The following is a 53,207-nucleotide window of genomic DNA, read 5'->3' as shown; positions in this document are numbered from 1 at the left end:
CCCGCGCCTTCCCCGACCCCGACCGCCTGGACGTCACCCGCCCCGCCGCCGCCCCCCACCTGGGCTTCTCCCACGGCCCCCACTTCTGCCTCGGCGCCGCCCTGGCCCGCGTCCAGACGGAGACGGCCCTCACCGCCCTGCTGGAACGCCACCCCCGCCTCGCCCTGGCGACGGCACCCGAGGAGACCCGCGCCCTCGACCCCGGCACGTGGCGGCTCACGTCGCTACCGGTGACCCTCTGACCGCACGGGTACAGGACCAGGAGGCGGGGCAGGCCACCCGTCCGCACTCATGCGAAGCGGACGAGGGGGGATGAGGCATCGTTGATCGCGACCTGCGGCGACGCCCGCGGGGCCGTACATGAAGCGGCCCCGTTATCTGTGGCAAAGGGCAGCTTGCCTCAGCGGTCATCTACGGACGAAGGGAAGATCAACACGCCACGCCGTCAGACGCCTGACCAGTTACGGCAGATCAGTCCGTCGCTTCGCGGACGTCCTTTCCCTGCTCGGCGAACGCCTTGAAGTCCTGCATGTGCTGTTGCGACTGCTTGCGGAAGGCGCCGGGCATCAGAAGTCCCACCAGCTTCATCAGAAAGCCGCTGAACCGGTATTCGTTCTCGCACTCCCAGAGCGTCGTTTCCGGGCCGGCTTCGGTCAGCCGGTCCCGCACGGCGCTCCACATGCCCTCGCCGACGATCTCGCGGTCGAAGTGAACGACGCTCGTTTTCGTGATCTCGCGCAGGTCTGCTGGTTCCCGGCGTGTGATGGTCTCGGTGCCCTCGATCTTCCGCTGGCCCATCTGCATCACGACACGCGACTTGGTGCCGAGCTGCCCGTGCTCCCCACTCAGCGGCTCGTGCAGCACCAGGCCCCGCAGCCATTTCGGCAGGTGTGCCGGGTCGGCGAGCAGCTGGGCCACCTTCTCCCGCGGCAGGGCGATCTCGATGGAGACGGTGTATTTCATGGGGCGCATCATTCGTTTCCTTCTAGGTGTGTGGGGACGGCCCTCGGCCTGGCGATTCGTGATTCTCATCGTGGGTGCGGGCGCCGAGGGCGCCGGTCGGCCCACCGCAGTAGGAATGTCAGGCCGGGTCGGGGGCGTAGAACTGGGTGGTGGCCTCGACTGCGGCCGCGACGTGCTCCGGTTCGCCACCGGCGGCCAAATGAGCCTGGCCCCAGGCTGCGGCGCTGCGCCGGCTGAATTCGCGTCCTTCGGGCGACTTCTCGAACTCTTCGTGGCCGGCGATCTCGCCCTCGGTCAGGAGCCGGGCCAGGGTGAGCAGAGCCAGGTCCCAGCCGACGCCGCCGGCGCCTGGGCCGTAGGTGGGGAAGGAGGGCTCCCCGATGAACGCTGCGTGGATCAGTTCGAGCTCCGTGTCGCCGGTGGGGCCCGGGACCAGGCGCACTTCCACCTCGCTCGTGCCGGGCCAGGCGTCGGCGTCCGGTCCGTAGAGCCAGGACACCTTGAGTAGACGCGGCGGTTCGCACCGGAGGATGTCGCCGTGCTCACCACCGTCCAACGCGAACTTTCCGCCAAGCCGGAGGTCCCCGGTGACCGGCTTCAACCAGCGGCCCAGCCGCTCGGGGTTGGTGATGGCGTCCCAGACGTCGTCGATCTCCGCGTCGTATCGACGCCGCAGCTCTACGGTGTACGCCTCGCCGGCGGGCACTCTGCTGCTGCCCATCGCCCGGTGCACGGCGGCCAGCTCGTCCAGTAGGTCTTTCATGTCATGCCCCTGTCGGTGGTGGATCAGTTTTGCCCGTATCGGTGCCGAACCCGGCCTGCCGGGTGGGTTCCTCACTGGCCCGGGGCAGGCGTGCACGCCTGCCCCGGGCCAGCTCGGTCCCCAAGGCGTCGAGGCGTTGTTCCCAGTGCCGGCGAAACCGGTCCAGCCACGCGTCAACCTCGCTCAGCGGCGCGGGCTCGACAGCGTAGAACCGCCGAGCGCCCTCAGCCCGCACCGACGCGAACCCGCTGTCACGCAGCACACGCAGATGCTGGGAGACAGCCGGCTGGGAGATGGCGAACTCGGCCCGGATGACGTCCGTGATCGCCCCGGAGGTCTGCTCGCCGTCGGCGAGCAGCTCCAGAATGCGCCGGCGCACGGGGTCGCCGAGAATGTCGAACGCGTGCACGACGATGATCATACCGGCCTATACTTATATAAGTTAAGACTGATATCGCGTCGGCGGCACCGCATAGGTTGACCTGCAGAACGCCCGATGAGTTACCAGAGCAGAGGGGACAGGTTTTGTTCGTGGGAACTGACCACAGTTGCTCGTGAGTCTTGACCGCACCTGGCGGCGGGAAGCATGATCAATGTTGGCGAGAAGTGACCGCACTTTGACGGCTGGGCGTCTGCGGGCCGGGGTGGGCACAACCGTGCTCCCGCCTAACGTGGGCGACGGCAGGCCTGTGGGGGACGTGCCATGTGTCAGAGGCGACTGGTGGCCTGTAGCAGGGTGCGGGCGATCCCGCTCAGCCGTAGCCGAGCGGTTGCCCTGTGCGAACCGCTCGGTAAGGGCGCTGAGCTCGCCATCGCCTGGTGCCGGGTGACCGCTGAGGGTCCTGGCCTCGTAGACAACCTGCTGCGACAGGTCGGCGAGGGTGAAACCGCGGCCGCCCCAAGACCTGGCTGCGGCCGCGATCTTCGACAACGACGCTATTCGGGATTTCTTCCGTCCGGGCCGTCGAAATCTTCCTGACCTCTCGGAAGGCTCTTCGACGCTTTCCAGGGTTGCCTTCGCTCGGAGCCGATCACTAGTGTGAATAGAGCGTACGAGGGCGCTGCCAGTCCGCGGGCAGGGATTTTCCCACCTCGAGCAACACTTCAACGCACCGGACAAGATCAACCTCTTTCCGGCCGGGCAAGCGGGCCTCGGCGACGAAGGAGGTTGCGATGTCCGATCGTCATTTCGAGCTGCCGGCCCATCCGAACCTGGAGTACTACCGCAAGCAGGCCAAGCACCTGCATCACGCGTACGCGATGGGCGATACGACAGCCGAAGCCCGGGTCGCCGACGTGCTGGGCGACCGGGCTGCCGAGCGGTTCCTGCTCAGCGATGCCCAGTTCGTGCTCGCTCAGGAACACGGATTCCGAACCTGGGCCGAGTTCCGCGCTCACATCGAAAGCCGCAGTGCCACCGAAGATCGGCCGGTCTCCCGCCTCATGGGACTCAGCCCCGGCGCCTACGCCTCGATGGCCGACGCCCTCCTGGCCGACCTGCGTCGCAACGACGCAGGCGCGTTGCGACGTTTGCGGGCCTACGTGTCTCGGCACGCCGTCGCCACCTCCGCCACCACCACCGAGCTTCGAGACGCGCGGCTGGTCATCGCGCGGGAGGCGGGTTTCCCGACCTGGCGCGAGCTCGTGTCGTTCGCCGAGAAATCCAGGCGTGATCTCGATGAACGTCAGGAGGAGCGGCGGCGCCTGTACCGCGAGGCCGAAGCCCTGCTGGCCGGCGATACTCATCGGCTGGCCCATCTGACCGCCGAGCAGGCCGACACCCTGCTGCAGATGCTGGCGGGCCCCGAGACGATCCCCGGTGTCCGGCTCGAGAAGGATCTCGGTGTGCCGCGCACCGCAGTGGATGTCTTGATCGGCAAGGCCACCAAGTTGGAGGGCCCACTTATCTGGGCTGCCCGATCCAATCGGGTCGAATACGTGCGCCTGCTGCTGGACGCCGGTGCCGACCCCGGCACCCGACCTTGGGGCATCACCCCACTGGAGAACGCCATCCACCACGGCAACACGGAGGTCGTCGACCTGCTCGCTGAGCACAGGATCGTCCCGCAGGCGCTCTGGACGTATGCCGCCTGCGGTCGGCTGGATCTGGTGCGGGCCTGTTTCGACGCCGACGGCAGACTACGGCCGGACGCCGCGTCGGCGCGCCCCGACCTCGCCGACGCCGGCGGTGGCTTGCCGTCTCGGCTGCCGGTGACCGATGATCCGGAGGAGATCGTGGGAGAGGCGTTCGTCCATGCCTGCCAGCATGGCCGGATCGAGGTCGTGCGCTGGCTCCTCGACCGCGGCGTCCATCCCGACGTCGCGCCCTACCTCGGGCGGACCGGCCTGCACTGGGCGATCCCGGGCGGTCATCTCGAGGTGATCCGGCTGCTTTTGGAGCGCGGTGCCGACCCGTCCGTCCGCGACGATCTCTTCCTAGCCGACGCCGACGGCTGGCTGCACATCGCCTTCGTCGCCCGCCCGCACGATCCGGTGACGCAGCAGCTCCACGATCTGCTCGAGTCTCGATCGCACTGAGTTACTGCTGCGGGTCCGGGCCGCCCACCGCGCCAGTCGCTGAGCTTCCCAAGGCCCATGCTCAACTGCCAGCGGCGGCCTTCTTCGCGGTGGTGGAGGCAGTGACCTGGGCGCGGGTTTGGGCGAGCCGGTAGGACTCGGTTCCGGTCTCGATGATGTTGCCGCCGCAGGTGAGGCGGTCGACGATGGCGACGCAGAGGCGGAGGTCGGTGAAAGTCTCGGTCCAGCCGCTGAAGGATACGTTGGAGGCGATGGCGACGCTGGCCTTCTCTTCTCGCTCGGTGAGGACCTGGAAGAGGAGTTCGGCGCCGCGCCGGTCGAGTTCCATGTAGCCCAGCTCGTCGACGCAGAGGGTGACGCCGCGTTCGTGTCCAGCATCATCGCCTCGATCCCCGGGCCGGTCGTCCTGGCCGGCCATTCCTACGGCGGCGCGGTCATCACCAACGCCGCAACCGTCACGATTACGTGCGCAGGCTGGTCTTCGTGGCCGCCTTCGCGCCCCAGCGAGGGGAGAGCATCTTCGAGCGGACCGGCCGCTTCGCGGGCAGCACACTCGGCGACACGCTCGCGCCGGTACCGCTCGGAGGCGGGACGCTCGACCTCGACATCCGGCAAGACCGCTTCCACGAGCAATTCGCCGCGGATGTGCCCGCGGCCGAGGCGGCGGTGCTCGCCGCGCCCCAGCGTCCGCTGCGTGACGTGGCACTGAACGATGCCTCCGGCCCCCCGGCATGGCAGGGGCTGCCGTCATGGTTCGTGTTCCCCGACGCCGATCGCAACGTCCCGATCGCGATGCACCGGGTCATGGCCGAGCGGGCCGGCGCCAAGGCAACCGTGGAGCTGACCGGTGCCTCGCACGCGCTGACCGTGTCCCGGCCCGGAGGGGTCACCGACATGATCGCTACCGCGATCGCCGCGGTCGTGTGAGCCGTGCACCCGCCATGCCGCTGGACCGGGCATCTGCTCACACTCGGCCTGGACCTGCCGCCGGCCCCGGCTCCATCGGCCCGGTATCTGCCCGCGGCCCAAACCGGCGGGCTCGTCTTCACCGCCGGGCACCCGCCGGTCGTGGCCGGTGTCCCCACCGTCACCGGCCTGGTCGGCGCGCGGGTCAGCACCGGTCAGGCGGCCGCGGCGGCACGCCTCTGCGCGCTGAACGCACTGGCCGCCGTGACGACCGTGGCGCCGCTGGATCGCATCAACCGAATCGTGAAAGTCACCGGCTTCGTGGCGTCCGCCCCCGCATTCCACGACCAGGACACCGTCCTGGATGCCGCCTCAGAGCTGCTGCACGACATCTTCGGCAACGCCGGACGGCACGCCAGATCCGCGATCGCGACCACGTGGCTGCCCTTCGACGCCCAAGTCGAGATCGAGCTCATCGTAGCGCTCGGCCCCCTGTAACCACCGCCCTGGCGGCCATGCCTTGGCCGTCCCAGCCGGTCCGGCATACAGTGCCCGACACGATTGTCGGAACGTGAGAGATCCGCGTTCACGAACTGCTGGACGCGGCGCAGAATGAGCAAGGCGCCGCCCTCGTGGTCCGCGGCGCAGCCGGGGTCGGCAAGACCACCCTGGCCGAGCACGCACACGCCACGGCCACCAGCCGCGGATTCCGGGTACTGACCTGCGCCGGGGTGCAGAGCGAGACAGTGCTCGGCCTGGCCGGCCTGCATCAGCTGCTGCAGGCCGTGATCGACCGCGCCGAGGTGCTGCCGCACCGGCAGCGCGACGCGCTACGCAGCGTGTTCGGCGTCGGCGCCGACAACGCGCCTGACCGGCTCCTGGTGTCCCTTGCCGTCCTTGGCATGCTGGACGACCTCGCGCGCGAACGCCCGCAGCGCCCTGGCGCTCATCGCCGTTTCAGGCTACCCAGACCCGCTGGAGTTCAGCGCGATCGCCCGACGGGCCGCCCCCCTCGACCTGCAGCGCGCCGGCGATGTCATCTATCTGGCCTCAAGCTGGTTCAGCGCCGACGGCGCCACCAACACCCACGTCGCGGCGGAGATCGAAGACGCTCTGCGGGCGATCGCGCTGCCGGAGGAATCGCTGCAGCGGCAGTTGCTGCACCGCACCCGAGCGCTGCTCGGCAACCAGCCCGAGGAGCGCTTCCAGCTCGCCCTCGCCGAAGACGGCTACCCGCTGCAGACGGCCCGCACGCGACTGCTGTACGGCGAGTAGCTACGTCGCCAGCACCGGATCCCGCAGGCACGCGACGAACTCGCCGCGGAAGCCGCCGCCTTCGACCATGCCGGCGCCCGCCCATGGACTGCCCGTGCCCAAGCCGAGCTACGGGCCTCCGGCGTCGCGATCCCCACCACCGCGACGACGACGCGCCCGGCGGTGACCCAGCTGACCGCCCAAGAACTGCAGATCGCCCGACTGGCCGCGAAAGGCCTGTCGAACAAGGAGATCGCCGACCATCAGTTCCTCCCCCACCGAACCGTCGGCAGCCACCTGTACCGGGTATATCCCAAGCTCGGGATCAGCGGCCGCGCAGCTTCGCGCGACGCCCTGGCCGACTTGGCCTGATCAACACGTGCCCCCGGGCTGCCCAGGCTGGTCCTTGGCGTCCGGGCCATCGAGAATCGAACTCCCTTGAGCCTTACGCCGTCACAGCGTCCAGGACCATCACCGCAGCGGCCAAGCGGACACTCGGCGAGGTCGTGCCGTTCATCGGGATCCGGGTCACACGCGGCAGCAAGGACCCGTCCCGGCCGTCCCGGAACTGGTCGGTTCCGGGGTCGAGGAGGAAGTCCGCAGGAATCAGCGGTATCACACCACGCCGGAGCTCATGGGGTGGTGCCTTGCTTCCGGCGGCGCAGGGGATCTCGGTCGGCGACGTGAGCGGCCACGGCGTCGACACTGGGCCGGGCATAGCGCTCGAGGGAGCGTGCGGAGGCGTGCCGGGAGCGAGCCAACAGGGTTGGGGTGTTGGTGCCGTCCTCGGCTTCGTGCGTCAGCGCGGAGTGGCGCAGTTGATGCAGCGTCCATCCGCCGCGTGCCTCGAGTTCGGCAATGGTGCGGTCAGGATCGGCGAGACGACACGATCGGGTGTGGCGAAGCGAGTGCCCGTCCCGGGGCGGGCCGAGCGTGTTGGCCAGCCATTTCACTGAAGGCGCTATGGCGTCGTCAGGTAGGTGTCGAGTGCGGCGGCGCCGGTCAGCATCGCCAGGCCGCGTGCCGTCAGCCGGTCGCGCCAGTCCCGCAGTGTCGCCTGCAGCGGCTCAGGGCCGCCCGCTGTTCGTACGCGTTCCAGCACCTGGGCGATCTGCTCCAGGCCGTAGCCGCCCCGGCGTAGCTGGTGGGCCAGCAGTACGTCACGTACGTCGGGGGAGGTGTAGACGCGGTAACCGGTGCGTGGGTCGCGCCGGGGGAGGAGCAGGCCGGCCCGCTCCCATTTGCGCAGCGTCGCCGGGCGGAGGCCGAGCCTGCGGGCCAGCGGGCCGATGAACGTCACGCCGGGCTCCAGTTCACGCGGCGGAGCAAGGTCGCGCAGGGCGCGTTCCACGGCTTCCAGGGTGCGCCGGTCGCCGGCCAGTTGGGCGTGGCTTTCGTCGATCAGCCGCAGCGCCTCCTCCGTCGTGCCGCCGTTCACGGCCCGCATGATCGCGCCCGCGGTCGCGTGGCCGTGGGCGGGGATCAGTGCGAGGAACGTGCGCAACGCCGCCGCGTGGCGCGGCGTGTAGTTGCGGTAGCCGTGCGGAGAGCGCGCGGCGGGCGGCAAGATCTCCGCGTCCTCGTAGTTGCGCACCGCCTGCGTGGACAGGCCGTGCTCGCGCGCCAGATCGATGGGCCGCAACCGCATTTTGAAAGTATGTCCTCGTCAGTAGCCGTAAATACGGCTAAAGCTTACACCGGCGGTTCAACGATACAGTTGAGAGACATGACGACCTCGATCCTGGACGCCGCCCGTCCGTTCACCGGCGGTGCCCTCAGCGCGCTCATGTCCCCGGCCACCCGCCTGCTCGGCCTCGGCGAGCCCACCCACTGGACCGGCGCCTTCCTCGAACTGCGCAACGAGCTCTTCCGCCACCTCGTCGAGCACGAGGGCTACCGCTCGATCACCATGGAGACCGACTGCCTGGCGGCCCTGGTCGCCGACGCGTACGTCACCGACGGCACCGGGACCCTCGACGACGCGATGAGCCGCGGTTTCAGCCACGGCTTCGGCGCTTCGCCCGCCAACCGCGAACTCCTGCGCTGGATGCGCGCCTACAACGAGCGACGTCCCCCGCGCGAGCGGATCCGCTTCTACGGCTTCGACGGCCCGTTGGAGATGACCGGCGCCGCCGCCCCGCGCCCGGCCATGACCGCGCTGTACGACTATCTCGCCGCCCACCTCGACCTGGCCTGGAGTCGCGAGGCCATCGACGAGCTGCTCGGCCCTGACGAGCGCTGGACCGGCCCGGGCCTCATGGACGCCACCCGGTCCGTCGGCGGCACGCCCGAGGCCAAGGAACTGCGCCTGATCGCCGACGACCTGCGCGTGCTGCTCACCGCGTACGCCCCCGACCTGACGGCCGCCACATCCCTCGACGACTGGTGGCGGGCCGACCTGTACGCCCGCACCGCCGCCGGGCTCCTGCGCTACCACGCCGGCGTGGCCGACCCCGCACCCACCCGTCTCGGCACTCTGATGTACCTGCGCGAGACGATGATGGCCGGCAACCTCGACGCCATCGTCCGCCGCGAGGCCCGTCGCGGCCCTACCCTCGCCTTCGCCCACAACCGCCACCTGCAGCGCGACAAGAGTCACATGCGGTTCGCCGGCGTGCCGCTCCAGTGGTGGAGCGCGGGCGCCATCATCGGCGCCCGTCTCGGCGACCAGTACAGCTTCGCCGCCACCACCTTCGGCCGCCGCGGCTCCGACGTCCCCGATCCCGGCACCCTCGAAGGGCTCCTGTCGACCTTTCCCCACGACCGCGCCGTCATCGACCCCGGCCACCTCACGGCCGCCCTGGACCAGGAGCTGACGCCACGCGTCCCGGCCGACCACACGTACTTCTCCCTCGACCCGGCCACCACTGATCAGGTCGACGCCATCGTCTTCGTCAAGGAGATCGAAGAGTTCAAACTCCCACAATAAAAATCTACGTTGTAAAGGCGGCGGATTAGGTTCAAATCAGACATCAACCACCAAAACCACTCAACGAGCGACCGAAGACAAGAAGGGTGAAACCGGGGATGGGAGCCCAGTCGCGTGCGGGCAGCCGGGTGAAGCCCTGGGACAGGTAGAGCCGCTGGGCGGTCTTCATGGCCGGCTGGGTGGACAGCAACAGGGCCGTGGCGCCGCGGGCGGCGGCGCGGTCGAGGACCGCTCGGATGAGGGCGGCGCCGATGCCGCGGCCCTGGGCCTCCGGGGCGACGGCGAGGGCGCGCATCTCGGCCTCGTGGGGGCCGGTGGCGAGTTCGCTGCCGGGGCCGTAGGGGTCGAGCATCGCGGTGCCGAGGATCTGATCGTTCTCGACGGCGACGAGGACCTCGCCGTGGCCGTCGGCGCCGAGGGCGCTGAGCCTGCGGGCGTAGGCGGGGTGGGCGGTGAGCAAGCCCTCGGCCTCGTAGGCGGCGACCCGCAGGGCGCCTACGGCGGGCATTTCGCCGGGGTGGGCGTCGCGCACGATCATCACCCCATCAAACCAGGTCATAGCTGGGTGTTGGTTCCGGGTGGTCTTTTGACCTGAGGTAGAACGATCTTCTGGGTGGGCGGTGCGCCAGGTGGGAGGGGATGGGTAGGAGCGCAGTGGGGGCGGGGGACTTCGGAGGGGGCACGTGATCTTCTTGGTGCCGCTCATGGCGGCGTGCCTGCTCGGCATGGGGTTCGTGGCGCAGCAGCACGCCGCCTACCGTGAGCCGCTGGGCGAGATGTTGCATGTGCGGCTGCTGCTGCATCTGGTCCGTCAGCCGTTGTGGCTGGCGGGCATCGCGTTGATGTTCGGTGGCCAGGTGCTCGGGGCGCTGGCGTTGTGGGACGCGGACGTGTCCGCGGTGGAGCCGTTGTTCGCGACCAGCCTCATCTTCGCGCTGACGGCCGCGCACATCGTCTACCAGGAGCATCTGGGGTGGACGGAGTGGGTGGGGGCGGTGCTGGTCAGCGGGGGTGTGGCACTGTTCCTGGCGTTCGGGGAGCCGCACGGGGGGCGGGCGCCGTCGGCGGGTTCGGCGCACTGGATGGTGGTGGCGGCGGTGCTGGCGGCGTCGGCCGCGCTGGTGGCGGTGGGGCGCAACCGCTCGCTGCAGGTGAAGGCGATCCTGCTGGCGGCGTCGGCGGGCATCCTGTACGGCTTGCAGGACGTGCTGACCCGGGGGTCGCTGCTCACGCTGCGGCACGGGCCGGAGGCGCTGGCCACGTCGTGGGAGCCGTACGTCGTCCCGTGCGTGGCGGTGGTGGGGCTGCTGCTCAACCAGAGCGCTTTCGACGCGGCGCCGCTGCGGGTCTCGTTGCCCGCGACGACGGTGGCGGAGCCGATCACCGGCATCGTGCTCGGTATCGCGATCTTCGCGGAGCGTCTGGAGCTGACGGCGGGGGCGCTGGCGGCCGAGGTGGCCGGCCTGGTCGCGATGGTGACGGGCATCGTGCTGCTCGGCCGTTCGCCCTATCTGGTGAAGTCGGGGCAGGGGGCCGGGGCGCGGTGATCGCGGTGCTGCTGGCGGTGTGCGCCGCCATGAGCAACGCCGTGGCCTCGGTGCTGCAGCGGACCGCGGCGCGCCGGGTGCCGGCGCGCGCGGCGATGCGGCTGAGCCTGTTGTGGGCCCTGGTGCGCTCGCCGATCTGGCTCGGGGGGATCGCGGCGCTGACGTTGGGGTTCGCGTTCCAGGCGGCGGCGTTGTCGCAGGGCGGGCTGGCGCTGGTGCAGCCGGTGCTGATCAGTGAGCTGCCGTTCACGATGATCTTGGTGTCGGGGGTCTTCCACGTGCGTCTCGGGGTGCGGTCGTGGCTGGCGATCGTGTTGCTGACCGGGGGGCTGGCGTTGCTGCTCTTCTCGGCGTCGCCCCAGATGGGGGACGGGGGGCCGGACGCCGCGGGGTGGCTGATGGCCACCGCGGGGACGCTTGCGACGATCGGGGCGCTGGTGCTGGTGGCGCGGATCACGGTGGGGGCGGGGCGGGCGGTGGCGTTCGGGCTGGCGGCGGGCATCGGGTTCGCGTTCACGGCGACGTTCATCAAGCAGGCCACGGTGGTGCTGGAGGAGGACGTGTCGGTACTGCCGGTCACCTGGCAGGTGTACGCGATGGTGGTGGCGGGGTTGTGCAGCTTGTTCCTGCTGCAGAACGCGTTGCAGAGCGGGACGCTGGTGGCGGCGCAGCCGGCGTTGACGCTGAGCGATCCGGTGGCGTCGATCGTGTACGGGACGACGATGTTCGATGAGCAGATCCGCACGGGGGGGTGGATCGTGCCGGAGTTGACCGGGATCGGGCTGATCGTGGGGGGGAGTTACCTGCTGGCCCAGTCGCCGTTGTTCCATGCGCAGTTGAGCGCGGGCTGAGGGGCGGGGTCAGGCGGCGCGGGTAGGTGGGGGTTTCTGGGGCGCCCGGGTCAGGCGCCGCCGGCGGGTGCGGGGTTCTCTTCGCGGGGGTCGCCGGTCAGGGTCTCGGCGGGCGGGGCGGTGAACAGGGCGGTGGCGGGGGCGGTCCGGTGGGCGCGGTGGCGGGGGTCGGCGAGGCGGTCCAGGGCGGTGAGCAGGGCGGCGGGGTCCGGGGCGAACGTGGTGAGGCCGGCGCGGGCCATGGCGTGGGCGCCGGCGCGGCCGTGGCCGGGGATGGGGCGGTAGGACACCACCGGCAGGCCGGCGGCGAACGCCTCGACGCAGGTCAGGCCGGCGGCGTTGTCCACCAGGGCGTATGCCCGCGCCATCAGGTCGGGCAGGTCGTCGCGCCAGCCCAGTGCCTGCCCGAGCCCGGCGGCGGTGAGGCGGCGGCGCAGCCGGGTGTTGCCCGCGCACAACACGACCGGGGTGTACCGCCCCGACGCGGCCAGCACCCGCGCCGTCCGCGTCACCTGCCCCACGCCCCAGGCGCCGGCCGACACCAGCACCAGGCGTCCGGTGGGGTGCGGCGGGGTGTGGAAGGCGGGCCGGGCGAGCGGGGCGTAGGCGGCGGCGGGCCGGTGCGTGGCGGCGGTGGCCTGGCGGGCGGTTTCGGGGGTGGGGCACAGGTACCGGTCGTTGCCGGGGTGCAGCCAGAGCCGGTGGAGGGCGAAGTCGGTGACCAGCACGGTGCTGTGGGCGGTCAGTGTGCCGCGGTCGCGCATCAGCCCGGTGATCTGGGCGGCCAGGTGGAAGGCCGAGACGACCTCGGTGGGCCGTTCCCGTGCGAGGAGCGCGGTGAGCCGCCGGGCGGCGAGCCGGGCCAGCGGTGACACGGGGGACCCGCGGACGAAGAAGACCTGGTAGACGATCTCGTAGACGAGGGGTGTGCGCTGGACTGTCGTGCGGTACCACCAGCGGAGCAGCGGTCCGAGCCGCAGGGGGAGGAGCCGGATGACGTCGATGACCTGTACGTGTGCGCCGTCCCGGGTGAGGCGCCTGGCCAGTTCCCGTGCCACGCCGTCGTGGCCGGCGCCCATGGAGGCGCTGAGGATGAGCACGCGCCGTGGGGTCATCCCGGTCTCCCGGGGCGACGGCCGGCCGGGGGCGCCGTATGGCGGGGGCTGAGCGGGTGCGCCTGCCGGCGGGGCGCGAGGTGGGGGCCGGGCGGGTGCGCCGGGGGGCGGGGTACGCGGCGCTGGCGGCGGGGGTGGCCGGGCTGGTCCATGTGGGTCCCGCGGCGACGTGGTTGCGCGGGGTGCGGCGGGTGGTGCCGGGTCTCGCGGGGGTGGGGGAGCCGGGGCATGTGGCGCTGACGTTCGACGACGGGCCCGATCCGGTGTCCACGCCGTGTTTCCTGCGGGAGTTGCGGCGGCTGGAGTGCCGGGCGACGTTCTTCGTGCTGGGGGAGATGCTGGAGCGCCACCCGGGGCTCGGCCGGAGGATCGCCGAGGAGGGGCACGAGGTCGCCGTGCACGGCTGGCGGCACACCGCGACACTGCTGGCCCGCCCGGGGGCGGTGGCCGGGGAGATGGGTGCGGCCGTGCGGCTGGTGCGGGAGGTGACCGGGGTGCGCCCGGTGTGGTACCGGCCGCCGTACGGGGTGCTGAGCGCCGAGGCGCTGGTGGCGGCGCGGGCGCGGGGGCTGCGGCCGGTGTTGTGGACGGTGTGGGGGCGGGACTGGACGGCGTCGGCCACCCCGGGGTCGGTGCTGGCCGAGCTGGCGCCGGGGTTGCGCGGCGGGGCGACGGTGCTGCTGCACGACAGCGACCACACCAGCGCTCGGGGGGCGTGGCGCGTGGCGCTCGGTGCCCTGCCGGAGGTGGTGGCACGGTGCCGCGCGGCGGGCCTTGAGGTCGGCCCGCTCGGCGAGCACGGCGTGCGGCGGCGGGGTGGCCACGGCTGGTCCTCCTGGAGTAGCGGGTGCCAGGACACGGTCTCCGCGGGCGGGCGCCGGTAAAGCCGGGGAACGGTCAACGTTCGGCCGGGAATCGCGGCGCGTGATTGTCTGTATCGGTATTCCGGGGAAAATGGAAAACCTTGGTGAAGAACGGCCGTCCCTGGTGAAAGCCGCGCGGGCTTTATGGTGGATATGGCCGTTGACCTCGTGTTTCACAGTGCCGGACGGCAGTTTACGGCGCCGTGTGCTGGCAATAGTCAAGCCATGTCATCGGGGAGGGCCGTCATATCGAGAGCGAGCCGGGAGAATTTCCCGGTCGCTTCGCGCGTGCTGCCGGGCCGATATCGGGGCCATCTTTTCGCGGTGTACGCCTTCGCGCGCCACGTGGACGACATCGGTGACGAGGCCGGCCGGGAGGACCGGCCGCGGCTGCTGGACGACGTCGACGCCGACCTGCGCCGGCTGTACGCCGGCCGGGCCCCGCGGCACCCGGTGGTGCGGGGCCTCCGCCTGACGGTGCGGGAGTGCGCGGTGCCCGCCGAGCCGTTCCACCTGCTGGTGGAGGCGGGCCGGCGCGACCAGCGGGTGACCCGGTACGAGACGTTCGACGAGCTGCTGGGGTACTGCGCGTTGTCGGCCAACCCGGTGGGGCACATCGTGTTGCACGTGTTCGGCGCCGCGGGCGGGGCCCGGGTGCCGCTGTCGGACCGGGTGTGCTCGGCGCTGCAGGTCATCGAGCACTGCCAGGACGTCGGCGAGGACTACCGCCGGGGCCGTGTCTACCTGCCCGGTGAGGATCTGCGCCGGTACGGCTGCACCGAGCACGACCTGGCGGGCGTGGTCACGCCGAAGCCGTTGCGGCGGGTGGTGGCGTTGCAGGCGGGGCGGGCGGCGCGGCTGCTGGACGCCGGGGCGCCGCTGCTGGCGTCGCTGAGCGGGTTCGCGCGGGCCGCGGTCGCCGGGTACGTCGCCGGGGGCCGGGCCACGGTCGCCGCGCTGGAACGTTCCGGTCATGACGTGCTGGGGGTGGCGGTCCGCCCGGGCCGTGCCCGGCTGGGGGGCGCGTGGCTGCGTGCGCTGGTGACGGGGAGGTGACCCGGTAGTGGCGTCCCACGCTTACCGGCACTGCGAGTGGATCGTGCGCACCCGGGCCAGGAACTTCTCCTACGGCATCCGCCTGCTGCAGCCGCCGAGACGCCGGGCGCTGAGCGCGGTGTACGCCTTCGCCCGCCGCATCGACGACATCGGCGACGGTGACGGCCCGGCCGAGCAGCGGCTGGCGTTGCTGGCGGCGGCGCGCGGGGCGTTGCGGGTGCGGCGGCCGGTGCACGGCGACCTGGTGCTGGTGGCGTTGTTCGACGCGGCGCGCCGGTACCCCATTCCGCTGGCGGCGTTCGAGGAGCTGATCGACGGGTGCGCCGCCGACGTGCGCGGCGTGACGTACGACCGGTTCGAGGACCTATTGGCGTACTGCCGCCGGGTGGCGGGGTCGGTGGGGCGGCTGTCGCTGGGGGTGTTCGGCGTGGCCGACCGGGCGGCGGCCGCGCCGCTCGCGGACGCGCTCGGTGTGGCGTTGCAGCTCACCAACGTGCTGCGGGACGTGAACGAGGACCGGCGGGCCGGGCGGGTGTACCTGCCCGCCGAGGACCTGGAGCGGTTCGGCTGCACGCTGGAGGTGGACGGCGCGGGCCGGTTCACCGACCCGCCGCACCGGCTGGAGGCGCTGATGCGGTTCCAGACGGCCCGGGCCCGCGAGTGGTACGCGCAGGGCATGCGGCTGCCGCCGCTGCTGGACCGCCGCAGCGCCGCGTGCACCGCCGCGATGGCGGGCATCTACCGCGGCCTGCTCGACCGCATCGCCGCGTGCCCCGCCGAGGCCCTGGCGGGCCGTTCGTCGTTGCCGGCCTGGGAGAAGGCGATGGTCGCGGCTCGCGCGCTCGCGGGGGCCGGCCGGTGAGCGGCGCGCCGGTGGCCGTGGTGGGTGGCGGGCTGGCCGGGATCGCGGCGGCGGTCGCGCTCGCGGACGCGGGGTGCCCGGTCACGCTGTACGAGGCGCGGCCGCGTCTCGGCGGGGCCACCCATTCGTTCGCCCGGGGTGATCTGACGGTGGACAACGGGCAGCATGTGTTCCTGCGGTGCTGCACGGCGTACCGGGGGCTGCTGGACCGCATCGGCGGGACGCGGCAGGTGCGTGTGCAGGACCGGTTCGACGTGCGGGTGCTCACCCCGGGCGGCCGGGTGGGACGGCTGCGCAGGGCGGCGCTGCCGGGGCCGTTCCATCTGCTGCCCGCGCTGGCGACCTACTCGCTGCTCGGACCGGCCGACCGGCTGCGGGCGCTGCGCGGGTCGGTGGCGCTGTCGCGGCTGGACCCGGCGGACCCGGCGCTCGACCTGGTGGACCTCGGCACGTGGCTGGACCGGCACGGGCAGCGCGGCCCGGCGCGGCACGCGGTGTGGGAGCTATTCACCGTGGCGGCGCTGAACGTCGCCGCCGACCAGGCGGCGCTCGGCGCGGCGGTTCAGGTGTTCCGCACCGCGCTGTTCGGCCGTGCCGACGCGGCCGACATCGGCGTGCCCGCCGTCCCGCTCGGCGAGCTGCACGGTGCCGCCGCCGCGCGGGCCGTCGTGCGGCGCGGCGGCCGGGTGCGGCTGTCGGCGAAGGTGAGCGCGGTGCTGCCCGGCCCGGCGGTGGTGGTGGACGGGCGGCGGGTGGAGGCGTCCGCCGTGGTGCTCGCCGTGCCGCACGAGCAGGCGGCGCGGCTGGTGCCGGACGGCGCGGCGCCGGGCCGGGACCGGTGGGCGGGCCTGCGGGCCAGCCCGATCGTCAACGTGCACGCGGTGTACGACCGGCGGGTCACCGAGTTGCCGTTCGCCGCGGTGGTCGGCTCACCCGTCCAGTGGGTCTTCGACAAGACCGGGGTGGCGGGGCTGGACCGGGGCCAGTACCTGACGGTGTCGGTGTCGGCGGCCGACCGGTGGATCGACCTGCCGGTGGCCCGGGTGCGTGCCGAGTTCGGCCCCGAGCTGCGGCGCGTCCTGCCCGGTGCGCGCGACGCGCGGCTCACCGATTTCTTCGTCACCCGTGAGCGCCGCGCCACGTTCCACCAGGGGCCCGGCAGCGGCGCCCTGCGTCCCGGCGCCGCCACCCGGTGGCCCGGCCTGTACCTCGCCGGCGCGTGGACCGACACGGGCTGGCCCGACACGATGGAGGGTGCCGTGCGCAGCGGACTCACCGCGGCCCGCCTGGTCCGCCGCCACATGCGCCGTCCGAGCGATGTGCGCCATGAGCTCGGGGCGCGCGAAGGGGCGGCGTCATGACGGCCCTGGTGCCGCCGGCGCTGCCGGCGGCCCGTGAGCTGGTCGGGCCGGCGCTGCGGGCGGCGGTGGACCTGCTGGACCCGGTCACCCGCCGGGTCGCCGCCTACCACCTCGGCTGGACCGACCACGAGGGCCGCCCCGCGGACGGCGGCGGCAAGGCGCTGCGCCCGGCGCTCGCGGTGCTGTCGTCGCGGGCGGCGGGCGCGGCGCCGGACCTGCCGGCCGCGGCGGCGGTGGAACTGGTGCACGCGTTCTCGCTGCTGCACGACGACATCATGGACGGCGACCGCACCCGCAGGCACCGCCCGGCCGCCTGGACGCTGTTCGGCCGCGCCGAGGCGATCCTCGCCGGGGACGCCCTGCTGGCCCTGGCCGGTGAGCTGCTCGCCGGGGCCGGCACCCCCGGGCACCTCCAGGTGGCGCGGGCCGTCGGCGTCGCGACCCGCCGCCTGATCGCCGGCCAGGCCGCGGACCTGGAGTTCGAACGCCGCACCGAGGTGAGCCTGGCGGAGTGCCTGCGGATGTCGTCCGACAAGACCGGGGCCCTGCTGTCGTGCGCCTGCGCCGCCGGCGCCCTGGCCGCCGGGGCGCCCCCCGGGCTGACCGGCGCCCTGGCGGCGTTCGGCGCGGAGGCCGGCCTGGCGTTCCAGCTCGTCGACGACCTGCTCGGCATCTGGGGCACCCCCGAGACCACCGGCAAACCCGTCCTGTCGGACCTGCGGGCCGGCAAGAAGACCCTGCCCGTGGTGGCGGCCCTCACCGGCGGCACCCCCGCCGGGGCCCGCCTGTCCGGCCTGCTCGCCCGCCCGGGCCCGCTGCCGGAGGACGGCCTCGACGAGGCGGCCCGCCTGGTGGAGGAGGCCGGCGGCCGCGCCTGGGCCGAGGCCGAGGCCAAACACCGCCTGGACGTCGCCCACCGCCACCTGGCCGACGCCGACCTGCCGCCCGCGGTCCGCGCGGAGTTCCTGGAGGTCGCCGCCTTCATCACCACCAGGGACCACTGACATGACCCCCGACATGATCACCGGCCCGGCCGCCCGGGAGGCGCCCGGAGGAACGCTCCCCGAGGCGGCGGAGCGGGCCCTGCGGGCGGCGTGCGACCACCTGGTGGGGCTGCGCGACCCCGGGGGGTGGTGGAAGGGGGAGCTGGAGACCAACGTGACGATGGACGCCGAGGACCTGCTGCTGCGGGAGTTCCTCGGGGTGCGCTCGGAGCAGGACACCGCCGAGGCGGCCCGGTGGATACGGTCGCGGCAGCGGGCCGACGGGACCTGGGCGAACTTCCACGGCGGGCCGGGGGATCTGTCCACCACCATCGAGGCCTACACCGCGCTGCGGCTCGCCGGGGACCACCCGGGGGAGGCGCACATGCGGGCCGCGGCGGCGTTCGCGCGCCGCGGCGGGGGGATCGAGGCGGCGCGGGTCTTCACGCGGATCTGGCTGGCGATGTTCGGGCAGTGGCGCTGGGACGACCTGCCCGCGCTGCCCGCCGAGCTGATCCTGCTGCCGCCGTGGTGCCCGCTCAACGTGTACGACTGGGCGTGCTGGGCCCGGCAGACCATCGTGCCGCTGACCGTCGTGGCCTCCCACCGGCCGGTGCGGGCGCTGCCGTTCGACCTGGCCGAGCTGCGCACCGGGCGGCCGTCCCGGCGGGGCCGTCCCGGCGGGACGCTCGGCGCGCTGGACCGGCTGCTGCGGCGCTACGAACGCCGTCCCCTGCCGGGGCTCCGTCGGGCGGCGCTGCGGCGCGCCGTCGAGTGGATCGTGGTGCGGCAGGAGGCCGACGGGTCGTGGGGCGGCATCCAGCCGCCGTGGGTGTACTCGCTGATCGCCCTCCACCTGTCCGGGTACGCCGTCGACCACCCGGTGATGCGGCGGGGCCTGCGCGGCCTGGACCGCTTCACGGTCCGCGACGAGCGGGGGCGCCGCATGGAGGCCTGCCAGTCCCCGGTGTGGGACACCGCGCTCGCCGTCACCGCGTTGCTGGACGCCGGGCTGCCCGCCGGTCACCCCGCCGTGGCCGAGGGCGCGGCGTGGCTGCTCGGCGAGGAGGTGCGCGGCCCGGGGGACTGGGCGGTGCGGCGGCCCGGCCTGCGTCCCGGCGGCTGGGCGTTCGAGTTCGACAACGACGGCTACCCCGACACCGACGACACCGCCGAGGTGGTGCTGGCGCTGCGCCGCGTGCCGCTCCCCGGGGCACGGCCGGCCGTCGACCGGGCGGTGCGCTGGATGGCGGGCATGGCGTGCCGCGACGGCGGGTTCGCCGCGTTCGACGCCGACAACACCCGCGAGCTGATCAGGAAGCTGCCGTTCTGCGACTTCGGCGCCGTGATCGACCCGCCGACGGCGGACGTCACCGCGCACGTCGTCGAGGCGCTGGCCGCCGAGCCGCCCGCCGACCCGGCCGTGCTGCGCCGCGCGGTGGCGTGGCTGCTGCGCGCCCAGGAACCGGACGGGTCGTGGTTCGGCCGCTGGGGCGCCAACCACGTCTACGGCACCGGCGCCGCGCTGCCCGCCCTGGCCGCCGCGGGTGTGCCGGCGGGCGACCCGGCGGTGCGGCGGGCGGTGGCGTGGCTGGAACGGCACCAGAACGACGACGGCGGCTGGGGCGAGGACATGCGCTCCTACCGCGACCCCGCGTGGATCGGCCGCGGCCACTCCACCGCGTCACAGACCGCCTGGGCGCTGATCGCCCTGCTCGCCGCCGGTGAACGCTCCACGGCGGTGGAGGCGGGGGTGCGGTGGCTGGTGCGCGCACAGCGGCCGGACGGCACCTGGGACGAGCCGTACCACACCGGCACCGGGTTCCCCGGCGACTTTTACATCAACTACCACCTGTACCGCCTGGTCTTCCCGATCACGGCGCTCGGACGCTACCTGCGCCCGCCCGGGGACGGCGCGGGGTGAGCGGCCTGGCGATCTGCGTCGCGCTCGGCATCGAGGCGCGGGCCGTGACCCGGGGGCTGCGGCCCGGGGACGGGGTGACCGTGGTCCGCACCGGGATGGGCCCGCGCCGCGCCTCACGGGCCGGGACCCGGCTCGGGAAGTACCGGGCGGTCGCGGTGACCGGGTTCGCCGGGGCACTGGACGACGGGCTGCGGCCAGGGGACGTGCTGGTCGCCGGGGAGGTCCGCTACCGGGGCCGCGCCCTGCCGTGCCCGTCCGCGGGCGCGCTCGCCGACGAACTGGCCCGGGCGGGCATCCACGCCCAGATCGGGCCCCTGGTCACCCGCGGCCGACTGGTCACCGGCGCCGCCCGCGGCCGACTGGCCGCCACGGGGGCAAGGGGTGTGGACATGGAGGCCGGGCCGCTCGTCACGGCCGCGCTGACGTGCGTGCCCGCGGTGGCCGTGGCGCGCGTCGTGGTGGACACCCCGGCGGCGCCGCTGCTGAGCCCGGCCACGGTGCTCGGCGGGGTGGCGGCGCGGCGGACGCTGCGGCGCCTCGGGCCGGTGCTGGCGCGCTGGGCCGCGCGGACCGAGGAGGTGCGGCCATGACGATCCCGGTGCGGCAGAGCCTGCGCATCGGCGGGTACATCCTGCGCCAGCGGCTGCGCGGCCGCCGCAAGTTCCCGCTGCTGGTCGAGCTTGAGCCGCTGTTCGCGTGCAATCTGGCGTGCGCGGGCTGCGGCAAGATCCAGCACCCCGCGGACGTGCTGCGCCGCCGCATGCCGGTGGACCAGGCCGTGGCGGCCGTCGAGGAGAGCGGCGCCCCGATGGTGTCCATCGCGGGCGGTGAGCCGCTCATGCACCCGCAGATCGGCGAGATGGTGCGCCGGCTGGTCGACCGCAGACGCTACGTCTTCCTGTGCACCAACGCGCTGCTCATCCCCAAGAAGATCGACCAGTTCACGCCGTCGCGGTACTTCGCGTGGACCGTGCACATCGACGGGCTGCGCGACCGGCACGACGCGTCGGTGTGCCGCCCGGGGACGTTCGACGAGGCGGTGGCGGCGGTGCGCGAGTGCCGCCGCCGCGGTTTCCGGGTGACCACCAACACCACGTTCTTCTCCACCGACACGCCCCGCACCGTGATCGAAGTGCTCGACTACCTCAACGACGACCTGGCCGTGGACGAGATGATGATCTCGCCCGCGTACGCCTACGCCAAGGCGCCCGACCAGGAGCACTTCCTCGGCATCAGGGACACCCGGGCCCTGTTCCGCGCCGCGTTCGCCGGGGGAAACCGCCAACGGTGGCGCCTCAGCCATTCGCCGTTGTTCCTGGACTTCCTGGAAGGCAAGGCCGACTTCCCGTGCACGGCCTGGGCGATCCCGTCGTACTCCCTGCACGGCTGGCAGCGCCCCTGCTACCTGATGGCCGACGGCTACGCCGCCACGTACCGCGAGCTGGTCGAGGAGACCGACTGGGACTCCTACGGCCGCGGCCACGACCCGCGCTGCGCCAACTGCATGGCCCACTGCGGCTACGAACCCACCGCGGTGTTCGCGACCCTCGGCTCGCTGCGCGAGTCCCTGCGCGCCCTGCGCAGCGGCTGAACCCGCCTCACACCTCGCCGGCCAGGTCGGCGAGCACGGCGGCGTGGTCGGACGGCCAGACACCGCCCACGGGACGGTCGCCCACGCGGCGCACGGAAAGGACGCGGCCGAGGCCGCCCGGGCCGTGCCGGCCGACGTGGATGTAGTCGATGCGCCCGGGCGGCTCGTGCGGCAGCGCGGCGTAGGGGTTCGCGTTGTCCCAGGTCACGGCGGGTGCGGCCGGGTCGGCGTAGGCCCAGGCGTCCACCAGCACCTGCCCGGGGACGGCCGGGGCGGTCCGGTGACCGCCGAACAGCCGCATCTCGTCGGAGTCGGGCAGGGCGTTGAAGTCCCCGGTCACCACGGCCGGGAAGCCGCCGCGGCCCCGGTGCGCGGCGACGAACCGGGCCAGCGCCGTGACCTGGGCGCAGCGCACCGCCGACTCGAACGGCCGGGAGTTCAGGTGGGTGGTGAAGAACGGCACCGGTCCCGCGGGGGCGTCCACCAAGGCGTGCAGGGCCTGGTGCCCGTCGTCCTGGCCGCCCTCGGTCGGCAGCCGCAGCGTGGTACGCCCGGCGAGGGGCCAGCGGCTGAGCACCGCCAGGCCGACGTCCGCCGTCGCCTCACCCACACGCTCGTGCCAGCGCCCGGGCCGGTCGGAAGCCGTCCACGTCCAGTGCAGGCCGAGGCGCGCGGCCAGCCACCCGGCGAGGTTGTCCTCCCCTTCGGCCCAGACCTCCTGCAGCCCGATCAGATCGCAGTCCAGCTCCGCCAAGGTGGTCATGATGGCGTCCCGCCGCTGCCGCCAGGGGCCGAACCGCCACCACACGTTCCAGGTCAGTACCCGCATGACCCCGCCCTAGGGGGTCGCCGGGTCCACGCCCGGCAGCGGCGTGAGCAGGGGGCGTTTGGCGGACCGGCCGTCGCCCGAGGAGCGGCCCCGCAGGCGGCGGCCGATCCACGGGCCCGCGTACGTGGCCAGCCACCACGCCTCGGCGGCCGCGGCCCGCCACGCGGAGGGGGCGCGCAGGGGCGGGAACGGGTCCGTCCAGGTGGCGTCGCTGCCGGGCAGCTCCAGCGCGTGCGCGAACGCGGCGGCGATCCGGGCGTGGCCCACCGGGCTGGCGTGGATCCGGTCGCGGCTCCACATCCGGGCGTCGGTGGCCACCGTGTGCGGGAAGGTGTCCACCAGGATGACGCCGTGGCGCGCGGCGGCGGCCCTGATGCGGGCGTTGAGGGCGATCACCCTCGGCTGCAGCGGGCGGGCCAGCGGCATGATCGCGCCGATGTCGGGGAAGGTCACGCCGACCACGCGCGCCCCCGACGCGGTCAGGGCGGCGTACATGTCCTCCAGCGCCGCCGCCACCCGGGCGGCGTCGAAGCCGGGGCGCATCAGGTCGTTCATGCCCGCCATGACCGTGGCCAGGTCGGGGCGCAGCTCCAGGGCGACGGCGAGCTGCTCGTCGCGGACCTGCCCCGCGAGACGGCCGCGCACGGCGAGGTTGGCGTACAGCAGGCCCGGCGCGGCGCCGGCCAGGTGCTCGGCGAGGCGGTCGGCCCAGCCGCGGTGCCCGCTCACGTCGTCCCCGTCACCGAGCCCCTCGGTCTGGCTGTCGCCGAGCGCGACATAACGGCTGAACATCACTGTCCCCCTCCGGTCCGGGCCGCGCGTTCGCTCAGGGTGCGCGCGGTCTGCAGGCACCAGTCGTGGATCTCGCGTTCCAGGCGGCAGCCGGCCAGGCAGGACAGGTACGGCCCGACACGCTCGCCCTCACGCAGGAACGTCTCCTCGGGAAGGCCCCCGCGCAGCCGCAGGAGGATCTTCTCGAACAACGCGAGTTTGGCGGCGGCCCCCTCGGCCCGCTCCAGAAGCTGCGTGACCACGGTCGCGGTGTCGAGCACGTCCACCGCGTGCACCCGCACGACCAGGTCGTCCCGCATCAGCAACGGCTTGGGCGGCGCCGACGCGAAGCGCGCCAGCTCCCCGATCCCGGCCTCGGTCACCGTGAACACCCGCTTGGTGGGCCGCCCCTGCTGCGGCACCTCGCGCCCCGCCACCAGCCCCGCGGTCTCCAGCTTGGCCAGCTCGGCGTACAACTGCTGCGGCGCCGCGTACCAGAAGTCGGCGACCCCCACGTCGAACACCTTGGTGAGCTGGTAGCCGCTGTACTCCCCGTCGAGCAACGCCGCGAGCACCGCGTGCCGCAGAGCCATCTGTTACTCATGTCCATGAGTAGTCATGACCATGACTATAACCGTGGGAGGCGTCCCCCACCAGAGCGTCACCGCGCGTGGCCGGCACCGGGAGGGGGAAGGCATGCCGGGTGGGACGGGGGAGCAGGCTGGACGGGGCGCGGGTGCTGGTCACCGGCGCCTCGTCGGGGATCGGCGCGGCCACCGCGCGCGCGATGGCGGCCCGTGGCGCGAAGGTGACGCTGACCGGCCGCGACGCCGGGCGCCTCGCCGCCGTCGCGGCCGAGACCGGCGGGCGTGCGGTGGCCTGCGATCTGCTGGCGGACCGGGAGGCCGGCCGGGACGGCGGCGTGGCGGGGCTGGTCGCGGCGGCCGGGCCGGTGGACGTGCTGGTGGCGAACGCGGGGGCCGGGTGGGCGGGGCCGTTCACCGGGATGCCGCCGGCGGAGCTGGAGCGGCTGGTGCGCCTGGACCTCGTCGTGCCGATGGTGCTGACCCGGCTGCTGCTGCCCGGCATGATCGAGTCCGGCCGGGGGCACGTCGTGCTGGTGTCCTCGATCGCGGGGGCCGTCGGGGTGCGGGACGAGGCGGTGTACTCGGCCGCGAAGGCGGGGTTGACGGTGTTCGCCGAGGCGCTGCGGCACGAACTGCGCGGCCCGGGGGCGCCCGGTGTCTCGGTCGTCCTGCCCGGGGTCGTGGACACCCCGTTCTTCGCCCGGCGGGGCGCCCCGTACGCGCGGCGCCGGCCGGTGCCCGTCCCGCCGGAGCGGGTGGCCCGCGCCATCGTCGCCGCCGTGGAACGCGGGCGGCCCGAGTCCTACGTGCCCGCCTGGCTGCGCCTGCCCGCCCGTCTTCGCGGCGCCGCCCCGGGGCCGTTCCGCCTGCTGGCCCGGCGGGCAGGCGGCTCCGCATAGCTTCGCCGCCGTGAGGTCCGCCGGCCGGCGCACGTCACCGCGCGGCGGCCGGCTACGTGGTGCCGCGCAGCGTGCGCTTGCCGGCCACCGTACGACGGTGCTGCAGGGCGTCGGGGGGCAGCCAGTGCACGTCGGTGGCCCAGTTCAGGCGTTCGAACAGCTTGATGACGGCGGCCGAGGGGTCGATCCGGCGCGGGCCACGGCCGTGCCGGGCGAGGCTGGGCAGGCTGTGGTGCCCGTTGTGCCAGCTCTCCCCGAAGGACAGCAGAGCCAGCGGCCACAGGTCGGTGGAGCGATCGTGGCCGCGGGTCCTGTGCGGCCGCTCACCGATCATGTGGCACAGGGAGTTGACGCTCCAGGTCACATGCTGCAGCAGAGCGACACGGACCAGGCCGGCCCAGATGAACGCGGTCAGCCCGCCGTACAGCCCGCCGCTGATCGCCCAGCCCGCGGCGAACGGCAGAAGCAGGGAGATGGCGCACAAGGCGGGGAAGGCACGCGAGACACGCAGCATGGCCGGATCGTTGCGCAGCAGGTCGGGGGCGTACCGGGCCGCCGAGGTGGGCTCGCTGGTGAACAGCCAGCCCAGGTGGGCGTGGGCCAGGCCGCGCAGCTGGCCGCCGGGGCCGGTGCCGTAGCGGTGGGGGGAGTGCGGGTCGCCCGGCTGGTCGGTGAAGGCGTGGTGGCGGCGGTGGACGGCCACCCAGTCGATCAGGTTGCCCTGGAAGCTCATCGACCCGGCCACGGCCAGGGTGACGCGCAGCCAGGGGCGGGCGGTGAAGGAGCGGTGGGTCAGCAGACGGTGGAAGCCGACCGTCACGCCGAGCCCGGTCACGACGTAGAAGACGAGGGCCAGCAGCAGGTCGGTCAGGGTGATCCCTTCACCCCACGCCAGCCAGATGCCGGCGCCCAGCGCGATGAACGGCGCGACCACGATCGCTGCCGTCAGTGCCGCCTGCCTGGCGGGGACGCCGCCGAGGTGCTGCTCGGTGTGCGGGAACGGCGACCGCCCGTCGTATGCCTCGGTGGAGGCCGGCGGAGCCTCAAGGCGCATCCGGGTCACGCCATCGTCGGCAGGCTGCGGTCCAGGCCGGTGAGGCGCAGCAGCCGGCGCATGAACGGGCGGGGCGCGGTCAGGGCCACGCTGATGCCCATGGCCCGGGCGCGATGCTGGATGCCCACGAGGACGGCCAGTCCTGAGGCGTCGCAGAACGACACCTCCGACAGGTCGATGACGAGCAGGCTCGTGCCGCAGTGCAGCGTCGTCATCAGTTGCCGGCGGAACGCCGCGCTGGTGAAGATGTCGATCTCACCGGACAGGTGCACGGTGGTCGGCCTCACGTGGCCTGCCACGCCGAGCGGGGCGGCTTCGAGGACGGTCATGGGATGTCTCCTTCGTGGGAGCTGAGAAATAGGACGAGGTGCCTGCCGGCCGGAGAGCGGCCCATCGGCGAAATGGCCGGTTCTGAGCCGCTCGATCCAGCCGGCAGGCGGCACGTGGAGCACACCGGAGCCGGTGGCCGTCCGGTCAGGGACGGCTTCCGCCACCGGTGACCGATACGCCGTCGCCCGTCCGGCGGGCCGAGCCGGCGGCCGGCGGGCCCGAGAGCACCAGGCCGCCGTCGGCGCCCGAGCCGGTGGTGCCCTGCGCGGTGGGCATGGCCCCGGCAGGGCCGGCGGCGCCCGTGGGCATGACCATCAGGAAGATCGGCTCGCCTGCCGCGAAGTACAGAGTGATCACGTGCGGGTCGGTGTGGCGCGACCACGTGACCCTTACCCCGCGCCCGCGTGCCTGGATGCGGCTCGGGACGCTCCGCCAGGTGTCGCCGTGCAAGCCGACGCGGAGCGTGACTCGATCGAGCAGCCGGTCGACAGCGGCGATGAGGCCGGGCAGTTCGGCGGCCGCGTCCCGGGTGTAGGGCCACCAGGCGCCGTCCGCCACGGTCTGCCGATACGGCACCGGGGAGAGACGGAGGCGCAGCGCGGAGTCGACACTGGGCACCGCGAACGAGGCGGAGCTGCGTGGTGCGGGGTGATGAAGAAGTGCTGGCGTCATGGTCGTCCGGCCTGTCCGGGCCCTTGTGAGGGGCCGGTAGTGGTTCGCCGGGGGCGACGCGGACCTGAATGCCAACGCTCGGGAACTCCTCGGTGTCCCCATTGTACCCCATGACTTCCGGAATCCCGCGTTTCCGGAAGTAGACTGTGCGGGTGACTTCCGGGAGCAGGCCCTCAGGGATCACGGACCCGGCCGCGGCGGCTTCCGGGAACACCCGCCGGTCGCGGTCCGTCCCGCTGTCCGCCCCTTACTCCGCCGTCCTGGCCGGTTACGCCGCCGCTCTCGAGCACGCCCCGCTGGCCGGTTCCACCAGGACCAAGTACGTCTCCCGGCTGCGCGGCTACCTGGCCTGGCTGGCCGGTCAAGCCGACGCCGGGGCGCTGGACGGCGACGCGCTCAGCGACCCGGTCGTGGCCACCGGCGCGGTACGCGACTTTTGCCGCCACCTCAAGGACGGCCGCCGCGCCCCCACCACCATCGACACCTACCTGTCGGCCATCGACGACTTCTACGCCCGCCGCGGCCTCGGCAGCCCCCGGGCCCGCCGCGAACGCGACTCGCGTCGCACCGCCCCCCGCGCTCTGGACGCCCGGCGCGCCCGCCGCTACGTCGCCCACGTCCAGCGCGCCGCGTCCCCGCGGGACAAGGCCCTCGCTTTGCTGCCTTACTACGCGGGCCTGCGCCTCTCCGAAGTCGTCGGCCTCGACCTGGCCGACGTACGCCTGTCCGCGCGCGGCGGCGAACTCCGCATCCGGGGCGAAGGCCGCGACGCCGGCAAGATCCGCCTGCTGCCCGTCCACCCCGACCTGCACCAGGCCCTGGCCGGCTGGTTGCGAGCCCGCGCCGGCTGGAAAGGGGCCGGCACCCACGCCGCGGTGTTCCTCAACCACCGCGGCGGCCGTCTGAGCGACCGCGCCGCCCGCGACATCATCACCGGCTTCGGCGACGCGATCGGTTTCAAGGACGACCCCGCCGCGCCGTTCAGCCCGCACGTCCTGCGCCACACCTTCGCCACCCAGCTCATCCGCGGCGGCAAGGACCCCATCCTGGTCGCCGAACTGCTCGGCCACGACTCCCTGGACACCACCCGCCGCTACGCCCTGCCCCCCGAGGCCGACAAGGCCGCCGCTCTGGACGCCCTCATCACCGGCCGCTGACCACAGGCACCGGCGTGGTGGTCCGCCTCACCACGGTGGGGTCGCGGGTTCCCCGGCTCCGCCGCCGAGCATGAGACGCAGGTCGTCGCCCCAGGAGTCCAGCACGGGGCCGTGGCCGGCGGACCTGGCGTGGGGCTCCAGGTCGGCCAGCAGCCGCCGGACGGCCGGGGCCGCGGCGGGGGACAGGGCCTCGCCGAGCAGGCCGAGCAGGCGGGGGCGGGACCATTCGGGGTGGGACAGCGGGTGACGGTCCAGCTCCCAGGCGAGGTACTTGTTGTACGGGCGGACCCGCTGGTGCAGCGCGAACACGTAGGTCAGGTGGCAGGGGACCGCCTCGGCGGCGTCCAGCCGGGCGGCGGTCGCGTCGCCGTTCCCGGCGTTCTTGACGCAGCGGTACACGGCGTTGAGGAACGCGCCGAGCGCGGCGGGCGCGACCGCGGCGGCCTCGGACGGCGACAGGCGGCCCTTGGCGGCGACCAGCTCGGTGATCAGGCCGCCGGTGGCGTCCTTCAGCACCTGGGCGTGGGTGAAGGCGTAACGGTTCCATTCGGTCGGCGAACCGGGTGAGGCGTGCGTGCGGAACTCCGCCAGCGGCATCACCGACACGTCGAGCCGCGCGTCCCGCCGGGCCTCCGCCGCCACCCCCTCGGTCCCGTCGCCCGACACCACGTACACGTCGAAGTCGGACCGGGCCGTCGCCATCCCCTCCCGGGCCCGCGACCCGCTCAGCACCACGCCGAGCACCCGCGCGTCGGCAAGCACCCGGCCGAGGAACGCGTCGAACTCCTCCTGCGGCGTCATCTCGATCACCGTCCCAGTCTGGACGACACGGGACCGACGGTCTCATCGTCAGGCGACCTTGACGTCAAGATGGCCTGACGAAATACTCGGAGGCATGGTCACACCGGACATGATCGACGCACGGTTCACGCTTCTCACCGCCGCCGCCCGCTACGACGAGCTGCGCACGCGGGACGCGCTGGCGTCCGCGGCGTCCGACGAGGACGAGACGCGGTTCACGAGCCCGCCGCCCCTCACCCAGGAGGAGGCGCTGGAGCTGCTCGCGCTCGGTGAGGTGCTGGCACGCAAGGCCGGGTACGGGCGGCAACTGGCGGTGCGGTCGGCGCGCGGCGCGGGCGCCTCGTGGTCGCAGATCGGCGCGGCCCTCGGCACCAGCAAACAAGCGGCCTGGGAGGCGCACGGCCGCTGGATCGACGGCCAGGCCGAGCAGTACAGACGCAGCGGATACGAGGGCTTCGGGCCCGAGGACGTCGCGGCGGCACGGGCCTTGGCCGGAGAGATCGACGACGGAAGCCGGAACCCGGGCTGACCGGCGCCGTCGCACAGGACCGGGAACGTCGTGGGACGACGGCGCGAGGTGGCCAACCCGCTGGCGCTGGCCGTGCTCGCCTGGTTGCTGACCGAGCCGATGCACCCCTACGAGCTCGGGCGGCGGTTGATGCGCACCGGGCAGGACCGGCACGTGAAGTACAGCCGTGGCACGCTGTACATGGTGGTGGACCGGTTGCGCAGGGCGGGGTTCATCGCCGAACGGGAGACCGTGCGCGACACCCGCCGCCCCGAGCGCACCGTCTACGCCCTCACCGACGCGGGCCGCGAGGAACTGCGCGACTGGATGCGCGACCTGGTCGGCACGCCGCACCCGGAGTACCCGCGGTTCGCGGTCGCCCTGTCGCTGCTCGACGCGCTCGCCCCCGAGGAGGCGGCCGCGTTGCTGCGCGACCGGCTGCTCACCCTCACCGCGCAGGTCGGCGAGCTGCGCGCGGCGGCCGCCTCCGCCCCGGCCTGGCCGCTGCCGGTGGTGGAGGAGTACCGCCTGGCCGTCCTGGAGGCCGAACGCCGTTTCGTCGCCGGCCTGGTGGACACCCTCGCCGCCGACGACCTGCCCGCCGACCGGACCTGACAGACCGAGATCGGGCCCGGGCGGGCCCGGTGCCACACTTGGGCCATGAGCAAGCTGGACCGGTTCGCGAGCAACCGTCCTCGGCTGCTCGGCCTGGCCTACCGCATGCTGGGGGAGGTCTCCGAGGCCGAGGACGTGCTGCAGGACGCCTACCTGCGCTGGGAGCGCAGCGAGTCGGTCGAGGTGCCGGAGGCGTGGCTGACCAAGGTGGTCGCCAACCTGTGCCTCACCCGCCTCACCTCCGCCCGGGTCCGCCGCGAGCAGTACGTCGGCACATGGCTGCCCGAGCCCGTCGCGGTCGAGGACGGGCGGCTCGGGCCCCTGGAGACGGTGGAGCAGCGCGAATCCCTGTCGATGGGCATGCTGGTGCTGCTGGAACGGCTGACGCCTCCTGAGCGGGCCGCGTTCGTGCTGCGTGAGGCGTTCGGCCACAGCCACCGTGAGGTCGCCGGCATCCTGGACGTCGAGGAGTCCCACGCCCGCCAGCTCTACCACCGGGCCCGCGAGCACGTCGGCGAGCCGCGCAAGCGGTTCACCACCTCCCCGGAGCAGAACCAGCGCATCGTGGACGGCTTCCTCGCCGCCGCCCGGCGGGGCGACGTGGCCGCCCTGGAGCAAATGCTCGCCGAGGACGTGGTGAGCTGGGCCGACGGCGGTGGCAAGGCCCCGGCGGCGGCGCACCCGGTGCAGGGCCGTGTCAAGGTGGCCCGCCTGGTGGTCGGCCTGGCCCACCATCGGAGGGCGGCGGGGTTCGAGCTGGTGTCCGCCACGGTCAACGGCGAGCCGGCGTACCTGGTCTGGGACGGCGGCACGCTGGTCGCCGCCACCGTCCCGGAGTTCGGGCCGGACGGCCTGATCGTGGCGTTGCTCGCCGTCACCAACCCCGACAAGCTCACACACGCCGCCGCGCCGCGAATGTGACGCTTTGCACAAGCGGCTCCTGTCACGGATCGCGTCCGCCTCCGGTCTACCGGTCGGGACACGAAAAGGAGACAGGAAATGACGCATCACATCGTGGTCATCGGCGCGGGCTACTCGGGGGTCATCGCCGCCAACCTCACGGCCAGGCTCACGGCCAGGCTCACCGACGCGCGCGTGACGCTGGTCAACGAGAGCGACCGGTTCGCGGAACGGGTGCGCCTGCACCAGCTCGCCGCCGGGCAGGTCCTTCGCGATCTGCCGCTCGCGGACCTGCTCGTCGAGCCGCGCATCGAGCTCGTGGTCGACCGGGTCACCGCCGTCGACGCCGTGGCCGGCACCGTGCGGCTCGGCCGCGCCGGGCGCGACCTCGGCTACGACACGCTCGTGTACGCCCTCGGCAGCCGCGCGGACCTGGAGTCGGTGCCGGGGGCGGCCGAGCACGCCTGGACGGTCGCCGTCCCCGCGGACGCCGCCCGGCTGCGCGACCACCTGACGGCGAGCGCCTCCGGGGGCGTGCTCGCCGTCGTCGGCGGCGGCCTGACCGGCATCGAGGCGGCCGCCGAACTGGCCGAGGCGTACCCGGGCCTGAAGGTCCGCCTGGTCACCGAGGGCGTGCCAGGGCCCGGCCTGTCCGAGCGTGCCCGCCGGCACCTGCGCGCCACGTTCGCCCGCCTCGGCGTCGAGGTGCGCGAGGGCGCCCGGGTGGCCGAGGTCCGCGCCGACGGTCTGGTGCTGGACGGCGGGGAGCACGTCGGCGCCGGCACCGTCGTCTGGGCGGCCGGCTTCGCGGTGCCCGGCCTGGCCCGGGAGGCCGGCCTCGCCGTGGACGACCACGGCCGGGTGATCGTGGACCGGACGCTGCGCTCGGTCTCCCACCTTGACATCCTCGCCGTCGGCGACGCGGCCGCCCTGCGCACCGAGGACGGCAAGGACCTCCGCATGGCGTGCGCCACCGGCATCCCCTCCGCCCAGCAGGCCGCCCGCGCCATCGCCGCCCGCCTGGCGGGCCGCGAGCCGCGCCCCCTGCGCTTCCGCTACTTCAACCAGTGCGTCAGCCTGGGGCGCGACGACGGCATCGTCCAGTTCGTCCGCAGCGACGACACCCCGCGCCGCGCCGCGCTGACCGGCCGCGCCGCCGCCCGCTACAAGGAGGCGATCGTCAGGGGCACCGTCTACGGGATGCGCCACCCTTCCATCCCCGGCTACCTGTGACCCCCGGGAACCCCGCCGGTGTTGCGGTTCCGGCAAGAAATTTTGCCGGGCCCCCGCCGGCGGGGACAGGGTGGTGCCCTGACCGACCCGGCCCCACCCGAGGCGAGGACGATGGACGCACAGTACTGGGACGACATGTACGGCAGCCGCGACCAGCTTTTCAGCGGCGCACCCAACGGGGTGCTGGTCACCGAGGTCACCGGCCTGCCGCCGGGGCGTGCGCTCGACGTGGGCTGCGGTGAGGGCGCCGACGCGCTGTGGCTGGCCCGGCGCGGATGGCGCGTCACCGCGGCCGACATCTCCCGGGTCGCGCTGCGCCGCGCCGCCCGTGCGGGCGCGGACGTCGCCGGCCGCGTGACATGGACCCACGCCGACCTGCTCGCCACGCCACCGCCGGCCGGTGAGTTCGACCTGGTGTCCGTCCAGTACTTCCCGCTTCCGCGGCAGCCGGGAGACACCGCGCTCCTCGGCCTGCTCGCCGCCGTCGCCCCGGGAGGGACCCTGCTCGTCGCCGGTCACGACCCCGCCGACCTGCCGCCGGGCCACGACCACGGCTTCGACCCCGGCGACTACCACCATCCCGCCGGCATCGCCGGGCTCCTCGGCGGCGACTGGACCGTCCTGGTGGACGAGACCCGCCCGCGGACCGCCCCCGCGCCGCCGGGCACCCACCACCGCCACGACACGGTGCTGCGGGCCCGGCGCGCACGGTGACCCCGGCCACCGGCGGGCCGGGTCAGAAGCCGTGCACCCGGCGGCCGGTGACGGACCGGGGCGTGATCTCGACGTAGACGTCGCGTTCGCCGCCGACCCAGGGTTCGACGCCGGGGGCCGGCGTGGTCTCGCCCGGGGGCAGGCGGCGGGCGGGCCCCTGCACGAGCACGCTCCAGCCGCTGCGGCCGGCCTCGTCGACGTGGTCGACCTCGAAGCTGATCTCGGCCGGGTGGTCCGGCGGCGCGCCGCGCAGCACCCGGTGCAGCAGGCCGTCCTCGGCGACACGGAAGACGATCGTGCCGTGGCGGGTCATGAAGTTGACCGGCATCACGGCCGGGGCCCCCGCCGCGCCGAACGCGACCCGCCCGACACCGCCGGAGGAGATCAGCCGCAGGCACTCCGGCGGTGTGAGCTCCCGCGTCTCGGGCCGCCGCGGCGGGCGTCCCTGCCCCGGCGGCCGGTCCAGCCCGCCGCCGAGCAGCTCGTCGGCCGTGGTGTGCAACGCGGCCGCCAGGCGCAGCAGCGAGCCCTCGCTGAGCGGGGCGGCGTGCTCCTCCAGGTACGTGACGAACCCCGGCGCCATCCCGGCCCGCGCGGCGAGCTGCGCCCTGGTCAGCCCGAGGCTCCTGCGCTGATAGGCGATGCGCCGCCCGAGATCCCCGGGCGACCCGCGCTCGCGTGCCATCGGATCCCCCCCGTCCACTCCGGCGACCCTCACGGCCGGGCACCCCCTCCCGGTCAGCGGGTGCCGACCCGCACTTTCCCTCTGATCGTCAGTTCGCCGAGGCCGGTGATCACCGCGTGGGCGCCCGAGTCGGTGAGACGGGCGGCGCGGCCGCCGTGGTCCACGCCGACGACCAGGGCGAACCCGCCGCGCCTGCCCGCGGCGACGCCGGGGGTGGCGTCCTCCACCAGCGCGGCGGCGCTCGGCGGGACGTCGAGGCGGCGGGTGGCCTCCAGCAGCAACGCGGGGTCGGGCAGGCCGGGCAGGCCGAGGCGTGCGGCGTCCTCGCCGTCCACCAGCGTGTCGAACAGGTGCAGCACCCCGGCGGCGGCCACCACCGCGCGGGAGCTCCCGCTGCCCGACACCACGGCGGTGCGGCAGCCGCGGCGCCGCAGGTCGCGCAGCAGCGCCACGGTCTCGGGGAACGCGGCCACGCCGTGCCGCCCGGCCTGCTCCAGGAACAGCAGGTCCTCGGCCCTGGCCAGCCCGTGCACAGTGGGCGCGCCGGCCGGGTCGCCGGGCGTGCCCTCCGGCAGGGCCAGGCCCCGGGAACCGAGGAAGGCCCGCACGGCGTCCTGCCGGGGCCGCCCGTCGACGTGGGTGAGGTAGTCGCGGCGGACGTCGAACGGCTCCAACGGCCCCGGGCGGCTGCGCAGGAAGGCGTCGAACACCCGCTTCCAGGCCGCCGCGTGCACACGAGCGGTGTCGGTGACGACGCCGTCGGTGTCGAAAACGACGGCACTGATCTGTGTGAGGTCGATGACGGGCATGACAGGACCTCCATCCCCCGATGCTGGAGACGTTACCTCCCCCGCCCTCCGCCCGCACACGAAACCCCTGGTCATGGCCCTGGAGTGTCCCACCAGGCGGGGCTCGGCGCGCTCAGGCGTCCTTGGTGATCCGCCGTGCCTGGCGTCGCTGCAGTTCGATCTGGCCGGTGACGAAGCCGGTCAGCAACTCCAGCTCCTCGGGGGAGTACTCCGAAAGCTGGTGCTGGGTCTCGGCGACGGTCTCGCTCCACATCTGTTCCGCCAGGCGCAGCGCCTTGTCGCTGGCGGCGATGAGCACCCGTCTGCGGTCGGCGGGATCGCGCCGCCGTTCCGCGTGACCGGCCTGGGTGAGCCGGTCGACGGCGAAGGTGAGCGCGGTGGGGGCGATGCCGGCCGCGACGGCCAGGTCGCCCGCCGGCATCGGGCCGCGGGTGACGAGGCACGACAGGCAGCGGGCGTCGGTCCGGTTGAGGCCCAGCGCGGTGCCGGCGGCGTGGTCGACCTGGTCGGAGGCGGTCTGCAGATCGGTGAGGGCCCGCATGAGCTCGTCGATCAAGTGCTGTTTCGTACCGTCTTGCCTGGTGTCGCCGGACACGCCAACCCCCGGGATTCGTCACTCGACAGGTGAGGCCGGGGGCCAGCGTAGCCGGTGGGCTACCGGAAGTCGGCGGCGTGCTCGCGGGCCCACTCCGCGAAGGAGTACGGCGGGCGGCCGGTGACCTGCTCGACGGTGCCGGTCGGCGCCGGTGGGTGGTGCACCGCGGCGGCGAGCTGCCCGAGCACGGCGTCGACGATCGCGGGGGGCGCGTACCGGGTCATCTGCTCGCGGGCCTCGCCTGCGGAGATCTCCTCCATGCGCAGGGTGCGCCCGATCGCGGCGCCGATCAGGTCCAGCTGGTCGGCGTGGGTGATGAGCTGCGGGCCGGTCAGGGCGTACTTGGCGCCGTGATGGCCGTCCTCGGTGAGCGCGCGGACCGCGACCGCGGCGATGTCCCGCTCGTGGATCGGTACGGTGCGGGCCAGCGGGTAGGGGGCGCGTACCACGTCGCCTGCCATGATCTGCGGCGCCCAGTGCAGGCTGTTGCCGGCGAACTCGTTGGGGCGCAGGAACGTCCACTCCATGCCGGTGCGGGCCACGGCGTGCTCGAACGCCCCGTGCAGCTCGGCGACCGCGTCCGGCTGGCGTTCGACGTTGTCGAGCACGTCGCTGGTGGACAGCACGACGACGCGCCGCACGCCGCAGCGCTCGGCGAGCTCGGCGAACCGCCGCGGGGCGCCGCCCATCGCCATCAGGTAGACGGCGTGCACCCCGCGCAGCGCGTCACCCAGCTCGTCCGGTGCGCCGAGGTCGCCGCGGACGATCTCGGCCTGCCCGGGGATGGAAGCCCGCCCGGGGTCGCGGGTCAGCGCGCGCACCCGCTCGCCCTGGGTGAGCAGCCCGGCGACCACGTGCCGCCCGACGCTTCCGGTCGCTCCGGTCACCAAGATCATCGGCGCTCCTCGTGGACGGCGGGCACCCGGCCGTGCCCTCTGGTGTCTTCCGTGGGCTTCTGCCACCGGCGTCCGGCCGCCGGGGTCGTGGCCCTGGTCGCCGCGGACACGGCGGACGACTTCGCGGGCAGGGGGGCCGCCGGGGCCCGGCTGCCGTCCGGACCGATGATGATCACAGGTGGTGATGTTCGCGTCATGACATCCTCAATTACTCCAAAAATTGGAATGCTTGACGTTAAGGTACATCCGTGGAGCCCGTCAACCGCCCCCTCCCCACGGCCCGCACCGGCGACAGCCCGCCCCCCGTGGGGGCGTGGCGGCGTGCGCCATGCTCACCACCTCCGTGGAGGGGCTCACACGGAGAACTCCGCGCGGGGGACGGCGGCGGTCAGCAGCGCGGTGGACGGGGTGCCGCCCCACGTGCGGCTCAGCCGGGAGGCGAGGGCGTCCATCAGCCTCGGCACGTCCTCGGCGGCCGATCCGTGCATCGCCTCCATGACGATCAACACGGAGGCGGTGGTGTCCCTGACCGCCGAGTGGCCGCTCTGGCGGTTGGTCCAGCGGCGGGCGTGGGCATGGCCGGCGGCGTCGGCGAAGATCACTTCCCCGGGGTCGGGGTGCTCCGCCTGGCCGGACAGGGTGTGGTAGGTCTCGTCGCCGTGCGCGGGCCGCACGTCCAGGCCCTTGGAGACGCGGGTGGTGTCCAGCGCGGCCACCGGGATCGCGAAGGCCGTGGAGATCGCGTTGCACAGGTCGATCAGCGGGTGGATCCGCGGCAGGGCGCCCTCCTTGCGCAGGCGCCGCAGCAGGGCCTCGGAGGCGCAGCGGTACTGGGTGGGCTTGAGTCCCATGCGGGAGAAGGCGCGGCGCCAGGCCTGGATCTCGGGGAACTCGGCCTCCGGGGCCGCCGCCAGCCGGGCCCGCGCGAGGGCGGAGAACTCCTCCACATCGGCGCCGGTGTCGCCGTCCGGGGTGATCCCGGTGGCGACCACCACCCCGGCGACCAGATCGGGATGGGCGGACCAGATGTCCGCCGCGTGCTGGATGTACGTCATAGGGCCCGTCCCTGGGTCGGCGATGTCGACGCACCTACTCTGCTGGCACAATGGCCTGGTGAGCAGGGCCAAATCACGCCTGGACGACCGGTCCATAACCTCTGGTTCCGATTTCCTGCAGCTCGACATCGCCGACGCCCCCGCCGGCGGCCGTTCCGGCTGGCTGGCCGAGCAGTTGCGGCGGGCCATCGGCGACGGCCGCCTGCCGGTGGGCAGCAGGCTCCCGGCGTCCCGGGTGCTGGCGGGGGAGCTGCGGGTGTCGCGGGGCGTGGTGACCGAGGCCTACCAGCGGCTCACCGAGGACGGCCACGTCGCCGGGCGCGGCCGGGGCGGCACGATCGTGGTCGCCGCCCCGCTGACCGTCCCCGGGCCCCCGCCCGCCCCGGTCCCCGCGGCACCCCCGCCCGGCGCGCTGTTCGGCACCGAGCCGGACGCGGGGGTGTTCGACGCGCTGCGCGCGGCCCGGGCCCGCATCGACCTGTCACCCGGCGTGCCCGACCTCGCCGCGTTCCCCCGCACGGAGTGGCTGCGCGCCGAGCGGGCGGTGCTGGCGTCGTTGTCGGCCTCCGACCTCGGCTACGGCGACCCGCGCGGCGCCCCGGCGCTGCGGCGGGCGGTGGCCGTGTGGCTGGCCCGCACCCGGGGCGTGCGGGTGGACCCCGGCGAGGTGCTCGTCGTGGCCGGGGTGGCGCAGGCACTCGGGCTGCTGGCGCGGGCGCTGCGCGAGGACGGCGTCACCGAGATCGCGGTGGAGGACCCCGGCTCGCTCGGCACCCGCCAGCACCTGTGGCACTCGGGCTTCGCCACCCCGCCGGTCCCCGTGGACGGCGAGGGCGTCGTGGTGGAGGAACTGCGCGCGTGCGGCGCCCCCGCCGTGCTGCTCACCCCGGCGCACCAGTTCCCCACCGGGGTGGTGCTCGGCGGGGAACGGCGTCGCGAGCTGATGCGGTGGGCCTCCGGGGGCGGGCTGGTCGTGGAGGACGACTACGACGCCGAGCACCGCTACGACCGGCCCCCGGTCCCCGCGCTGCGGGCGGTGCTGCCCGAGCGGGTCTGCTACGCCGGCAGCGTGTCCAAGCTGCTGGCCCCGGCGCTGCGGGTCGGCTGGGTGGTGGCGCCGGCCCGGTACCGGGACGCCCTGATCGAGGCCAAGCGATTCGCCGACCTCGGCAACGCGGTGCTGCCGCAACTGGTGCTGGCCCAGTTGATGGAGTCCGGCCAGTTGGAACGCCAGCTCCGTTTCCTGCGGCGGCGCCACCACCGGCGCCGCGACGCGATGATCGCCGCGATCCGTGCCCACCTGCCGGAGGCCACCGTGCACGGCGCCGCCGCCGGCCTCCACCTGATGATCACCTTCGCGGACGGACCGCCGGACACCGAGCTGGCCGCCGCGGCCCTGGCCCGCGGCGTCAAGGCGCAGCCGCTGTCCTGGCACCGCCGGCGCCCCGGCCCGCCCGGCCTGGTCCTCGGCTACGCCGCCAGCACCGCCACCGACATCGGCGCCGGCGTCGCCACCCTCGGCACGGCCCGCCGCGCCCTGCTCAGCCGTGCGCCCGCAGCGCCGCGATCACCCAGTGGAACTCCGGGATGACCGTGGGGGAGGAGATCCGCCCGTTGAGCAGCGCCAGCAGCAGCCAGTAGCGCTCCACGCGGGGGTCGGCGAGCAGCTCCAGCCGTTCCCGCAGCCCGGCGAGCCGCCCGGCGCCCGGTAGGGCGCGGGCGTGCAGGCCCGCGACCTCGGCCGGCGTGGCGCGCCCGGCGAGGATCTCCTTGACGTCCTCCAGGCCGACGCCGAGGTCCCGCAGGGTGCGGACCAGGTCGAACCGGGCGACGGCCGCCGCGTCGTACAGCCGGTACCCGCCGGCGGACCAGCCGCTCGGCGGAACCAGGCCGCTGTCGGACCAGAACCTCACGGTGTGCACCGACAGGCCGGTGCGACGGGAAACCATGCCGACGGTGCTGAGCCCCGTGGTGGAGGAGCCCGTGGTGGAGGAGCCCGTGGTGGAGGAGCCCGTGGCCGGGGAGCCCGTGGCCGGGGAGCCCGTGGCCGGGGAGCCCGTGGCCGGGGAGCCCGTGGCCGGGGAGGCGGTGTCGTCGTTCACGGCCATGACTGTGCACCTTCGAGCGGCTCGAAGGTCAAATCCGCCGCCGTACCCGGAGCAGGTAAGCCTCCCGGTCCAGCGGGTCGAGGTCCGACCGCGGCCGGGACGGCACCTCGCCGCGCACCCGCCGGTAGCCGTCGAAGACGCACTCCAGTGCGGCCTCGCCGCTGGTCAGGCCGGGCAGCCGCAGCTCCAGGCCGTGCACCCGCGCCGCCGGGATCTCGCCCTCCACCACCGACACCGGGCCGTTGGTGGACGACGAGCGCGGCACCGCACACAGACGTGACAACTCCGGCAGCACCGCGCCGAGGGCGCCGGCCGGGATCTCCAGGCGGAACCGGTGCATCGGCTCGTACACCGCGGTGCCCGCCTGCCGCAGCGCCTCCATCACCACCAGCGGGGTGAGGTTGCGGAAGTCGCCGGCGGTGCTGGACATGGTCTTGTCGAAGACGGCCCAGGAGTGGCTCTGCCGCGGCCAGTAGCCCGAGTGCGTCATGGTGACCACGCAGTCGACGACCTCCCACCCGTGCAGCCCTTGGCGCAGCGTCTCCCGTACGGTCTCCTCGACCGTGCGCATGAACGCGTGCGGCAGCGACCCGAGCTCGACCTCCAGCCCGAACCGCACCCCGCTGCCCGGCGGCCCCGGCTCCACGCGCAGCCCGACCGTGGCGAGGAACGGGTTGGGGTCCCTGTCGATGATCTCCACCGCCGCGCCGCCGCCCACGGGACGCTCGACGCAGATGGTGGTGGTCTCGTGGAAGGTGACGTCCAGGGCGTAGTCGCCGGCCAGCGTGGACTGGATGACCTCCTTCTGCACCTCCCCGTACAGGGAGACCGACACCTCCTGCCGGACGTCGTCCTGCCGCAGGTCGATCAGCGGGTCCTGCTCGGCGAGCTGGGTCAGCGCGGCGTGCAGCGCCGCCCGGTCGGCGGGGCGGCACGGCACCACGACGGTCTCCAGGGTGGGCGGCGCGAAGTGGTGCTCAGCGGCGGTGGCGGGCGGCGTGCCGATGTGGTCGCCGATCCGCGCCTCGCCGAGGCCCCACACCCGGGCGATCCGGCCCGCGCCGGCCGACGCGCGCCGCACGTCCGAGCCGTCCTCGAACACGCTGATCGCGGTGACCCTGCCCTCCTTGCCGCCGGGCCACAGCCGGTCCCGCACGCGCAGCGTCCCGGAGAACACCCGCACGTAGGCGATCTTCTCCCCGGCCGGGCCTCGCTCGATCTTGAAGACGGTGCCGGACGCCGGGCCGGCGTCGTCGCCTTTCTCCGCGGGCAGCAGCTCCCTGATCCCGGCGATCAGCGCCTCCACCCCCGCCCCGGTGATCGCCGACCCGGCGAACACCGGATGCGCGAGCACCCGTCCGCTCTGCGCCACCAGCTCCGCGCGCACACGCTCAGGGGGCACCGCGGCCGGGTCGTCCAGGCACAGGGCCATGAACTCCTCGTCATGCAGGGAAAGCAGGTCGATCAATCGGGTGACGAACCGGGGATCGTCCGCGGTGTGGCGGGTGAAATCCGCGTCGCGGGTGCCCGGGGCGCGCACCGCGCCCATTGAGACGACCGCCGGGGTTAGTTTTTCCGATGTCTGCTGAAAAACACGCTCATAGTCCGCGCCTGCCCGGTCGATCTTGTTGACGAAGATCAGAGTCGGGATGCCCAGCCGCCGCAGCGTCCGCATCAGCACGCGGGTCTGCGCCTGCACCCCCTCCACGGCCGACACCACCAGCACCGCGCCGTCGAGCACGCTCAGCACCCGCTCCACCTCGGCGATGAAGTCGGGGTGACCAGGGGTGTCGATCAGATTGACCGTGACGTCGCCGCCCACGACGAACGACACGACCGCGGACTTGATGGTGATGCCGCGCCGCCGTTCCAGCTCCAGCGAGTCGGTGCGCGTGCTGCCGGCGTCCACGCTGCCGACCTCGTCGATGACGCCGGCGGCGAAGAGCAGCCGCTCGGTCAGGCTTGTCTTACCGGCGTCGACATGCGCCAGGATTCCCAGGTTCAAAGTACGCAACGAACGTCATGTCCTTCACGACGGAGGTGAATTCCTTTCCGAGGGACATGGACGTAGCGCGCATTTCTTCTCCCTGGGTAGACCGGTACGTTCGCCGGCGAGTACAGCAGACCATGATTCTCGCGGGCAACCGATTTACCGCCCGCCCACCGGCGTGGCGCCGGCTCCTACCGGACGGTGCCCCGCCCGCCGGGAGGCGGCTCCTCCGGTCGCGGCGGGACCGGGCCCAGCGTGATGTCACCGTGGAAGTCGCGGCCCTGGATGACCGGCCCGTGCACGGTGCCGTCCTTGACGGTGTTGTACGTGGCACCGTGGCCGTCCTCGGCGTCCGGCGGGGGAGGCGCCGGCGTACGAGACCCGTTGACCAGGGCGTACAGGGTGACGGCGAGGCCGGCGACGCCGACGAAGGCGCCGACCACGCTGGCGGTGCGGTCGGCGTTCTCCAGCCCGACCCGGGCGAAGTAGACCCCCATCGCCACCACGGCCCCCGCGAACAGCACGCCGCCCGCCCAGATCGCCGCTTTCCCCCCGCGTCCCGCCATGGCCTCATCATCACCCGTCCGCCGGGGGCGCGGGGAGCCACACCACCGTTCCAGCATGGGGTCGTGCCATGAGATGATTGATCCAGACAGTGTCTCCCTGTCCCCGGACAGGCGTCTCAAGCCTTCTCGGCATGGCTCCCATGCGCCGAGGAGGCTTTTTTCGTGCGCGCAGATCGGCTGACGGCGGTCCCGTGCCGCACCGGGGTCGGGCCGGTCGGTGTCATGTGTACTTGACATCACGGCCCGGCACCTCCTAGCGTGTCAAGTGTACTTGACTTCCCGCCACAGGAAGGGCAACCCGTGCAAGCACACGACGAGACCGGCGCCTATCGGGACTCGATCGAGACAACCGTCCGCCTCGTGATCTGGACACTCGCCTGGGTGGCGACCCTCGCCTTGGCCAGGTTCGGTCCCGGCCTCTTGTGGGATTCGCGGCAACCGGTGGCGAGCTGGGCCGCGGTCACCGCCAATCTTGTCGTCGGCATCGGATGGATAGTCGCCTTCGCGCGCTTTCTCCGAGGACAAGACGAACTGCAGCGGAAGATCATGCAGGACGCGCTGGCGATCACCCTCGGAGCGGGGTGGGTCGGCGGATTCACCTACGTCGTCGCGAACGCCGCCGACCTCGTCGTCCACGACGTCGATGTCGCCGTCCTGCCCGCGCTCATGGGAGTCGTCTACGTCGTCGCCGTCATCGCCGGCAAGATCAGATACCGATGAAGAACCGCATCAGGGACCTTCGGGCCGAACGCTCCTGGACACAGGCTGACCTGGCACAGCGTATCGGCGTGTCACGGCAGACGATCAACGCGATCGAGACGGAGAAGTTCGACCCGAGCCTTCCCGTCGCCTTCCGTCTCGCCAAGCTGTTCAACCTGAAGATCGAAGAGGTCTTTCTCGACGATCAATGAAGCGCCGCGGCCGGACCCATCAAGGAGATTCATGTCCGACATATGTGTACGCCTCGCACGGAACGCCGATCGCCCGGTCGTCGAGCGTCTCTGGCTGATGTTCCGCCACGACCTGTCCGAGTTCCGTGGCGTCCTGCCCAACCCGGACGGCACCTTCCGCAGCGAGCGGCTCCACGCGGCGTTCACCGATGCCGACTGGGCGCCCTATCTGGTGACGAGCGGCGAGCGCCCCGTCGGTTTCGCCTTCGTCCGCGGCCTGGCCGGCCGGACCCGTGTACTCAACAGCTTCTTCGTCACGCGCGGCGCGCGGCGAGCCGGCATCGGGCTGCGCGCGTCCCTGGACGTCCTCGCCCGGCACCCGGGCGCGTGGGAGGTCGCCTTCCAGGACGACAACCTCGCCGCGGTGCGTTTCTGGCGCCGGGTGGCCGCCGGCGCCGCCGGCCGCGCGTGGCGCGAGGAACGCCGGCCCGTGCCCGGAAGGCCGGACCTGCCACCCGACGTCTGGATCTCGTTCGCCATCCAGAAGCAGGCACATTCAGGACAGAAAACGTCCTGAATCACCCCTAGCGTGGCCGGTATGACGACCTCGGCGCAGGGCCGCGCGACGGCCACCAGAAGTCCCGCGGGTAGGCCCGCCGACGTGAGCGCCCGCCCGGCCGCGCGGGTGCTGAGCACGCGGGAGCTCAACCGCGCCGTGCTGGAACGCCAGCTCCTGCTGCGCCGTGCGGACCTGCCCGTCCTCACCGCCGTGGAGCGGCTCCTCGGCCTCAACGCCCAGGCCCCCAACGTGCCGTACCTGGCGTTGTGGAGCAGGCTCGAACGGTTCACGATCGGCGACCTGACCGCCGCCGTCGAGGACCGGTCGCTGGTGCGCTCGCCCCTGATGCGCGCCACCCAGCACATCGTGACGGTGCCGGACTTCCGCCTGGTCCGCCCGGCGCTCGGCCCGCTGCTGCGCCGCGTGCAGCGCAACGCGTTCGGCTCCCGCACCGCGGGCGTCGACCTGGACGCGCTGGTCGCCGAGGCGGCGGAGCTGCTCGCCGGGGGCACGGTGATCACCCGGCCCGACCTCGGGCGGCTGCTCGCCCGGCGGCGCCCCGGCGCGGACGCGGGCGCGCTCGGCTGGAGCGTGCAGTACCTGATGCCCGTGGTGCACCCGGCGCCGAGCGGCACGTGGAACGTCCGGGGCGCGACGCCGTACGCCTGCGCCGCGTGGACCGGGGTGCGTCCGGACCCCACGGAGGGCGACCTGCGGCTTCTCGTGCGGCGATACCTGGCGGCGTTCGGCCCGGCGAGCGTGGCCGACGCCCGTGCCTGGTCCGGCCTGAGCGGCCTGCCCGAGGTGTTCGACCGGATGCGCCCCGAACTGCGCACCTACGCCGACGAGTCCGGCCGCGAACTGTTCGACCTGCCCGACGCCCCGCTGCCCGACCCCGGCACCCCGGCCCCGGTGCGTTTCCTCCCGGAGTTCGACGCGCCTCTGCTCGCCTACGCCGACCGCACCCGCATGATGACCGACGAGATCCGCCGCCGCGTCTGCGTCGGCGACGCGGTGGCCGCCACCGTCCTGGTGGACGGCACGGTGGCCGCCACCTGGACCCGCACCCGCACCGGCGGCGCCGTCACCCTGACCGTCGAGCCGCTGCGCCCGCTGCCCCCGTCCACCCACGACACCATCGAGGCCGAGGCCACCCGCCTGCTCGCCTTCACCGACCCCGGCGCCGGCGAGCGGCGTGTCCACCTGTCATCCGACCGGTGAGGCCAGGAGCCGCGCAGGGTGCTGCCGGACCACCCGAGGCGGCTACGTGACCGTCCGGACAGATCCTTCGGCGCCCGGCCCAGCGGCTCGTGCCCCGTTCTCCCCGGACGCGTCCGGCGCGGCGGCCAGGCGGCGCTTGCGCTTGGGCAGGCCGAAGGTCGGGTGCGAGTTCGCCCACAGCGACATCGTGAGGATGCCCGCCTTGACCCGCGCGGCTTTCCGGCCGCCCACATGCTTCGGCTTCGCGTGCCCTCGGTCGTCGACCATCTGCAAGATCCCGTCCCGCCGGCCGAGACTGATGTGGTTGTACGTGTGGACCAGCCTGGTCCTTACGATCGTGCGGCCGGTCAGGCGTCCCACGATCGCGTGCATCGCCTGCCCGCCGGTGTAGCCGGCCGACGCGCAGGACATCGGGAGCGGCCTGCCGTTGTCACCGATGGCGTAGACGCTGTCACCGACGGCGTAGACGTTCGGGTGCGAGACCGACCGCATGGTGCGATCGACGACGATCCGGCCGTCCCGGGTGACCTCCAGTCCGCCGGCGGCGGCGATGGGGCCGACCGCGAACCCGGCCGTCCACACGGTCGCGTCCGACACGAGGACGGTGCCGCCGGCGCACAGCACCCGCGTCGCTTCGACGGCTTCGACGCTGGTGTGCTCCAGGACGGTGACCCCCAGCCGGTCGCAGGCCCGGCGCAGGTGGACGCGGGCACCGGGAGAGAGCCGGGCGCCCAGCTCGCCGCGGGCGATCAGCGTCACCGCCAGGCCGGGTCGCGATTCGGCGATCTCGGTGGCGGTCTCGATGCCGGTCAACCCATCGCCGACGACCAGCACACTCCCGCCCTCGCTCAGTCTGCCCAGGCTGTCCAGGCTGTCCAGGCGCTCGCGCAGGCGCAGCGCCGAGGGCCGGGCGGCGACGTCGAAGGCGTGCTCGGCCACGCCGGGGACACCTTCGACGTCACCGTGGCTGCCGAGCGCGTAGACAAGCGTGTCGTAGCCGAGCTCGCCGCCGTCGGCCACGGCGACGACCCGGCGCTCGGGGTCCACGGCGACGACCCGGGCCACGCGCAGCCGTATCCGCGTCCCCGCGAAGACATCGGCGAGTCTTTGAGGCTCGATGTCCCGGCCGGCCGCGAGCTGGTGCAGCCGCAGCCGCTCGACGAAGTCCGGAACGGCGTTGACCACGACGATCTCGATGTCCGCCGGGGACAGCCGGCGGGCCAGGTTCCCGGCCACGTAGACCCCGGCATAGCCGGCGCCCAGGACGACGATACGGTGCTTCATGTGATGCTCCTGTCGGTTCGAGTGCTCTCGGTGAGTTGAGCTGAAGGGGCCTGCCATACGCCGGCGTCTTCATTCATCGGCGGCCGCCCGCCCTTCGTCGCGCGAGCCGAGGAAGATCGTCCAGCCCTGTTCCCCGAGCCGACGGGCCGCCTCAGAGCCGAGCCTCTTGTTGCCTCCGGTGGTCAGCACCGTGGTCTGTTCCGAGTTCGTCATGCCCTCTGAGACGAGACACCCCGCTGAGCTGTGACACGGGTGTGAGCCCCTCACGATCGCGAGCTCGTCGCAGGTGTTCGGAGATGTCACTGGCGGGGCTGCTGTCTCGTCTAGAGGGTGCGGGCAATCCTCGATCAAGGAGTAGACGATGAACCTCGCGTTGTGGATCGCTGCCGGGCTGCTGGCCGCGGTAGCGCTGAGCGGCGGAATCAGCAAGACGTTCGTGCCCAAGGAGAAACTGGCTGCGGTGCATGGTGGGGGATGGACCGCAGACGCCGGTGCCGGCTTCGTCAAGACCCTGGGTGTCCTTGAGCTCCTGGCAGCGGTGGGCTTGATCCTGCCCGCCGTGCTCGACATCGCGCCGGTTCTGGTGCCGGTGACCGCGGGCTGCTGGATCCTGCTGATGGCCGGCGCGATGATCACCCACGGCCGGCGCGGGGAGTCCGCGTTCGTGCTGCTGAACTTGATCTACCTCGCGGTCGCGGCGTTCATCGCGTGGGGCCGCTTCGTCCTCGATCCCTTCACCGGCTGACCGGCGGTGACACACAGTGCCGATGGCGGTGATGATGACGACCGAGGGGCGCGGCTCCTCCAACGTCAGGGCCGGGCGGGAGCTCGGCCGGCGGCCGCGCTACCCCTCGTGGCGGCAGGGGATCACGAAGGAGCCGGCATGAGCAGGGCTGAGGAGTTTCAGGAACTGCGGCCGCTGTTGTTCTCGATCGCCTACCGGATCCTGGGCAGCGTGAGCGAGGCCGAAGACGCGGTCCAGGAGACCTGGCTGCGCTACGAGGCCACCCCGGCCGAGCCCAGGTCGGTCAAGGCGTTCCTGTCATCCACGGTGACCCGGATCTCGATCGACGTGCTGCGCTCGGCCCGCGTACGGCGGGAGGAGTACGTCGGGCCGTGGTTGCCCGAGCCGCTGCTCGCCGACCCCTACCAGGACCCGGAGCGGTCGGCCGAGCTGGCCGACTCGCTGTCGATGGCGGCGTTGGTGCTGCTGGAGCGGCTGTCCCCGCTCGAGCGGGCGGTCTTCGTGCTGCGGGAGGTGTTCGACTTCGGCTTTCCCGAGGTCGCGGCGGCCGTGGGGCGCTCGGAGGCGGCGTGCCGCCAGCTGGCGGTACGGGCCCGGCGCCATATGGCCACAGGCCGGGCCCGCTTCGAGGCGGACCGCAAGGAGCGGGAAGAACTGGCGTCGCGATTCTTCGACGCCCTCCGCGAAGGCGACGTCGTCGGCCTGCGGAACCTGCTGGCTGCCGACGTCTCGATGGTCGGCGACGGCGGAGGCAAGGCCCCTCAGCTGGCCAGGGCCGTCATCGGCGCCGAGAACGTGGCCCGGCTGCTCGCCTCCGTCTTCCCCCGGATGGCCCTGATCGGCGTCGTCGTGGAACCGCGCGAGATCAACGGCCAGCCGGGCGCGATCTTCCGCGACCGGGACGGCAAGGTGCTCCACACCGTGGCGCTCGACATCCTCGACGCGCAGATCCAGACGATTCGCGCGGTGATCAACCCCGACAAACTCGTGCACGTAGGCCCGGTGACGGATGCCTGGGCAATCGACCGCGAAGCAAGACAAGCACGCCGCCCCACTGACTAGCCAACAGCCGGCTGCACCTCGAACCCCGCTCGATCGGTCACCCGGTCACCTTGTCCAGGAACGCATGCAGATGGGACTGCGTGCGGGCGACCTTCTCCTCCACGGTGAGGGACTCGTCGACGACCCCGCCGCCCGCGGCCTCCCGCTTCCCCCGGGTGTACAGGGAGCAGGCGAGGTCGACGCACAGGTACTGGCCCACCGTGTTGCCCTGGCGGCCGGCCTCGCCGGTGCGGCGTGCGGTCATCAGGGCCACGCCGCCGCTGGTGTGGGTGGTCAGGCACACCGAGCACATGCTGCGGGCGGTGAAGTTGCGGGACGCGCCGGAGGTGACCCGCAGGGCGACCCCGACGAGGAGGCCGTCGCGGTCGGCGACCAGGTAGGCGCGTTCGGGGGCGCCGGGATCTCGCCAGCCGAGGAAGTCGAGGTCGCCCCAGGGGTGGTCCGCGAGGTCCCTGGGAAGGCCGAGGCGCTTGGCCTCTCCCTTGGAGCAATTGACGAACGACGTGCGGATGTCGTGTTCGGTGAGGGGTCTCATGGGGCGCGAGGCTAGTCGCCCTTAAAGGTAGTATGCAAATACTTAAAACCTGTAAGAAGGGCGGCTCATGGCACGTGCGGGAGTGACCACGGAACGGCTGATCCGCGCGGCGGCGGAGCTGGCCGACGAGATCGGCTTCCAGAACGTGACCCTCTCGGCGCTCGCGCGCAGGTTCGGCGTCAAACCCGCCGCCCTGTACTCCCACGTCAAGGACGCGCGGGACCTCCGGGTCAAGGTGGCGTCGCTGGCCCTGGCGGAGCTCGCCGACCGGGCCGCGGCCGCGCTGGCCGGGCGGGCGGGCAAGGACGCGCTGGTGGCCTTCGCGAACGCCTACCGGGACTACGCCAAGGAGCACCCGGGGCGGTACGCCGCGGCGCAGGGCGAGCTCGACGAGGAGACCGTGGACGTCGGCGCGGCGCGCCGGCACGCGGACATGACGCGGGCGATCCTGCGCGGCTACGACCTGCCGGAACCCGACCAGACGGACGCGGTCCGCATGCTGCACAGCACGTTCCACGGCTATGTGAGCCTGGAGACGGCGGGCGGCTTCCGCCGTCACCCCCGCGAGGTGGACGTCTCGTGGTCCCGTACCCTGGACGCCCTCGACACCGCTCTCAGGAACTGGCCCCGGGCCTGAGAACCTGCGGAGAGAATGTCGGACCGGTACGGCATGCTCGTCGCGAGCGGGACGCCCCTGGCCCCGCCGCCGCAAGAATGGGGAGCGAGATGGCCGAGGTGCTGTTGTACCACCACGTGCTCGGGCTGACGCCCGGGGTGCGTGACTTCGCCGAGGAGCTCAGGCGCGCCGGGCACACCGTGCACGTGCCCGACCTGTACGACGGGCGCACCTTCGGGTCGTCGCCGGAGGGCATGGCCCACGTCCGGCAGACCGGGTTCGACACCATCATCAAGCGTGGTGCGGCGGCCGCCGAAGCGCTGCCCGCCGGGCTGGTCTACGCCGGGTTCTCGATGGGCGTGCTGCCGGCACAGATGCTGGCCCAGACACGGGCCGGGGCGAAGGGGGCGCTGCTGTTCGAGTCGTGCATCCCGGTCTCCGAGTTCGGCGGTGCCTGGCCCGCCGACGTGCCGGTGCAGATCCACGGCATGGAGGACGACCCCTCCTTCGCCGGCGAAGGGGACATCGACGCGGCCCGCGACCTCGTCCGCACGGCTCCGTCGGCCGAGTTGTTCCTCTACCCCGGCGACCGCCACCTGTTCGCCGACACCAGCCTGCCCTCCTACGACGAGGCCGCCGCCACACTCCTCACCCGGCGCGTGCTCGTCTTCCTCGACGCCGTCGAGTAGCCGCCCCGCACCATGAAGATCACCGCGCGGGAGCTCAACCGCGCCACGCTCGACCGGCAGATGCTGCTGCGCCGGGAGCCGGTGAACGTCGTGGACGCGGTCCGTCGTGTGGTCGCCCTGCAGGCGCAGCAGGCGGCGTCGCCCTACCTGGCGCTGTGGAACCGGCTCACCGACTTCGACCCGGCCGAGCTCGACGCCGCGTTCGCCGGCCGCCTCCTCGTCAAGGGCACGCTGCTCCGCATCACGCTGCACGCCGTGCACGCCGGCGACCACGCGGCCTTCCACGACGCCATGCGGCCGTCGCTGCGGGGCGCCCGGCTCTGCGACCGCCGCTTCACCAGGACCGGGCTGACGGCCGCCGACGCCGACGCGCTGATCCCCGATCTGCTGGAGTACGCCGAGCGGCCACGGACGGCCGCCGAGATGGAGGCCTGGGTGGACGCCCGGGCCGGCGTGCTGCCGAAACCGGGGGTGTGGTGGGCACTGCGGTACGTCGCCCCGCTGCTGCACGCCCCGGCCGGAGGGCCGTGGTCGTTCGGCCCGCGCCCGTCGTACGTCGCGGCGGCCCCACGCCCGGCGACGGGGGACACCACCGAGGAGTCCCTTCGGGTGCTGGCCCGCCGCTACCTGGAGGGCTTCGGCCCGGCGTCGGCCCTGGACGTCGCGCAGTTCGCCCTCGTCCAGCGCGCCAGGGCCCGCGAGGCGTTGCGTGCCCTCGCAGGCGAGCTGGAGCAGCTCGAGGGGCCCGCCGGCGAGACGCTCTTCGACGTGCCCGGCGCGTCCCGCCCGCACGGGGACACCCCGGCGCCGCCGAGGCTGATGGCCATGTGGGACAGCGTGCTGCTGGCACACGCCGACCGGAGCCGCGTCATCCCGCCGGACTACCGCAAGCTCGTGACGCGCACCAACGGCGACGTCCTGCCGACCCTGCTGGTCGACGGCCACGTGGCCGGCGTGTGGCGCCCGATCGAGGGCGGCATCGAGGCCACGGCCTTCCACCGCCTGCCGGACGACACCTGGGAGGGCCTCGCCGCGGAGGCCAAGAGCCTGGTGGCGCTGCTGGCCGGCCGCGAACCCCGGGTCTACCGCCGCTTCGACCGCTGGTGGCACGACCTGCCCGCCGCCGAGGTCCGGCTCCTGCCCGGCTAGCGCCGGCCCGTCACCACAGCGGGATGTCGACGCCGTACTCGCCTGCCGGGCGCGGGCCGACGAGACGGCGGTCGGCCTCGGCGATGGGGACGTCGTTGATGCTGGCCTCACGGCGCCGCATCAGGCCGCCTTCGTCGAACTCCCACAGCTCGTTGCCGTAGCTGCGGTACCACTGCCCGGCGGCGTCGCGGCACTCGTACTGGAAGCGGACGGCGATCCGGTCCTCGTGGAAGCTCCACAGACTCTTGCGCAGCACGTAGTCCAGCTCGCGCCGCCACTTGCCGGTGAGGAACTCGACGATCGCGGGCCGGCCGACGAGGTAGGTCTCCCGGTTGCGCCACACCGAGTCCTCGGTGTAGGCGAGGCTCACCCGGTGCGGGTCGCGGGTGTTCCAGGCGTCCTCGGCCGCCTGGACCTTCTCGATGGCGCCTTCGAGGTCGAAGGGCGGGAACGGTGGGCGAGACTCGGGCATGACGGGTCCTTCCTGCGGCGTCACGGCCGGGAACGGGTTCGCCCCGTGACCTGCCCTCGGGCCGGTCAGGCCATGCCGCGCGGACACCCCGGAGAGGTTCATCCCCTGCCGGTTCACGGCGCGACGCCCGCGATGACCGTGGCCACGACCCGGTGCACGGCCTCGTCATGTGGCGGGGTGCCTTTGCGGTCGGCGAACAGCAGGTGGCCGGCGCCGATGAGTGTGGGGGCGAGCGTGTCGACGTCGGCGTGCGGGGCGACGCGGCCGAGCCCGCGCTCGGCGGTGAGGTATGCGGCGATCATGGCCGTGGCCTCGGCCAGGACCGGGACGCCGGACGGCAGGACCTGGCGCAGCCGGGCGCGCAGCTCGTCCCTGGAGGTGATGAGGCCGACGATCGCCACGGCGACCGTGCCGAACAGGTCCGTCAGCGCGCCGGCGAGGTTGCCCGCGACGGTGCCCGTCCCCGCGGCGTCGCGCAGGGCGGCGGCTTGGGCGTCGATCCGGGCGATGCGGTCCAGCACGAGCTCGGTGAGGAAGGCGTCGAAGTCGGCGAAGTGCCGGTGCAGGACCCCCTTGGCGCAGCCCGCCTCCGTGGTCACCGCCCGGCTGGTCAGCGCGCTCGGGCCGTCCCGGAGCAGGACGCGCTCGGCGGCGGCGAAAAGCTGCTCGCGCACGTCGCGGATGGCCACCCCTGTCGGCACCCTGGATTCCTTCCGCCGGATGGACGAGTGGGCACTTGCCCACTAGGGTGGGCATATGCCCACTCTACCGGGAACGCCCCCACAGGAACCGCACCAGGCCCGGGAGGTCGCCGAGTCGTTCGGCTTGGACGCCGAACGCTACGACCGGGCACGCCCCAGCTACCCCGGCGCCCTGGTGGACCGGATCGTCGCCGCCGCCCCCGGTCCCGACGTGCTGGACGTCGGCTGCGGGACCGGCATCGCCGCCCGGCAGTTCCAGGCGGCCGGCTGCCGGGTGCTCGGCGTCGACCCCGACGCGCGGATGGCGGGCCTGGCCCGGCGCGGCGGCATCGAGACCGAGGTGGCGACGTTCGAAGCCTGGGACCCGGCCGGCCGCACCTTCGACGCCGTCGTCGCCGCGCAAGCCTGGCACTGGGTGGACCCGGTCGCCGGAGCGGAGCAGGCGGCGCGGGTGCTGCGCCCCGGCGGGCCGCTCGCGGTGTTCTGGAACGCCCCCGAGCCCCCGCCGGACCTGAATGAGGCCTTCGGCGCGGTCTACCGCCGGGTGCTGCCCGACTTGCCGATGATCCAGGGCGCGAATCCCGGCCCGGACGGGTACTCGGCGCTGTGCGCCAAGGCCGCCGGCGGCGTCCGTCAGGCGGGTGCGTTCGGTGAGCCGCAGGAGTGGCGTTTCACCTGGGAGCGGCCCTACACCCGCGACGAGTGGCTCGACCTGATCCCCACCACCGGCCTGCACACCCGGCTCCCGAAGGACACCCTGCGGGAGGTGCTCGCGGGTGTCGGCGCGGCCGTCGACGCGGCGGGAGGAGGCTTCACGATGCGCTACACCACCCTGGCGCTCACCGCGACGCGCATCGGTGACCCCGAGTGACCGGCGCCTCGCGCGTACCGCCCGGCGAGGGGACGCCACGTCCCCGGCCGGTGTTCGGCCGGGTGTATCCGTTGATGGCACGGGCCATGGACCGTGCCGGCCTGGCCGGGCGGCGGCGGGCCCTGCTGGCGGGCCTGCGCGGGCGGGTGCTGGAGGTCGGGGCCGGTGACGGCGCCGACTTCGCCCACTACCCGCCGGCCGTCGAGCAGGTGCTGGCGATCGAACCGGAGCCGCACCTGCGTGCCCGCGCGCTGGTCGCCGCGGCCGGTGCGCCGGTGCCGGTCGAGGTGCGCGCCGGGACGGCCGAGCGGTTGCCGGCCGGCGACGCGAGCGTGGACACCGTGGTGTTCGCGCTGGTGTTGTGCTCGGTGGCCGACCAGGCGGCCGCGCTGGCGGAGGCGGTCCGGGTGCTCAAGCCCGAGGGCGAGGTCCGCTTCCTGGAACACGTCCGCGCCGGCACCCCCGGCATGGCCCGCCTGCAGAAGGTGCTGGACGCCACCGTCTGGCCGCACCTGGCGGGCGGCTGCCACACCGGCCGCGACACCGTGGCCGCCCTGGAACGGGCCGGACTGCGCCCGCGGCGCCTGGAGCGCTTCGTGTTCCCCGGCGTCTGCTCCCCGGCGTCGTTCTTCGTGCTCGGCTCGGCCGTCAGGGACGGCCGCTGAGACGCGGCAGCGGCACCCCCACTCGTGAGGGGGTGCCGCTGGTTCTCCACCGGCGCGTCGCCGCGCCGTTCACCCGGTCAGGAAGCGCTGCAGGTGAGCGCCGGCGTCGCCGCGGTGCCGCCAGCGGTGAAGCCGAACGTGGTGGTGCCGTTCGCGGCGAGCCTGCCGTTGTAGGACTCGTTGCGTACGCTCACGTTGGCTCCGGAGCCGGAACGGATGCCGCTCCACAACTGGGTGATGGCCTGCGATCCCGGCCACGTCCAGTTGACCGTCCAGCCGGTGATGGCGCTGGTGCCGGCGCGGACGGTGACGGTGGACTGGAAGCCACCGGACCAGGAGTTCACCGTCTGGATCGCCGCCGTGCAACCACCGGGGCCCGTCGTCGGGGTGACGGTCGGCGTGACGGTGGGAGTCACTGTGGGGGTGGCGGTCGGCGTGACCGTGGGGGTGACGGTGGGGGTGGTGGTG

General features: G+C 73.4%; 65 protein-coding genes and 1 pseudogene (1 of these 66 running past the window's edge). 36 read left to right on the top strand and 30 right to left on the bottom strand.

What is annotated here, in order from left to right; translation table 11 throughout:
- Positions 1–242 carry the 3' portion of a cytochrome P450 gene (locus ABGB17_RS25145; RefSeq protein WP_347633676.1) on the top strand. 967 nt of this gene lie to the left of the window's left edge, so 242 of the gene's 1,209 nt are visible here — the last part of the coding sequence; the start codon falls outside the window, past its left edge; the stop codon is at positions 240–242.
- 229 nt (positions 243–471) lie between these two features.
- Here the strand turns inward: ABGB17_RS25145 and ABGB17_RS25140 are convergent, their stop codons facing one another.
- The 3 genes from ABGB17_RS25140 to ABGB17_RS25130 all read right to left on the bottom strand — a co-directional run bounded on the left by ABGB17_RS25140 (position 472) and on the right by ABGB17_RS25130 (position 2,135).
- Positions 472–963: an SRPBCC family protein gene (locus tag ABGB17_RS25140; protein ID WP_347633674.1), complete on the bottom strand. Its 492-nt coding sequence runs from the start codon at positions 961–963 to the stop codon at positions 472–474.
- 118 nt (positions 964–1,081) lie between these two features.
- Positions 1,082–1,726, bottom strand: a complete 645-nt coding sequence (locus tag ABGB17_RS25135) for an SRPBCC domain-containing protein (RefSeq protein ID WP_347633672.1) — start codon at positions 1,724–1,726, stop codon at positions 1,082–1,084.
- A 1-nt stretch (position 1,727) separates the two neighbouring features.
- Positions 1,728–2,135, bottom strand: coding sequence for a metalloregulator ArsR/SmtB family transcription factor (locus tag ABGB17_RS25130; protein ID WP_347633767.1), 408 nt, complete (start codon positions 2,133–2,135; stop codon positions 1,728–1,730).
- A 764-nt stretch (positions 2,136–2,899) separates the two neighbouring features.
- Between ABGB17_RS25130 and ABGB17_RS25125 the strand changes: the two genes are divergently transcribed.
- Entirely contained in the window at positions 2,900–4,264 is a 1,365-nt protein-coding gene (locus ABGB17_RS25125; protein WP_347633670.1) for an ankyrin repeat domain-containing protein, read from the top strand.
- 61 nt (positions 4,265–4,325) lie between these two features.
- Here ABGB17_RS25125 and ABGB17_RS25120 read toward each other — a convergent pair.
- Positions 4,326–4,616 (bottom strand): annotated as a pseudogene (locus ABGB17_RS25120) (ATP-binding protein); the annotation flags it as partial.
- Between the two features lie 113 nt (positions 4,617–4,729).
- Here ABGB17_RS25120 and ABGB17_RS25115 point away from each other — a divergent pair.
- The 4 genes from ABGB17_RS25115 to ABGB17_RS25100 all read left to right on the top strand — a co-directional run bounded on the left by ABGB17_RS25115 (position 4,730) and on the right by ABGB17_RS25100 (position 6,796).
- Positions 4,730–5,191: an alpha/beta fold hydrolase gene (locus tag ABGB17_RS25115; protein ID WP_347633668.1), complete on the top strand. Its 462-nt coding sequence runs from the start codon at positions 4,730–4,732 to the stop codon at positions 5,189–5,191.
- Between the two features lie 3 nt (positions 5,192–5,194).
- A complete protein-coding gene (locus ABGB17_RS25110) occupies positions 5,195–5,668 on the top strand; it encodes a RidA family protein (RefSeq protein WP_347633666.1) in 474 nt (157 codons plus the stop codon).
- 399 nt (positions 5,669–6,067) lie between these two features.
- Complete coding sequence (locus ABGB17_RS25105) at positions 6,068–6,445, top strand: hypothetical protein (protein ID WP_347633664.1); 378 nt, start codon at positions 6,068–6,070, stop codon at positions 6,443–6,445.
- A 162-nt stretch (positions 6,446–6,607) separates the two neighbouring features.
- Entirely contained in the window at positions 6,608–6,796 is a 189-nt protein-coding gene (locus tag ABGB17_RS25100) for a helix-turn-helix transcriptional regulator (protein WP_347633663.1), read from the top strand.
- Between the two features lie 260 nt (positions 6,797–7,056).
- Here the strand turns inward: ABGB17_RS25100 and ABGB17_RS25095 are convergent, their stop codons facing one another.
- Complete coding sequence (locus ABGB17_RS25095) at positions 7,057–7,377, bottom strand: hypothetical protein (RefSeq protein ID WP_347633661.1); 321 nt, start codon at positions 7,375–7,377, stop codon at positions 7,057–7,059.
- A gap of 8 nt (positions 7,378–7,385) precedes the next feature.
- Positions 7,386–8,072, bottom strand: a complete 687-nt coding sequence (locus tag ABGB17_RS25090; RefSeq protein ID WP_347633659.1) for a TioE family transcriptional regulator — start codon at positions 8,070–8,072, stop codon at positions 7,386–7,388.
- A gap of 78 nt (positions 8,073–8,150) precedes the next feature.
- Between ABGB17_RS25090 and ABGB17_RS25085 the strand changes: the two genes are divergently transcribed.
- Entirely contained in the window at positions 8,151–9,353 is a 1,203-nt protein-coding gene (locus ABGB17_RS25085) for an erythromycin esterase family protein (RefSeq protein ID WP_347633657.1), read from the top strand.
- A gap of 43 nt (positions 9,354–9,396) precedes the next feature.
- Here ABGB17_RS25085 and ABGB17_RS25080 read toward each other — a convergent pair whose 3' ends face one another.
- A complete protein-coding gene (locus ABGB17_RS25080; RefSeq protein WP_347633655.1) occupies positions 9,397–9,912 on the bottom strand; it encodes a GNAT family N-acetyltransferase in 516 nt (171 codons plus the stop codon).
- 124 nt (positions 9,913–10,036) lie between these two features.
- Here ABGB17_RS25080 and ABGB17_RS25075 point away from each other — a divergent pair, with 124 nt between their 5' ends.
- The gene (locus ABGB17_RS25075) at positions 10,037–10,900 is read left to right on the top strand and encodes a DMT family transporter (RefSeq protein WP_347633653.1); all 864 of its coding nucleotides are present in this window, start codon (positions 10,037–10,039) and stop codon (positions 10,898–10,900) included.
- A complete protein-coding gene (locus tag ABGB17_RS25070; RefSeq protein ID WP_347633651.1) occupies positions 10,897–11,751 on the top strand; it encodes a DMT family transporter in 855 nt (284 codons plus the stop codon). Before ABGB17_RS25075 ends, ABGB17_RS25070 begins: the two co-directional genes overlap by 4 nt.
- Positions 11,752–11,801: 50 nt before the next feature.
- Here ABGB17_RS25070 and ABGB17_RS25065 read toward each other — a convergent pair whose 3' ends face one another.
- Positions 11,802–12,866 (bottom strand): hypothetical protein, encoded by a 1,065-nt coding sequence (locus ABGB17_RS25065; RefSeq protein WP_347633649.1) that lies wholly within the window; start codon positions 12,864–12,866, stop codon positions 11,802–11,804.
- Positions 12,867–12,904: 38 nt separating this feature from the next.
- On the opposite strand from ABGB17_RS25065, the gene ABGB17_RS25060 reads away from it, so the two are divergent.
- From ABGB17_RS25060 to hpnH, 8 genes are all read left to right on the top strand, one after another.
- Positions 12,905–13,750, top strand: a complete 846-nt coding sequence (locus ABGB17_RS25060) for a polysaccharide deacetylase family protein (RefSeq protein ID WP_347633647.1) — start codon at positions 12,905–12,907, stop codon at positions 13,748–13,750.
- Between the two features lie 123 nt (positions 13,751–13,873).
- Positions 13,874–14,785 (top strand): squalene synthase HpnC, encoded by a 912-nt coding sequence (gene hpnC / locus ABGB17_RS25055; RefSeq protein WP_347633645.1) that lies wholly within the window; start codon positions 13,874–13,876, stop codon positions 14,783–14,785.
- Between the two features lie 7 nt (positions 14,786–14,792).
- Positions 14,793–15,647 (top strand): squalene/phytoene synthase family protein, encoded by an 855-nt coding sequence (locus ABGB17_RS25050; protein WP_347633643.1) that lies wholly within the window; start codon positions 14,793–14,795, stop codon positions 15,645–15,647.
- Positions 15,644–17,008: a hydroxysqualene dehydroxylase HpnE gene (gene hpnE / locus ABGB17_RS25045; protein WP_347633641.1), complete on the top strand. Its 1,365-nt coding sequence runs from the start codon at positions 15,644–15,646 to the stop codon at positions 17,006–17,008. Before ABGB17_RS25050 ends, hpnE begins: the two co-directional genes overlap by 4 nt.
- Complete coding sequence (locus tag ABGB17_RS25040) at positions 17,005–18,012, top strand: polyprenyl synthetase family protein (RefSeq protein WP_347633639.1); 1,008 nt, start codon at positions 17,005–17,007, stop codon at positions 18,010–18,012. The genes hpnE and ABGB17_RS25040 overlap by 4 nt, the downstream gene beginning before the upstream one ends.
- Before the next feature lies 1 nt (position 18,013).
- Positions 18,014–19,915, top strand: coding sequence for a squalene--hopene cyclase (gene shc, locus ABGB17_RS25035; protein ID WP_347633637.1), 1,902 nt, complete (start codon positions 18,014–18,016; stop codon positions 19,913–19,915).
- Positions 19,912–20,505 (top strand): hypothetical protein, encoded by a 594-nt coding sequence (locus tag ABGB17_RS25030; protein ID WP_347633635.1) that lies wholly within the window; start codon positions 19,912–19,914, stop codon positions 20,503–20,505. Before shc ends, ABGB17_RS25030 begins: the two co-directional genes overlap by 4 nt.
- Entirely contained in the window at positions 20,502–21,506 is a 1,005-nt protein-coding gene (hpnH, locus tag ABGB17_RS25025; RefSeq protein WP_347633633.1) for an adenosyl-hopene transferase HpnH, read from the top strand. The genes ABGB17_RS25030 and hpnH overlap by 4 nt, the downstream gene beginning before the upstream one ends.
- Positions 21,507–21,513: 7 nt before the next feature.
- Here the strand turns inward: hpnH and ABGB17_RS25020 are convergent, their stop codons facing one another.
- Genes ABGB17_RS25020 through ABGB17_RS25010 form a run of 3 tightly spaced genes read right to left on the bottom strand, consistent with a single transcriptional unit; the run spans position 21,514 to position 23,699 of the window.
- Positions 21,514–22,335 carry an endonuclease/exonuclease/phosphatase family protein gene (locus ABGB17_RS25020; RefSeq protein WP_347633631.1) on the bottom strand — a complete coding sequence of 274 codons (822 nt, stop codon included), beginning with the start codon at positions 22,333–22,335 and terminating at the stop codon, positions 21,514–21,516.
- A gap of 9 nt (positions 22,336–22,344) precedes the next feature.
- Complete coding sequence (locus ABGB17_RS25015) at positions 22,345–23,127, bottom strand: SGNH/GDSL hydrolase family protein (RefSeq protein ID WP_347633625.1); 783 nt, start codon at positions 23,125–23,127, stop codon at positions 22,345–22,347.
- A complete protein-coding gene (locus tag ABGB17_RS25010) occupies positions 23,127–23,699 on the bottom strand; it encodes a PadR family transcriptional regulator (RefSeq protein ID WP_347633619.1) in 573 nt (190 codons plus the stop codon). The genes ABGB17_RS25015 and ABGB17_RS25010 overlap by 1 nt, the downstream gene beginning before the upstream one ends.
- A 110-nt stretch (positions 23,700–23,809) precedes the next feature.
- Between ABGB17_RS25010 and ABGB17_RS25005 the strand changes: the two genes are divergently transcribed.
- Complete coding sequence (locus ABGB17_RS25005) at positions 23,810–24,592, top strand: SDR family NAD(P)-dependent oxidoreductase (RefSeq protein WP_347633617.1); 783 nt, start codon at positions 23,810–23,812, stop codon at positions 24,590–24,592.
- A 52-nt stretch (positions 24,593–24,644) separates the two neighbouring features.
- Here the strand turns inward: ABGB17_RS25005 and ABGB17_RS25000 are convergent, their stop codons facing one another.
- The 3 genes from ABGB17_RS25000 to ABGB17_RS24990 all read right to left on the bottom strand — a co-directional run bounded on the left by ABGB17_RS25000 (position 24,645) and on the right by ABGB17_RS24990 (position 26,594).
- Complete coding sequence (locus tag ABGB17_RS25000) at positions 24,645–25,646, bottom strand: acyl-CoA desaturase (RefSeq protein ID WP_347633615.1); 1,002 nt, start codon at positions 25,644–25,646, stop codon at positions 24,645–24,647.
- Between the two features lie 5 nt (positions 25,647–25,651).
- A complete protein-coding gene (locus ABGB17_RS24995; protein ID WP_347633613.1) occupies positions 25,652–25,975 on the bottom strand; it encodes an STAS domain-containing protein in 324 nt (107 codons plus the stop codon).
- A 145-nt stretch (positions 25,976–26,120) separates the two neighbouring features.
- Positions 26,121–26,594: a DUF5994 family protein gene (locus ABGB17_RS24990; protein ID WP_347633611.1), complete on the bottom strand. Its 474-nt coding sequence runs from the start codon at positions 26,592–26,594 to the stop codon at positions 26,121–26,123.
- A gap of 206 nt (positions 26,595–26,800) precedes the next feature.
- On the opposite strand from ABGB17_RS24990, the gene ABGB17_RS24985 reads away from it, so the two are divergent.
- Positions 26,801–27,805 carry a site-specific integrase gene (locus tag ABGB17_RS24985; protein WP_347633609.1) on the top strand — a complete coding sequence of 335 codons (1,005 nt, stop codon included), beginning with the start codon at positions 26,801–26,803 and terminating at the stop codon, positions 27,803–27,805.
- 27 nt (positions 27,806–27,832) lie between these two features.
- Here the strand turns inward: ABGB17_RS24985 and ABGB17_RS24980 are convergent, their stop codons facing one another.
- Positions 27,833–28,615, bottom strand: a complete 783-nt coding sequence (locus ABGB17_RS24980) for a hypothetical protein (protein ID WP_347633607.1) — start codon at positions 28,613–28,615, stop codon at positions 27,833–27,835.
- Positions 28,616–28,700: 85 nt separating this feature from the next.
- On the opposite strand from ABGB17_RS24980, the gene ABGB17_RS24975 reads away from it, so the two are divergent.
- The 5 genes from ABGB17_RS24975 to ABGB17_RS24955 all read left to right on the top strand — a co-directional run bounded on the left by ABGB17_RS24975 (position 28,701) and on the right by ABGB17_RS24955 (position 32,576).
- Complete coding sequence (locus tag ABGB17_RS24975; protein ID WP_347633605.1) at positions 28,701–29,135, top strand: hypothetical protein; 435 nt, start codon at positions 28,701–28,703, stop codon at positions 29,133–29,135.
- Between the two features lie 30 nt (positions 29,136–29,165).
- A complete protein-coding gene (locus tag ABGB17_RS24970; protein WP_347633603.1) occupies positions 29,166–29,729 on the top strand; it encodes a PadR family transcriptional regulator in 564 nt (187 codons plus the stop codon).
- A gap of 45 nt (positions 29,730–29,774) precedes the next feature.
- Positions 29,775–30,650 carry an RNA polymerase sigma factor SigJ gene (gene sigJ / locus ABGB17_RS24965; RefSeq protein WP_347633601.1) on the top strand — a complete coding sequence of 292 codons (876 nt, stop codon included), beginning with the start codon at positions 29,775–29,777 and terminating at the stop codon, positions 30,648–30,650.
- 78 nt (positions 30,651–30,728) lie between these two features.
- On the top strand, positions 30,729–31,862 hold the full coding sequence (locus ABGB17_RS24960; RefSeq protein WP_347633599.1) for an FAD-dependent oxidoreductase: 1,134 nt from the start codon (positions 30,729–30,731) through the stop codon (positions 31,860–31,862).
- A 111-nt stretch (positions 31,863–31,973) separates the two neighbouring features.
- Positions 31,974–32,576, top strand: coding sequence for a methyltransferase domain-containing protein (locus tag ABGB17_RS24955; RefSeq protein WP_347633597.1), 603 nt, complete (start codon positions 31,974–31,976; stop codon positions 32,574–32,576).
- Positions 32,577–32,598: 22 nt separating this feature from the next.
- Here ABGB17_RS24955 and ABGB17_RS24950 read toward each other — a convergent pair whose 3' ends face one another.
- The 6 genes from ABGB17_RS24950 to ABGB17_RS24925 form a co-directional block, all read right to left on the bottom strand.
- Positions 32,599–33,261, bottom strand: coding sequence for a pyridoxamine 5'-phosphate oxidase family protein (locus ABGB17_RS24950; protein ID WP_347633595.1), 663 nt, complete (start codon positions 33,259–33,261; stop codon positions 32,599–32,601).
- 53 nt (positions 33,262–33,314) lie between these two features.
- Positions 33,315–34,070: an HAD family hydrolase gene (locus tag ABGB17_RS24945; RefSeq protein WP_347633593.1), complete on the bottom strand. Its 756-nt coding sequence runs from the start codon at positions 34,068–34,070 to the stop codon at positions 33,315–33,317.
- 112 nt (positions 34,071–34,182) lie between these two features.
- Positions 34,183–34,626, bottom strand: coding sequence for a MarR family transcriptional regulator (locus ABGB17_RS24940; RefSeq protein ID WP_347633591.1), 444 nt, complete (start codon positions 34,624–34,626; stop codon positions 34,183–34,185).
- Between the two features lie 98 nt (positions 34,627–34,724).
- On the bottom strand, positions 34,725–35,561 hold the full coding sequence (locus ABGB17_RS24935) for an NAD(P)H-binding protein (protein WP_347633586.1): 837 nt from the start codon (positions 35,559–35,561) through the stop codon (positions 34,725–34,727).
- Entirely contained in the window at positions 35,558–35,737 is a 180-nt protein-coding gene (locus ABGB17_RS24930) for a hypothetical protein (protein WP_347633584.1), read from the bottom strand. The genes ABGB17_RS24935 and ABGB17_RS24930 overlap by 4 nt, the downstream gene beginning before the upstream one ends.
- A 177-nt stretch (positions 35,738–35,914) precedes the next feature.
- Positions 35,915–36,616 (bottom strand): phenylalanine--tRNA ligase beta subunit-related protein, encoded by a 702-nt coding sequence (locus ABGB17_RS24925; RefSeq protein ID WP_347633582.1) that lies wholly within the window; start codon positions 36,614–36,616, stop codon positions 35,915–35,917.
- A gap of 58 nt (positions 36,617–36,674) precedes the next feature.
- Between ABGB17_RS24925 and ABGB17_RS24920 the strand changes: the two genes are divergently transcribed.
- Positions 36,675–38,207: a PLP-dependent aminotransferase family protein gene (locus ABGB17_RS24920; protein WP_347633580.1), complete on the top strand. Its 1,533-nt coding sequence runs from the start codon at positions 36,675–36,677 to the stop codon at positions 38,205–38,207.
- Here the strand turns inward: ABGB17_RS24920 and ABGB17_RS24915 are convergent.
- The 3 genes from ABGB17_RS24915 to ABGB17_RS24905 all read right to left on the bottom strand — a co-directional run bounded on the left by ABGB17_RS24915 (position 38,158) and on the right by ABGB17_RS24905 (position 41,280).
- Positions 38,158–38,724 (bottom strand): MerR family transcriptional regulator, encoded by a 567-nt coding sequence (locus tag ABGB17_RS24915; protein WP_347633578.1) that lies wholly within the window; start codon positions 38,722–38,724, stop codon positions 38,158–38,160. The genes ABGB17_RS24920 and ABGB17_RS24915 overlap by 50 nt on opposite strands.
- 28 nt (positions 38,725–38,752) lie before the next feature.
- The gene (locus tag ABGB17_RS24910) at positions 38,753–40,729 is read right to left on the bottom strand and encodes a translation factor GTPase family protein (RefSeq protein ID WP_347633577.1); all 1,977 of its coding nucleotides are present in this window, start codon (positions 40,727–40,729) and stop codon (positions 38,753–38,755) included.
- A 176-nt stretch (positions 40,730–40,905) separates the two neighbouring features.
- Complete coding sequence (locus ABGB17_RS24905) at positions 40,906–41,280, bottom strand: hypothetical protein (RefSeq protein WP_347633575.1); 375 nt, start codon at positions 41,278–41,280, stop codon at positions 40,906–40,908.
- A gap of 300 nt (positions 41,281–41,580) precedes the next feature.
- On the opposite strand from ABGB17_RS24905, the gene ABGB17_RS24900 reads away from it, so the two are divergent.
- The 4 genes from ABGB17_RS24900 to ABGB17_RS24885 are packed head-to-tail and all read left to right on the top strand — an operon-like array spanning position 41,581 to position 43,950.
- Positions 41,581–42,000 carry a hypothetical protein gene (locus ABGB17_RS24900; RefSeq protein ID WP_347633573.1) on the top strand — a complete coding sequence of 140 codons (420 nt, stop codon included), beginning with the start codon at positions 41,581–41,583 and terminating at the stop codon, positions 41,998–42,000.
- Entirely contained in the window at positions 41,997–42,191 is a 195-nt protein-coding gene (locus ABGB17_RS24895) for a helix-turn-helix transcriptional regulator (RefSeq protein ID WP_347633571.1), read from the top strand. The genes ABGB17_RS24900 and ABGB17_RS24895 overlap by 4 nt, the downstream gene beginning before the upstream one ends.
- Before the next feature lie 31 nt (positions 42,192–42,222).
- Positions 42,223–42,747 (top strand): GNAT family N-acetyltransferase, encoded by a 525-nt coding sequence (locus tag ABGB17_RS24890; protein ID WP_347633569.1) that lies wholly within the window; start codon positions 42,223–42,225, stop codon positions 42,745–42,747.
- Between the two features lie 21 nt (positions 42,748–42,768).
- Entirely contained in the window at positions 42,769–43,950 is a 1,182-nt protein-coding gene (locus ABGB17_RS24885) for a winged helix DNA-binding domain-containing protein (protein ID WP_347633567.1), read from the top strand.
- 42 nt (positions 43,951–43,992) lie between these two features.
- Here ABGB17_RS24885 and ABGB17_RS24880 read toward each other — a convergent pair whose 3' ends face one another.
- Both ABGB17_RS24880 and ABGB17_RS24875 read right to left on the bottom strand, forming a co-directional pair.
- A complete protein-coding gene (locus tag ABGB17_RS24880) occupies positions 43,993–45,234 on the bottom strand; it encodes an FAD-dependent oxidoreductase (protein WP_347633565.1) in 1,242 nt (413 codons plus the stop codon).
- 69 nt (positions 45,235–45,303) lie between these two features.
- Positions 45,304–45,447, bottom strand: coding sequence for a hypothetical protein (locus tag ABGB17_RS24875; RefSeq protein ID WP_347633563.1), 144 nt, complete (start codon positions 45,445–45,447; stop codon positions 45,304–45,306).
- Between the two features lie 148 nt (positions 45,448–45,595).
- Between ABGB17_RS24875 and ABGB17_RS24870 the strand changes: the two genes are divergently transcribed.
- Both ABGB17_RS24870 and ABGB17_RS24865 read left to right on the top strand, forming a co-directional pair.
- The gene (locus ABGB17_RS24870; protein WP_347633561.1) at positions 45,596–45,979 is read left to right on the top strand and encodes a DoxX family protein; all 384 of its coding nucleotides are present in this window, start codon (positions 45,596–45,598) and stop codon (positions 45,977–45,979) included.
- A gap of 138 nt (positions 45,980–46,117) precedes the next feature.
- On the top strand, positions 46,118–47,041 hold the full coding sequence (locus ABGB17_RS24865) for an RNA polymerase sigma-70 factor (RefSeq protein ID WP_347633559.1): 924 nt from the start codon (positions 46,118–46,120) through the stop codon (positions 47,039–47,041).
- A 37-nt stretch (positions 47,042–47,078) separates the two neighbouring features.
- Here the strand turns inward: ABGB17_RS24865 and ABGB17_RS24860 are convergent, their stop codons facing one another.
- The gene (locus ABGB17_RS24860) at positions 47,079–47,576 is read right to left on the bottom strand and encodes an FBP domain-containing protein (RefSeq protein WP_347633557.1); all 498 of its coding nucleotides are present in this window, start codon (positions 47,574–47,576) and stop codon (positions 47,079–47,081) included.
- A gap of 67 nt (positions 47,577–47,643) precedes the next feature.
- Between ABGB17_RS24860 and ABGB17_RS24855 the strand changes: the two genes are divergently transcribed.
- From ABGB17_RS24855 to ABGB17_RS24845, 3 genes are all read left to right on the top strand, one after another.
- The gene (locus ABGB17_RS24855) at positions 47,644–48,213 is read left to right on the top strand and encodes a WHG domain-containing protein (RefSeq protein ID WP_347633555.1); all 570 of its coding nucleotides are present in this window, start codon (positions 47,644–47,646) and stop codon (positions 48,211–48,213) included.
- Positions 48,214–48,302: 89 nt separating this feature from the next.
- On the top strand, positions 48,303–48,881 hold the full coding sequence (locus ABGB17_RS24850) for a dienelactone hydrolase family protein (protein ID WP_347633554.1): 579 nt from the start codon (positions 48,303–48,305) through the stop codon (positions 48,879–48,881).
- A 12-nt stretch (positions 48,882–48,893) separates the two neighbouring features.
- A complete protein-coding gene (locus tag ABGB17_RS24845) occupies positions 48,894–50,030 on the top strand; it encodes a winged helix DNA-binding domain-containing protein (RefSeq protein WP_347633552.1) in 1,137 nt (378 codons plus the stop codon).
- 10 nt (positions 50,031–50,040) lie between these two features.
- Here ABGB17_RS24845 and ABGB17_RS24840 read toward each other — a convergent pair whose 3' ends face one another.
- Positions 50,041–50,502 carry a nuclear transport factor 2 family protein gene (locus tag ABGB17_RS24840; RefSeq protein ID WP_347633551.1) on the bottom strand — a complete coding sequence of 154 codons (462 nt, stop codon included), beginning with the start codon at positions 50,500–50,502 and terminating at the stop codon, positions 50,041–50,043.
- 113 nt (positions 50,503–50,615) lie between these two features.
- Positions 50,616–51,203 (bottom strand): TetR/AcrR family transcriptional regulator, encoded by a 588-nt coding sequence (locus tag ABGB17_RS24835; protein ID WP_347633549.1) that lies wholly within the window; start codon positions 51,201–51,203, stop codon positions 50,616–50,618.
- A gap of 55 nt (positions 51,204–51,258) precedes the next feature.
- Between ABGB17_RS24835 and ABGB17_RS24830 the strand changes: the two genes are divergently transcribed.
- Together ABGB17_RS24830 and ABGB17_RS24825 are read left to right on the top strand one after the other, a co-directional pair.
- Entirely contained in the window at positions 51,259–52,074 is an 816-nt protein-coding gene (locus ABGB17_RS24830) for a class I SAM-dependent methyltransferase (RefSeq protein WP_347633547.1), read from the top strand.
- Between the two features lie 74 nt (positions 52,075–52,148).
- Positions 52,149–52,739 (top strand): methyltransferase domain-containing protein, encoded by a 591-nt coding sequence (locus ABGB17_RS24825; protein ID WP_347633545.1) that lies wholly within the window; start codon positions 52,149–52,151, stop codon positions 52,737–52,739.
- A gap of 77 nt (positions 52,740–52,816) precedes the next feature.
- On the opposite strand, the gene ABGB17_RS24820 is transcribed toward ABGB17_RS24825, so the two are convergent.
- Positions 52,817–53,207: cellulose binding domain-containing protein (locus ABGB17_RS24820; protein ID WP_347633543.1), on the bottom strand; the 391-nt coding region annotated here is incomplete at its 5' end.

The sequence above is a fragment of the Sphaerisporangium sp. B11E5 genome (genome assembly GCF_039871875.1).
Taxonomy (GTDB): domain Bacteria; phylum Actinomycetota; class Actinomycetes; order Streptosporangiales; family Streptosporangiaceae; genus Sphaerisporangium.
This window is presented reverse-complemented; position numbering and strand designations above follow the sequence as displayed.

Excerpts from the sequence above, each read along its gene's own strand:
- ABGB17_RS24945 (WP_347633593.1), bottom strand. The coding sequence starts at position 34,070 with ATGCCCGTCATCGACCTCACACAGATCAGTGCCGTCGTTTTCGACACC.
- ABGB17_RS25080 (WP_347633655.1), bottom strand. The coding sequence starts at position 9,912 with ATGACCTGGTTTGATGGGGTGATGATCGTGCGCGACGCCCACCCCGGC.
- shc (WP_347633637.1), top strand. The coding sequence starts at position 18,014 with ATGACCCCCGACATGATCACCGGCCCGGCCGCCCGGGAGGCGCCCGGA.
- ABGB17_RS24890 (WP_347633569.1), top strand. The coding sequence starts at position 42,223 with ATGTCCGACATATGTGTACGCCTCGCACGGAACGCCGATCGCCCGGTC.
- ABGB17_RS24870 (WP_347633561.1), top strand. The coding sequence starts at position 45,596 with ATGAACCTCGCGTTGTGGATCGCTGCCGGGCTGCTGGCCGCGGTAGCG.
- ABGB17_RS25000 (WP_347633615.1), bottom strand. The coding sequence starts at position 25,646 with ATGCGCCTTGAGGCTCCGCCGGCCTCCACCGAGGCATACGACGGGCGG.
- ABGB17_RS24865 (WP_347633559.1), top strand. The coding sequence starts at position 46,118 with ATGAGCAGGGCTGAGGAGTTTCAGGAACTGCGGCCGCTGTTGTTCTCG.
- ABGB17_RS24860 (WP_347633557.1), bottom strand. The coding sequence starts at position 47,576 with ATGAGACCCCTCACCGAACACGACATCCGCACGTCGTTCGTCAATTGC.
- hpnC (WP_347633645.1), top strand. The coding sequence starts at position 13,874 with ATGGTGGATATGGCCGTTGACCTCGTGTTTCACAGTGCCGGACGGCAG.
- ABGB17_RS24880 (WP_347633565.1), bottom strand. The coding sequence starts at position 45,234 with ATGAAGCACCGTATCGTCGTCCTGGGCGCCGGCTATGCCGGGGTCTAC.
- ABGB17_RS24950 (WP_347633595.1), bottom strand. The coding sequence starts at position 33,261 with ATGGCACGCGAGCGCGGGTCGCCCGGGGATCTCGGGCGGCGCATCGCC.
- ABGB17_RS24875 (WP_347633563.1), bottom strand. The coding sequence starts at position 45,447 with ATGACGAACTCGGAACAGACCACGGTGCTGACCACCGGAGGCAACAAG.
- ABGB17_RS25135 (WP_347633672.1), bottom strand. The coding sequence starts at position 1,726 with ATGAAAGACCTACTGGACGAGCTGGCCGCCGTGCACCGGGCGATGGGC.
- ABGB17_RS25140 (WP_347633674.1), bottom strand. The coding sequence starts at position 963 with ATGAAATACACCGTCTCCATCGAGATCGCCCTGCCGCGGGAGAAGGTG.
- ABGB17_RS24915 (WP_347633578.1), bottom strand. The coding sequence starts at position 38,724 with ATGGCCGTGAACGACGACACCGCCTCCCCGGCCACGGGCTCCCCGGCC.
- ABGB17_RS24840 (WP_347633551.1), bottom strand. The coding sequence starts at position 50,502 with ATGCCCGAGTCTCGCCCACCGTTCCCGCCCTTCGACCTCGAAGGCGCC.
- ABGB17_RS24955 (WP_347633597.1), top strand. The coding sequence starts at position 31,974 with ATGGACGCACAGTACTGGGACGACATGTACGGCAGCCGCGACCAGCTT.
- ABGB17_RS24825 (WP_347633545.1), top strand. The coding sequence starts at position 52,149 with ATGGCACGGGCCATGGACCGTGCCGGCCTGGCCGGGCGGCGGCGGGCC.
- ABGB17_RS24935 (WP_347633586.1), bottom strand. The coding sequence starts at position 35,561 with ATGATCTTGGTGACCGGAGCGACCGGAAGCGTCGGGCGGCACGTGGTC.
- ABGB17_RS25085 (WP_347633657.1), top strand. The coding sequence starts at position 8,151 with ATGACGACCTCGATCCTGGACGCCGCCCGTCCGTTCACCGGCGGTGCC.
- ABGB17_RS25020 (WP_347633631.1), bottom strand. The coding sequence starts at position 22,335 with ATGCGGGTACTGACCTGGAACGTGTGGTGGCGGTTCGGCCCCTGGCGG.
- sigJ (WP_347633601.1), top strand. The coding sequence starts at position 29,775 with ATGAGCAAGCTGGACCGGTTCGCGAGCAACCGTCCTCGGCTGCTCGGC.
- ABGB17_RS25010 (WP_347633619.1), bottom strand. The coding sequence starts at position 23,699 with ATGGCTCTGCGGCACGCGGTGCTCGCGGCGTTGCTCGACGGGGAGTAC.
- ABGB17_RS24885 (WP_347633567.1), top strand. The coding sequence starts at position 42,769 with ATGACGACCTCGGCGCAGGGCCGCGCGACGGCCACCAGAAGTCCCGCG.
- ABGB17_RS25125 (WP_347633670.1), top strand. The coding sequence starts at position 2,900 with ATGTCCGATCGTCATTTCGAGCTGCCGGCCCATCCGAACCTGGAGTAC.
- ABGB17_RS25040 (WP_347633639.1), top strand. The coding sequence starts at position 17,005 with ATGACGGCCCTGGTGCCGCCGGCGCTGCCGGCGGCCCGTGAGCTGGTC.
- ABGB17_RS24830 (WP_347633547.1), top strand. The coding sequence starts at position 51,259 with ATGCCCACTCTACCGGGAACGCCCCCACAGGAACCGCACCAGGCCCGG.
- ABGB17_RS24960 (WP_347633599.1), top strand. The coding sequence starts at position 30,729 with ATGACGCATCACATCGTGGTCATCGGCGCGGGCTACTCGGGGGTCATC.
- ABGB17_RS24975 (WP_347633605.1), top strand. The coding sequence starts at position 28,701 with ATGGTCACACCGGACATGATCGACGCACGGTTCACGCTTCTCACCGCC.
- ABGB17_RS24925 (WP_347633582.1), bottom strand. The coding sequence starts at position 36,616 with ATGACGTACATCCAGCACGCGGCGGACATCTGGTCCGCCCATCCCGAT.
- ABGB17_RS25060 (WP_347633647.1), top strand. The coding sequence starts at position 12,905 with ATGGCGGGGGCTGAGCGGGTGCGCCTGCCGGCGGGGCGCGAGGTGGGG.
- ABGB17_RS25015 (WP_347633625.1), bottom strand. The coding sequence starts at position 23,127 with ATGTTCAGCCGTTATGTCGCGCTCGGCGACAGCCAGACCGAGGGGCTC.
- ABGB17_RS24905 (WP_347633575.1), bottom strand. The coding sequence starts at position 41,280 with ATGGCGGGACGCGGGGGGAAAGCGGCGATCTGGGCGGGCGGCGTGCTG.
- ABGB17_RS24895 (WP_347633571.1), top strand. The coding sequence starts at position 41,997 with ATGAAGAACCGCATCAGGGACCTTCGGGCCGAACGCTCCTGGACACAG.
- ABGB17_RS24855 (WP_347633555.1), top strand. The coding sequence starts at position 47,644 with ATGGCACGTGCGGGAGTGACCACGGAACGGCTGATCCGCGCGGCGGCG.
- ABGB17_RS25090 (WP_347633659.1), bottom strand. The coding sequence starts at position 8,072 with ATGCGGTTGCGGCCCATCGATCTGGCGCGCGAGCACGGCCTGTCCACG.
- ABGB17_RS24850 (WP_347633554.1), top strand. The coding sequence starts at position 48,303 with ATGGCCGAGGTGCTGTTGTACCACCACGTGCTCGGGCTGACGCCCGGG.
- hpnH (WP_347633633.1), top strand. The coding sequence starts at position 20,502 with ATGACGATCCCGGTGCGGCAGAGCCTGCGCATCGGCGGGTACATCCTG.
- ABGB17_RS25065 (WP_347633649.1), bottom strand. The coding sequence starts at position 12,866 with ATGACCCCACGGCGCGTGCTCATCCTCAGCGCCTCCATGGGCGCCGGC.
- ABGB17_RS24995 (WP_347633613.1), bottom strand. The coding sequence starts at position 25,975 with ATGACCGTCCTCGAAGCCGCCCCGCTCGGCGTGGCAGGCCACGTGAGG.
- ABGB17_RS24845 (WP_347633552.1), top strand. The coding sequence starts at position 48,894 with ATGAAGATCACCGCGCGGGAGCTCAACCGCGCCACGCTCGACCGGCAG.